The organism is Streptomyces sp. NPDC027672, assembly GCF_055566335.1.
In genome coordinates, this window is record NZ_JBVHSO010000001.1 from 56524 (window position 1) to 112037 (window position 55514).

Sequence of the window (55514 nt, forward strand, 5' to 3'; positions counted from 1 at the left end):
AGCCGGTGCCGCCCGACCAGCGGGCGCGGCCCAGCATGACGAGGTGGCCGACGATGACGCCGGTGAGCAGGGCGAGCGCCCAGCCGACCGTGCCGCTCGGGAACAGGGCGTGGTGGCCGGTGTAGGCGCGGTAGAAACCGGCGGCCAGGACGAGGCCCGCGGCGGCGACGACGGCCGCGGGCAGCGCCGGCCAGGACGGGTGCGCTTCGGTGCCGGTCAGGGCGGGGCCGGCGGACGGCGGCGGGGCGGGGGGCGGCTCGGTGGCGGCGCCCGGTCCGGAGAGGCGGATCCGCACGCCCGTACGGCCGTCGGCCCGTACGGTCCACCGGTTCGCGCGCCGGGCGCCCGCGCGGCGGCGCAGGCGCAGCCATGTGTCCGGGGCGGCGCTCTCGGTCGGTTTCATTCCCGTCCCTCTCACAGCCGGCGGTGCCCACGCCACGCGGCCCGATGCCCGACAACCATCAGCAGCTCCGCGTCGAAGAAACCCTCCCCGGGCCTCGTGAGGGCACGGAGATGCCCCAGCCGTAGCTGGGCACGGCAGGCGCACACCTCAACAGTAGGCCGCGGAAGGCTTCCACGGGCAGCGGTCTCCGACGGTTGCCCGAATGCGCCCGGGCCACCCGTATGCAACTGATATGCGCCGATCGGGTGGCCTTCAACCGCTACTCCCCGGTCGGAAGCGCGACTTCGGCCGCCGCTTCCGGTCCCTGCTCCAACAGGACCCCGAAACCTTCCTCGTTCAGAACGGGAACCTTCAACTGCATGGCCTTGTCGTATTTCGATCCGGGGTTGTCACCCACCACGACGAACGAGGTCTTCTTGGACACGGAACCGGTCACTTTCGCGCCGCGGGTCTGCAGGGCCTCCTTGGCGCCGTCCCGGGTGAAGTGCTCCAGCGTGCCGGTGACGACGACGGTGAGCCCTTCCAGCGGACGCGGCCCCTCGTCCTCGCCGGGCGCCTCGTCCTCCAGCGGGACCCCGGCGGCCTTCCACTTGCGGACGATCTCGCGGTGCCAGTCCTCGGCGAACCACTCCTTGAGCGCGGCCGCGATGATCGGGCCGACGCCGTCGGTGGCCGCCAGCTCCTCCTCGGTCGCCTGTTCGATCCGGTCGACGGAGCGGAACTCGCGGGCGAGGGCCTGCGCGGCCACCGGTCCCACATGGCGGATGGACAGCCCGTTCAGGAAGCGGGCCAGCGGCCGGTCCTTGGCCGCCTCGATGTTCGCCAGCAGGGCGAGGGTGTTCTTCTTCGGCTCGCCCTTCTGGTTGGCGAAGACCGTGACGACCTTCTCCTCACCGGTCTTCGGGTCCCGCTTGGGCAGACCGCTGTCCGGGTCGAGGACGTACGCCTTGATGGGCAGCAGCTTCTCCACCGTCAGGTCGAACAGGTCGCCCTCGTCCACCAGCGGCGGGTCGGCCGGCTCCAGCGGCCGGGTCAGCGCGGCGGCGGCCACCGCGCCGAAGTGCTCGATGTCCAGGCACTCGCGGCCCGCCAGATAGGCGACCCGCTCGCGCAACTGGGCCGGGCAGGTGCGGGCGTTGGGGCAGCGGAGGTCGATGTCGCCCTCCTTCATGGGCCGCAGCGGCGTCCCGCACTCGGGACACTCGCCGGGCATCACGAACTCCCGCTCGCCGCCGTCCCGCAGGTCCACCACCGGACCGAGGATCTCCGGGATGACGTCACCGGCCTTGCGCAGCACGACGGTGTCGCCGATGAGGACGCCCTTGGCCCGGACGACCTCCTGGTTGTGCAGGGTGGCGAACTCCACCTCGCTGCCCGCGACGGTGACCGGCTCGACCTGGGCGTACGGCGTGACCCGGCCGGTGCGGCCGACGCCCACCTTGATGTCGAGCAGCTTGGTGTTGACCTCCTCCGGCGCGTACTTGTAGGCGATCGCCCAGCGGGGCGCCCGCGCGGTGGAGCCGAGCCGGCCCTGGAGGCGGATCTCGTCCAGCTTGACCACGACGCCGTCGATCTCGTGCGCCACGGAGTGACGGTTCTCGCCGTAGTACGCGATGAACCGCCGTACGCCGTCCAGGTCGTCGACCACGCGGTTGTGCGGGGAGGTGGGCAGGCCCCAGGTCTTCAGCAGGTCGTACGCCTGGGAGAGCCGGGTCATGCCCGTGTAGCCCTCCAGGGCGCCGATGCCGTGGACGACCATGTGCAGCGGGCGGGTGGCGGTGACCCGCGGGTCCTTCTGGCGCAGCGAACCGGCGGCGGCGTTGCGCGGGTTGGCGAACGGCTTGTCGCCGGCCGCGACCAGGCGTTCGTTCAGTTCGAGGAACTTCTCCATCGGGAAGTACACCTCGCCGCGGATCTCCACCAGGTCCGGCACCTTGTCGCCGTCGAGGCGGTCCGGGATCTCCGCGATGGTGCGCACGTTCGGGGTGATGTCCTCACCGGTGCGGCCGTCGCCGCGGGTGGCCGCGCGGGTGAGCCGGCCCTTCTCGTACGTGAGGTTGACCGCGAGGCCGTCCACCTTCAGCTCGCACAGGAAGTGGTACGCCTGCTCGCCCAGCTCCCTGGCGACGCGGTCCGCCCAGGCGGCCAGCTCGTCGTCGTTGAAGGTGTTGTCGAGCGAGAGCATCCGCTGGCGGTGCTCGACCGCCGTGAACTCCGTCTCGTACGCCCCCGCGACCTTCTGGGTGGGCGAGTTCGGCGTGCGTAGCTGCGGATACCGCTCCTCCAGGGCCTCCAGGGACTTCAGGAGCCGGTCGAACTCCGCGTCGCTGACGACGGGAGCGTCCTTCACGTAGTACCGGAAGCGGTGCTCCTCGATCTGCTCCGCCAGCTGCGCGTGCTGCTCACGGGCCTCGGCGGGCACCGCCGTCGTCTCCGCCTGCTTGTCGCCGGCCACCGTGTCGTCCTCCCGTTACTCTGGGTTGTCCGCGAGGGATCTCGCCGCCCGGACGCAGTGGTCCAGCGCCTGGCGCGCGTAGGCGGGAGAGGCCCCCGCCAGACCGCACGCCGGGGTCACCGTGACCGCCTCCGCGAGCAACCCCGGAGACAGCCCCAGCCTGCGCCACAGCGTCCTGACACCCATGACGCTACCGGCAGGGTCTGACAACGGGCCGTCCGTGCCCGGCACGACACCGGCGAACAGCCGCGTACCGCCCTCGACGGCCTCGCCGATCACGTCGTCGTCACGCTCGGTGAGCAGCGCGAAGTCGAAGGAGACGGCCGCCGCGCCGGACCGCCGCAGCAGCGCGAACGGCACGTCCGGCGCGCAGGAGTGGACGACCACGGGCCCGCCGGCGTGCGCGCCGAAGACCTCGCGCAGGGCCGCCTCCACGACCTGCCGGTCCGGCGCCCGGTGGGTCCGGTAGCCGCTCGCCGTGCGGACCTGTCCGCGCAGCACGGCGGTGAGGGAGGGCTCGTCGAGCTGGAGGACGAGCCGGGCGCCCGGGACGCGCCGCCCCACCTCGGCCAGGTGCGCCCGCAGCCCCTCGGCGAGCGAGGCGGCGAGGTCCCGGCAGGCGCCGGGGTCCGACAGGACGGCCTCGCCGTTGCGCAGCTCCAGGGCGGCGGCCAGCGTCCAGGGGCCGACGGCCTGCACCTTCAGGTCGCCCTCGTAGCCCTGGGTGAACTCCTCCAGGGCGTCCAGGTCCTGCACCAGCCAGGACCTGGCCCGCCGGGTGTCCCGGCCCGGCCGGTCGCCGAGCCGCCAGCCGCTGGGCTCCACGCGCGCGTACAGCTCGACCAGCATCCCGGCGGTGCGGCCGGTCATGTCGGCGCCGGGCCCGCGCGCGGGGAGTTCGGGCAGGAAGGGGAAGTCCCCGAAGCTGCCCGTGGCGGTCTTGGCGGCCTCCCGCGCGTCCGTGCCGGGCAGGGAGCCGACACCGGTGGCTCCCGGAAACCTGAACTGGCTGTTTTCGCTCACCAGGGCAGCCTACGGAACCCGGCGGCCGGGGTCAGCGCCCCGGGCGCACCGTCAGGTCGTTGACCTCCGCGTCCCTGGGCAGGTCCAGGGCCATCAGGATCGTCGTGGCGACGGACTCGGGGTCGATCCACTTCGCCGGGTCGTACTCCTTGCCCTCCTGCTGGTGCACCTTGGCCTGCATGGGGCTGGCGGTGCGGCCGGGGTAGACGGAGGTGACGCGGACGCCGTGGGCGTGCTCCTCCTGGCGCAGGGAGTCGGCGAGGGCCTTCAGCCCGTGCTTGGAGGCGGCGTACGCCGACCAGCCGGCGGACGCGCTGAGCCCGGCGCCGGAGTTGACGAAGACCACCTGGCCGTGGGCGGCCCGCAGCTGCGGCAGCAGCAGCCGGGTCAGCTCGGCGGGCGCGACCAGGTTGACGTTGAGCTGGTGGCGCCAGGACTTCGGGGTGAGGTCGCCGACCCCGCCGAGGTCGGCGACCCCGGCGATGTGCAGCAGGGAGTCCACCCGGTCCGGGAGCGTCTGGTGGGACAGCGCCCAGGACAGCTTGTCCGGGTCGGCGAGGTCGCCGGCCAGGGTGCGGGCGCCGGGGAACTCGGCCGCCAGTTCCTTGGCGCGGCCCGCGTCGCGCACGTGCAGTACGAGGTCGTCCCCGCGCGCGTGCAGCCGGCGGGCCACGGCCGCGCCGATGCCGGATCCGGCCCCGGTGATCACATGAGTAGCCATGCCGCCCATGCTCGCATCACCGGCCGGCGGACTGCTCCTCCAGGTAGGCCAGGGCGCGGACCGGCTCGTCCGCGAAGAACACCAGCTCGGCCAGCGGGCGGGGCAGGAAGCCCTCGGCCTCCATGCGGCGGAACTGCTCGCGCAGCCCGTCGTAGAAGCCCGCCGTGTTCAGCAGCACGACCGGCTTCTCGGTGCGGCCGTGCTTCTTCAGCTCCAGGATCTCGGTGGCCTCGTCCAGCGTGCCGGTGCCGCCCACCATGATCACCACGGCGTCGGCCTTCTCCAGCAGCAGCCTCTTGCGTTCGGCGAGGTCGGCCGCGACGATCATTTCGTCGGCGCCGGGCCGCGCCTTGTTCGCCAGGAACTCCACGGAGACGCCCAGCAGCCGGCCGCCCGCCTCCTGCACGCCGTCGGCGACCACCTTCATCAGGCCGACGTCGGAGCCGCCCCAGACCAGGGTGTGGCCGGCCTTGCCGATCAGTTCCGCGAACTCGCGCGCGGGACGCGTGTAGCGCTCGTCGAGGTCGGCGGCGGACAGGAAGACGCAGATGTTCATGGCCCCTACCGTACGGTGTCCGCGCGGGCGGGAAGAAGCGCGGCCCGTGCGGTGCTGAACCGGTATGAGCCAAGGACACACGATCACCGTCCAGCGAAGCGAGCGGCACGTGCGCGTGGTGCGCGACGGCCAGGTGCTCGCGGAATCCGACCGCCCCCTGGAACTGCGCGAGACGGGCTGTCCGGTGCGGTACTACATCCCCGCCGAGGACGTACGCCTGGATCTGCTGACCCCGTCCGGAACGCACACCGTGTGCCCCTTCAAGGGCACGGCGTCCTACTGGTCGCTGCCGGAGGCGGCCGACCTCGTCTGGGCGTACCCCGACCCCAAGCCGGAGGTCGCGGAGATCAAGGACCACTACTGCTTCTACGACACCGACGTGTCATGACCGGATGAGCCCCGTGCCGTACGGCAGTCTGCACGGGCATGGACAAGAAGACGACTTCGCGCGACGGCACCTCCCTCGCGTACCACGTGACCGGCCAGGGGCCCACGGTGATCCTGGTCAGCGGTGCGATGTCCACCGGCGGCACCCTGCTGCCCCTGGCCCAGCGGCTCGCGGACCACTGCACGGCCGTCGTCTACGACCGCCGGGGCCGCGGCGAGAGCGGCGCCGGCGGGCCGTACGCGGTGGACCGCGAGATCGAGGACCTGGCCGCGCTGACCGGCGCGGTGGGCGGCGAGGCGGCGCTGTTCGGGGTCTCCTCGGGCGGCGCGCTCGTGCTGCGCGCGGCGGCGGGCGGGCTGCCGGTGTCCCGGGCGGCGGTGTACGAGGTGCCGTACGCCGACCATCTGGCGGACGGCGCCGCCCGGGAGGCCGCCTACAAGGAGCGGCTGGGCGCGGCGCTCGCCGAGGGCCGGCGCGGGGACGCGGTGGAGCTGTTCCTGCGCCTGACGGGCCTCGGCGAGGAAGTGATCCAGGGCGCCCGCCAGTCCCCCATGTGGCCCGGCATGGAGGCCCTCGCGCCGAGCCTCGCGCACGACGACGCGGTCATGGGCGACGGGCTGCTGCCCGCGGACCGGGTCGCCGCGATCCCGGTGCCCGTGCTCGCGGTCGCGGGCGGCGCGAGCCCGGAGTGGATGCACCGGGCGGGCCAGGCGATCGCCCGGGCCGCGCCGCGGGGCACCTACCGGGTCCTGCCGGGCCAGACCCACATGGTGGAGCCGGACGTGCTGGGGCCGGTGCTGGCGGAGTTCTTCACGGGGTAGCGGACCGGGCGGCTCAGACCGCCGCGGCCGTCGCGCGCGTGGTGGACGCGATCGTCGCCGAGCCCACCACGCGTGTGCCGTCGTAGAGCACGATCGCCTGACCGGGGGCGACGCCGCGGACCGGTGCGGCGAAGGTCACGCGCAGCTCGCCGCCGGTGAGTTCGGCGGTGACCGGGGTCTCGTCGCCGTGGGCGCGTAGCTGGGCGGTGTAGGCGCCGGGACCGGCGGGGGCGGCGCCGCACCAGCGGGGCCTGACCGCGGTGAGGGCGGTGACGTCCAGGGCGTCGGCCGGGCCGACGGTGACCGTGTTGGTGACCGGGGAGATGTCCAGGACGTAGCGCGGCTTGCCGTCCGGGGCCGGGGTGCCGATCCTGAGGCCCTTGCGCTGGCCGATGGTGAAGCCGTACGCGCCCTCGTGCGTGCCCAGCCTGGCGCCGGACTCGTCCACGATGTCGCCCTCGGCCTTGCCCAGCCGCTTGGCCAGGAAGCCCTGGGTGTCGCCGTCGGCGATGAAGCAGATGTCGTGCGAGTCGGGCTTCCTGGCCACGGCCAGGCCCCGGCGTGCGGCCTCCGCGCGGATCTCCTCCTTGGTGGTGACCGTGTCGCCGAGCGGGAACATCGCGTGCGCGAGCTGCCGGTCGTCCAGCACGCCGAGGACGTACGACTGGTCCTTGGCCAGGTCGGAGGCGCGGTGCAGCTCGCGGGAGCCGTCCTCGCGCACGATCACCTTGGCGTAGTGGCCGGTGCAGACGGCGTCGAAGCCGAGGGCCAGCGCCTTGTCCAGCAGCGCGGCGAACTTGATCTTCTCGTTGCAGCGCAGGCACGGGTTCGGGGTGCGGCCGGCCTCGTACTCGGCGACGAAGTCCTCGACGACGTCCTCGCGGAAGCGGTCGGCGAGGTCCCAGACGTAGAACGGGATGCCGATGACGTCGGCCGCGCGGCGGGCGTCGCGCGAGTCCTCGATGGTGCAACAGCCCCGCGCGCCGGTGCGGAAGGACTGCGGGTTCGCGGAGAGCGCGAGGTGGACGCCGGTCACGTCGTGGCCTGCTTCCGCGGCGCGCGCGGCGGCGACGGCGGAGTCGACCCCGCCGGACATGGCGGCGAGGACGCGGAGGGGGCGGGTGCGCTGCGGGGTGTCAGTCATAACCCTTCCAGGGTACGGGGGCGCGGGAACCTGGTCCGCCGGTTATCCGTTGATCCGGCATGGGGGCGACATCGGGGACGGGCAGGGGGACGGCGGCGGGCGACGGGGACCGGCGGCCGGGCCGGCGCGCGCTGCTGGTGGGCGGGGCCGCGGTGGCCGTGGGCACGGCGCTGCTGGCCCGGGAGGAGCTGGGCCGGCTGTGGTGGCGGCTGCCCGGCGTGGACAGGCAGCGGACGGCGGGCGCGGTGGACTTCCGGGGCGCGCGCTGGGTGGCGGCCTCGGCGGCGAACTACCGCCTGGCGGACCGGCCGGCCGACTACCCGGTGGACCGGGTGGTCGTCCATGTCACCCAGGGCGGTTACGCGTCGGCGGTGAAGGTCTTCCAGGACCCGGCGCACGGCGCGGCGGCGCACTACGTCGTGCGCCGGGACGGGCGGATCACCCAACTGGTCCGCGAGCTGGACGTGGCCTTCCACGCGGGCAGCCGGGAGTACAACGAACGCAGTGTCGGCATCGAGCACGAGGGCTTCGTGACGGACCCCGCGTCCTTCACCGACGCCCTGTACGCGGCCTCGGCCCGGCTGACGGCCGCGATATGCGGGCGCTACGGCATCCCGGTGGACCGCGAGCACATCATCGGCCACGCGGAGGTGCCGGGCACGGATCACACGGACCCGGGCCCCTTGTGGGACTGGAACCGATACCTGCGCTTGGTCCACGCCGCACCCGCCGGGGCGCCTACGGCGGGGTGAGGCCGGGGGCGGGGCTGGGAGGCTGGGGCTGGGGGCCGGGGCTGGGGGCCGGGCTCTCCCGGTGGCTAGGTCAGGCCCGCTGCGCGGGCGCGTTGGACTGCTGGGGCTATGGCCTTGGCTACCGCCTCGACGTCGGCCTCGGTGGAGGTGTGGCCGAGGGAGAAGCGCAGGGTGCCGCGGGCCAGGTCCGGGTCGGTGCCGGTGGCGAGGAGGACGTGGCTGGGCTGGGCGACGCCCGCGGTGCAGGCGGAGCCGGTGGAGCACTCGATGCCCTGGGCGTCCAGCAGGAGCAGCAGGGAGTCGCCCTCGCAGCCGGGGAAGGTGAAGTGGGCGTTGGCCGGGAGCCGGCCGCCGGGCGCCGGGTCGCCGCCGAGGATCGCGTCCGGCACGGCCGTGCGGACGGCGTCGACGAGCTGGTCGCGCAGGGCGCCGATCTCGCGGGCGAACCACTCCTGCCGCTCGGCGGCGAGCCGGCCGGCGACGGCGAAGGCGGCGACGGCCGGGACGTCCAGCGTGCCGGAGCGGACGTGCCGCTCCTGGCCGCCGCCGTGCAGGACGGGCACGGGCGTGTGCTCGCGGCCGAGGAGCAGGGCGCCGATGCCGTACGGACCGCCGATCTTGTGCCCGGAGACGGTCATGGCGGCCAGGCCCGAGGCCGCGAAGCCGACCGGGAGCTGACCGAACGCCTGGACCGCGTCGGCGTGCAGCGGAACTCCGAACTCGGCGGCCACGTCGGCCAGTTCCCGGACCGGCATGACGGTGCCGATCTCGTTGTTGGCCCACATCACGGTGGCCAGGGCGACGTCGTCGGGGTTGCGGGCGATGGCCTCGCGCAGCGCCTCGGGGTGGACGCGGCCGTGGGAGTCGACGGGGAGGTACTCGACGGTGGCGCCCTCGTGCTCGCCGAGCCAGTGCACCGCGTCCAGGACGGCGTGGTGCTCCACGGGGCTGGCGAGGACCCGGGTGCGGGCCGGGTCGGCGTCGACACGGGACCAGTACAGGCCCTTGACGGCCAGGTTGTCGGCCTCGGTGCCGCCCGAGGTGAAGACGACCTCGCTGGGGCGGGCGCCGAGGGCTTCCGCGAGGGTTTCCCGGGACTCCTCGACCGTGCGGCGGGCTTGCCGGCCGGACGCGTGCAGGGAGGAGGCGTTGCCCGTGATGCCCAGCCGGGCGGCGAACGCCTCTGCCGCCTCCGGGAGCATCGGGGTGGTCGCGGCGTGGTCGAGGTAAGCCATGGTGAGCCCGATTCTACGGCTCTCCCGCGGCGGGCCCCGTCCGCCGGCGGGCGTCACAGGCTCCAGGACACCGTGCCCGAGATCTCCATCGCCGTCACCAGGACGATCAGGTCGGCGACGCCCAGACCAAGGCCCAGGTAGGCGCGGCCCCGGCGGGCCGTACCGCGCCAGAGGGCGGCCAGCGCCAGGACGATGGCGACCGGGCCGAGGAAGAGGTTGAGGACGAGCAGACCGAGCAGGCCGAGGACGAAGGACGCGACGGCCATGCCGTCGGCGTCACGGCCCCGGGTGCGGGCGCGGGGACGGGTGTCGGTGCGGCCGGTGGCCGGTGCGGTCAGATGCATGGTGCTCAGCTCCCGAGATCCTGGTGCGGCGGTCAGTGGGCCGAGGTGCCGCGGCGGCGTCCGTGACGCTCGCGGAGCGCGAACACGCCGAGCCAGACGGCGATCACGGCGGCCAGGACGGCGGTGACGGTCAGCGGCGCGTGGGCCACGGTGCCCAGCACGACTCCGAGCAGCATGAACGCGGCGACGAGGAACAGCATGGGATCGGATCCCCCCTCCGGGGTGCCTCGTGGTCAGCCGGTGCGAAGCGCCAGCCGGTGTGAAGTTTGGGTGAACAGTTGTAGTAACACTTGTTCACTGACTTTGAGTCTAACCCCTTCCGTGGCTTTTCAATTCCGGAGAACAGTTGTTAACTGGATGACATGAGTCACACCCTCGGCATCCGGCAGGCCCAGAAGCAGAAGACCCGGCAGGCGTTCCTCGATGCGGCGCTCGTCCTGCTGGAGGAGCAGAGCCTCAGCAGCCTGGGCCTGCGCGAGGTCACCCGGGCCGTCGGGGTCGCCCCGACCGCCTTCTACCGGCACTTCCGCTCCACCGCCGACCTCGGTGTGGCCCTGGTCGACGAGGCGCTGGGCAGCCTGCACCCGATGGTGCGGACGACGGTGTCCACCACGGCCGGCGACAGCGAGGAACGCATCACGCGTGCCGTCGAGTTGATCGCTGGTCATGTAGACGCGTACCCCGCGCATGTCCGGTTTATCGCCCGGGAACGACATGGCGGGGTGCAGCCGGTGCGCGAGGCCATCCGGGACCAACTGCACCGGTTCGCCGAGGAGGTGAAGGACGAGCTGGCCAAGGACCCGGAGGCGGACGGCTGGAGCGACGACGACCTGCTGATGCTCGCGCACCTCTACGTCGACCAGATGCTCGTCACCGCCTCGCTGTTCCTGGAGGCACAGGAGGCGCCCGAGGAGCGGGACCGGGTGACCCGGCTCGCCGCCCGCCGGCTGCGCCTCATCACCCTGGGCCGCACCCACTGGCTGGACTGAGACCGGGCCTGCGCGAGGGTCTGCGCGTCAGACCCCGCGACGGACGGCCCCGGCATCGCGTAAGGGCCGGCCCTCGAGGGGGCCGGCCCTTACGCGTGGTCGGGGTGTCAGCTCAGCTTGGCCCGGGCCAGTTGGCGGGACTGTGCGACCAGCCGGTCGTCGCTGTCCCAGACCTCCGCGTCCTCCTCCAGGAAGCCGCCGGCCAGGTTGCGGGTGGTGATCGAGATCCGCAGCGGGCCGGGGGCCGGGCGGTGGCGGACGTGGACGGTGAGTTCCACGGTCGGCACCCAGCCCTTGAGGCCCATCTCGAAGGCGGTGGGCGGCAGGGCGTCCACGGCGAGGAGCAGCGAGAGCGGGTCGGCGTCGCGGCCGTCGGCGAGGCCGAACCAGCCGCGCATCTCGCCCTTGCCGGAGGGGCTGCCGAGCGCCCAGCCGAGGGTGGCGGGGTCCAGCTTGAGCATCAGCCGGTCGGCGATGGCGGAGCTGCCCTCGACCGGGGCCGGTCCGTCCTCGGAGCCGAGGCACCGCTCCAGCGGCGGGATCACGGGCGGGGTGGCGGTGGTGCGCACGTCGTCGGGGAGGGCGTCGAGGTCGCCGTAGGAGGCGAGGACGCGGATGCGCTCGACCTCGTTGCCGTCGTCGTCGTACTGGAAGAGCGAGGCCTGGCCGGTGGAGAGGGTCCGGCCGGCGCGGACGGTCTCGGTGCGGACGACCGCCGGGCCGGGCCGGGAGGCGGTCAGGTAGTGCGCGGAGATGGTGAACGGGTCCGGATGCGGGAGGGTGTCCGCGAGGGCCCGGCCGAGCACGGCCAGCAGATAGCCGCCGTTGACGGCGCTGATGATGGTCCAGCCGGCCGAGAGGTCGATGTCGTAGACACCGGGCTCGCGCCGGGTGACCATGGTGTCGCGGTCGAACTCGCTGTCGCCGATCACGGCCCGCGAATGGGGAACGGTAGCTGCTTCGGGCATGCGGGAACGGTACAACAGCGAACTACTAAGCGGTAGCTTTCCCTGTTTCAGCGAGATGTCGGCTACTCCTCGGTCACCGTCGACCGGCGGTTCCACGCCCGGGGCGCCCGCCAGTGGAACCGCATGGCGAGCAGTCGCAGCACGAAGGCCGTGACGGCGGCGATCCCGCTGGTGAGCGGGGTGAGCGCGTCGTAGCGCAGGCACAGCACGACCATCGTGGCGCCCACCATCGCCGGGACCGCGTACAGGTCGCGGTCCCAGCGCAGCAGCGAGGGCACCTCGTTGGCCAGCACGTCCCGCAGCACACCGCCGCCGACCGCGGTGGCGAGGCCCAGCGCCGCCGATGCGGTGAGCCCGAGGCCGTAGCCGTACGCCTTCGTCGTGCCGCTGACGCAGAACAGCCCGAGGCCGGCCGCGTCGAAGACGAGCACCGCCGCCTGGATGCGCTCCACGTGCGGGTGCAGGAAGAAGACGACGAGGGTGGCGAGCAGCGGGGTCACGAAGTACCCGAGGTCCGTGAAGGCGGCGGGCGGCACGGCTCCGATGACCAGGTCACGGAAGAGTCCGCCGCCCAGCGCGGTCACCTCGGCGAGCACGGCGATGCCGAAGACGTCGAAGTTCTTGCGGACGGCCAGCAGGGCGCCGGAGATCGCGAACACGAAGATGCCGATCACATCGAGCGTGTGCTGGACGGACGGACTGAAGAGTTGCTGGAGCTGCACCCTGACATTCTCACCCGCCAGGGTGCCCGTGCCTTACGAAGTGGGGCTCACAGGGCGGGTTTCCCTGGCGTGAAAAGCCAGGTGTCGAACAGGTCGTCCAACTGCCGGCCGCTGATCCGCTCCGCGAGCCGGACGAAACCGGCGGTGTCGGCGTTGCCGTACCGGTGCAGCCTGGTCCAGGCGGGCAGCAGCCGGAAGAAGGCGGGGTCGCCGATCCGCTCGCGCAGCGCCTGGAGCGTCATCGCGCCGCGCTGGTAGACGGCGGAGGAGAACATGGTGTCCCGCTGCGGGTCGGCCGGCTTGATCTGCCAGAAGGCGGCGTCGGCGGGCCGGGCGTCGTAGGCGGCGCGGAAGGAGTCGTGCGCGGAGCGGGTGCCCTGGTGCTCGGCCCACAGCCACTGGGCGTAGGTGGCGAAGCCCTCGTTCAGCCAGATGTCCTTCCACTGGGCCACGCTCACCGAGTCGCCGAACCACTGGTGGGCCAGCTCGTGCACGATGGTCGACTCGCTGCGCACGGCCGAGTAGGCGGGCTTGCTCTGCACCTCCAGCGAGAACGCGGCCTGCGGCATGTCGTCGACGATGGCGCCGGTCTCCTCGAACGGGTACGGCCCGAAGACCTGCGACCAGTAGTCGGTGGCCGCGGCGGTGACGGCGTACACGTCGACGCTGTTGGCGTCCTTCAGCACGGGGTCGATGGCGACGTAGACCGGGATGCCGCCGGGCGTGCGGCCGGTGCGCACGTCGAACTTCCCGATGGTCGCGGTGGCGAGGTAGGACGCCATCGGCTTGGACTCGCGCCAGTGCGTGTGGGTGGAGCCGTCCTTGTCGTACGTCGACACCAGCCGGCCGTTGGAGACGGCGGTCAGACCCCGGGGCGCCTTGATCCGGATGTCGTAGGTGGCCTTGTCGGCGGGGTGGTCGCTGGACGGGAACCAGGTGGAGGCGGCGTTGGGCTCGCAGGCGACGAAGACGCCGTCGGCGGTCTTCATCCAGCCGTACGACGAGCCGAAGACGATGGGTCCGCCGAGCGGCTCCGGTACGCCTCCGTAGGTGACGGACACGGTGAAGTCGCGGCCCTCGGCCAGCGGGTGGCGCGGGGTGACGGTGACCTCGTCGCCGTCCCGGCTGAACTCCGCGCGTCTGCCGTCGACTTCGACCCGGGTGATCTCCAGCTTCTGGAGGTCGAGGTCGAAGGAGGACAGGGTCTGGGTGGCGCGTGCGGTGAGGGTGGTACGGCCGTCCAGGCGGCCGGTGTCCGGGGCGTAGGAGACGTCCAGGTCGTAATGGCGGGCGTCGAAGCCGCCGTTGCCTAGCCGGGGGAAGTAGGGATCGCCGATGCCGGGGGCGCCCTGGGTGGGGGCGGCGGAGGCGGCGATGGTGAGGAAGGAGGCCGCCGCGGTGACGAGGGCTGCGATACGTGCCGAACGGGAGAGTGCCATGGGTCGTCCCTTCCGAGCGTGCCGATCAGTGGCCGGACACGGACGACTCTGCACTCTCCCGTTCAGACATGTACATGACTTTGCTCAGTCGTCATGTGCTACTTGCCGGTTGACTCCTGGGAGTCGGTCCCGGCGGAGGGCTTCCCGGTCGTGGACTTCGCGCCCGGACCGGTCTTCTCCTCGGACGCGTCCGCCGCCGCGAGGGCCGCGGCGGCTTCGGGATCCGCGGCGGTCTCGGCGGCTTCGGAGGCGGTGGAAGCCTTGGAGGGGGCCTCGGGGGTCTTCGAAGTGGCCTCCGGGGCCTCCGAGGTGGCCTCCGCGGTCGCCTCGGGGGTCTTCGGAGTGGCTGCCGGGGCCTCCGGGGTGGCCTCCGGGGACTCTGAAGGGGCCGCCGGGGTCTTCGAAGTGGCCTTCGAGGTTTCCGCGGCGCCCTCCGGGGTCTTCGAAGTGACGCCCGCGGTCTCCGAAGTGGCCTCGGGGCTCGCGGCCGGCTTCGCCGTGCCGGCGGTCTCCGCGTCGGCGGCCGTGGTCCCGGTGGCCGTCTCCGCTTCGACAGCCGTCGTCTTCGCAGTCGCCGTCTTGGCAGTCGCCGTCTTGGCCCCGGTCTCCTCGGCAGCCGCCGTCTTGGCAGCTTCCGCCTCGACAGCGGCCTCCTTGGCGGCCTCCGCCTTGGCCGCCGTCTCGTCGGCGGCGGGCTTCTCGGAAGCCGCCCCCTCCGTGGCCGTTTCCTCGGCCGCCATTTCCACGGCCGCCGTCTGCTGGGCCGTCGTGTCCTCGGCCGCCGCGTTCTCCGCCGCCGGTTCCTTCCCGGAGGCGCCGGCCGCGATGACCGCGTCCGGGACCAGTTCCGACGCCTTCTTCGCAGCCGACAGCAGGACCGTGTCCTGCGGAGCCTGGTCGGCGAAGTTCTCGGGGTGGTGGCAGGCCACCCGCTGGCCCGGCCGCAACTCGACGAGCTGCGGCTCGGTCGTCTGGCAGATCTGCGTGGCCTTCCAGCAGCGGGTGTGGAAGCGGCAGCCGGACGGCGGTGCGATCGGCGACGGCACGTCACCACGGAGCAGGATGCGCTCGCTCTTGCGGCCCCGGCGCCTGGTGTCCGGCACCGGCACCGCCGACATCAGCGCCTTGGTGTACGGGTGCATCGGCGCCTCGTACAGCGAGGTGCGGTCTGCCAGCTCCACGACCTTGCCGAGGTACATCACCGCGATCCGGTCCGAGACGTGCCGGACGACGGAGAGGTCGTGGGCGATGATCACATAGGTCAGGCCCAGCTCCTGCTGGAGGTCGTCCATGAGGTTCACGACCTGCGCCTGGATCGACACGTCCAGCGCGGAGACCGGCTCGTCCGCCACGACCAGCTTCGGCTTCAGGGCGAGCGCGCGGGCGATGCCGATGCGCTGGCGCTGGCCGCCGGAGAACTCGTGCGGGTAGCGGTTGTAGTGCTCCGGGCTGAGGCCGACCAGTTCCAGCAGCCCCTGGACCTCCTTCTTCACGCCGCCCTCGGGCTCCACGCCCTGGAGCCGGAAGGGCGCCGAGACGATCGAGCCGATGGTGTGGCGCGGGTTCAGGGAGCCGTACGGGTCCTGGAAGATCATCTGGATGTCGCGGCGCAGCGGGCGCATCTGCGCGGCGCTCAGCCGCGTGATGTCCCGCCCCTCGAAGGTGATCCGCCCGTCGGTCGGGTCCTGGAGCCGGGTGATGACCCGGCCCATGGTCGACTTGCCGCAGCCCGACTCGCCGACCACGCCCAGGGTCTCGCCCCGGCGCACCTCGAAGTCGATGCCGTCGACGGCCTTCACCGCGCCGACCTGGCGCTGCAGGATGCCCTTCTTGATCGGGAAGTGCTTGGTCAGGCCCTCGACCTTGAGCAGCACCTCCCGCTCCTCGCGCCGTGCCGGGGCGTCCTCGGGAGCCGTCGCCTGCTGCGGGACCGCGGCGTCGGCGGCAGTGTCCGTCTTCTTGGTCTCACTCACAGCTTCGGCGCAATCTCTTCGGTCCAGATCCGCTGGCGGTCCTCGGCCGGGAGGTGGCAGGCGGACCAGTGCCCGGTGCCCACCAGCTCCAGCTCGGGGCGCACCGTGCGGGTGACGTTCCCCTTGGGGATGTCCGCGTACGGGCAGCGCGGGTGGAAGGCACAGCCCGAGGGGACGTTGATGAGGCTCGGCGGCGAGCCCTTGACCGGGATGAGCCGTTCGGAGGTCTCGCGGTCGATGCGGGGCATCGAGCCGAGCAGGCCCCAGGTGTAGGGGTGCTGCGGCTGCTCGAAGACCTCGTCGGCCGGGCCGCGCTCCACGCACCGGCCGCCGTACATCACGAGGACGTCGTCGGCGATCTCGGCGACCACGCCGAGGTCGTGGGTGATCATGATGACCGCGGAGCCGAACTCCTTCTGCAGGTCCCGGATCAGGTCGAGGATCTGCGCCTGGACGGTCACGTCGAGGGCGGTGGTCGGCTCGTCCGCGATCAGCAGCTCGGGGTTGTTGACCAGCGCCATCGCGATCATGGCGCGCTGGCGCATACCGCCGGAGAACTCGTGCGGGTAGCCGTCGACGCGCTTGGCGGGCTCGGGGATGCCGACCCGGTCCAGCATCTCGATGGCCCGGGTGCGGGCCGCCTTCCTGCTGACGTCGTGGTGGACCCGGTACGCCTCGACGATCTGGTCGCCGACCTTGTAGTACGGGTGCATCGCGGACAGCGGGTCCTGGAAGATCATCGCCATCTCCCGGCCGCGCAGCTTGCGCACCTCGTCCGGGTCGGCGGAGACCAGTTCCTTGCCGTCCAGCCAGATCTCGCCGGACATCCGCACGTTCTTGCCGCGCGGGCCGAGCCGGTGCAGGCCCATGACGGCCAGCGAGGTCACCGACTTGCCGGAGCCGGACTCGCCCACGATGGCGAGGGTGCTGCCCTTCTCCAGCGAGAAGCTGAGCCCGTCCACGGACTTGACCACGCCGTCGTCGGTCGGGAAGTGCACCTTGAGGTCGCGGACCTCCAGGAAGGCGTCGGGCGCCTTGCCGGGCTCGGTGCGCTCGCCCACCGCGGCGCCGGTCTTGGAGAGTTCGGTCACGAGAGCCTCACCCGCGGGTCGGCGGCGGCGTAGAGCACGTCCACCACAAGATTTGCGATCACGACGAAGAAGGCGGCGAGCAGGGTCACGCCGAGGATCTTGGGCAGGTCGTTGTCGGTGATGCCCTGCACCGCGTACCGGCCGATGCCGTCCAGCGAGAAGACGCTCTCGGTGATCACCGCGCCGCCGAGCAGCAGCCCGAGGTCCATGCCGAACACGGTGATGATCGGGGTGAGGGCGGCGCGCAGACCGTGCCGGATGACGACCTTGCGCTCGTGCAGGCCCTTGGCGCGGGCCGTGCGGATGAAGTCCTCGTTCATCGTCTCCAGCATGCCCGAGCGGGTGAGCCGCGCGTAGATGGCGGAGTACAGCAGGGCCAGCGAACACCAGGCCGGGAAGAGGGTGTTGGCCCACTGCTCGGGGTTCTCGGTGAACGGGACGTAGTCGCGTCCGAAGATCGGCCACTTGAAGACGAAGAGCAGGATCGCCAGGTTCCCCGTGAAGAACATGGGCAGCGAGACACCGGCGAGCGCGACGCCCATGAAGGTGCGGTCGAAGAAGGAGCGCGGCTTCAGCGCGGAGACGACACCGATGGCCACACCCGAGACGAGCCACAGCACGGCGGCGCCGGCGGCCAGCGAGAGGGTGATCGGAATGCGCGAGGTGAGCTGCGGCCAGACCGCGACGTGGTCCTTGAAGGAGTAACCGAAGCACGGCACGTCGCAGTGCACCGTCGTGGGCCCGAGGTTGTAGTCGGCGCCGGCCACGATCCCCTTGATGAAGTGCCAGTACTGGACGTAGACGGGCTGGTCCAGACCGAGGTTGTGCTTGACCGCGGCGATGTCCGCCTTCGACGGGCTCTTGCCGATGTACTGCTGCGCCAGCTGGTCCGCTGTCTGGCCGGCGAGCCGTGGCAGCAGGAAGAAGATGGCAAAGGTGACCGCGGAGACGACCAGCAGCAGGATCACTGCCGCGAACGTCCGGCGGAGGATGTACGAGATCACGGGGATCGGCGCTGGTGCCCGCGGGCCGCGAAGCCCGCGGGCACCAATGCCTTCACCTGCCTTCCGGGGCTGCTACTTCGACGCGACGCCGATGTTGAGGTAGTCGTACTGACCGCTGAAGGCCGCCGTGGAGACCAGGTTGGTGTAGTTCTGCGGTCGGGCCAGCAGGACCTTGAAGTAGGTCAGCGGGACGAGGACGGAGTCGTCCATGGTCTTCTTGTCGATCTGCGTGTACAGGCTGTTGCGCTCGGTGTCGTCCTCGGTGCCGATCGCCTTGCCCAGCAGCTCGTTGACGTCCTTGTTGTCGTACTGCGACAGGTTGGTGCTGCCCGACTGGCTGATCGCCTTGCCGTTCAGGATCTGCTGGAGGAAGCCGTAGCCGGAGGGCCAGTCGGCACCCCACTGCATCATGTGCAGGCCGATGTTCTGCTTGCGCGTGAACTTCGGGACACCCGCGTAGTCGGTGAAGTACTTGCCCGACGGGAACTGCTTCAGGCTGGCGTTGATGCCGACCTTCTTCAGCGAGGCGATGATCGCCGTGGCGGCGTCGATCTCCTGCGGACGGTCCGAACGGGCCGAGATGTTCGTGTTGATCGAGGTCTTGCCGCAGTCCTTCAGCAGCTGCTTGGCCTTGGCGGCGTCGCCCTTGCTGTCCTTGCTGGCGTAGACGTCGGACTCGGCGTAGCCCGGGATGTCCGGCGGCAGCACGGTGGAGGCGATCTCACCGCGGATCGGGCCGCCCTCGGCGGTCTGCACCGAGACCTTGTCGATGGCGTACTGCACGGCCTTGCGGCACGCCAGCTTGTCGAACGGCGCGACCGTGGTGTTGATCGCCATGTAGACCAGGCGGCCACCGTAGGTGTTGTCGGTGTTGGCCTTCTTCGCGGCGTCGGTGATGACCTGGGCCTGGGTCGAGGCCTGGACACCCGTGCCGCCGAGGTCGATGGCGTTGCCCGCGAGGACGTCCTTGTCGATCGTCTCCGGGTTGACCTTCAGCCGGACGACGATCTTGTCCGGGAGCTGCTTGCGCAGCGGGTCCGTCTTCGCGTCCCAGTTCTCGTTGCGGACCAGGACGGCCTGCTGGCCCTCCTGGTAGCTCTGGAACTTGTACGAGCCCGAGGAGACGATGTGCTTGACGTAGTCGACGCCGGTGTCCTTGGCCTGCGGCACCGGGGCCGTCTGCGGGGCCGCGACCAGGTAGTCGAACTCCTGGAAGGCCTGCTTCAGGTGGAAGACGACGGTGGTGGCGTCCGGCGTCTCGATGGAGGACAGGCCCTTGGCGCTCTTGTCCTTGTACGGGCCCTTGTACTTGTCGCCGCCGGCCAGGAACTGCTGGAAGTAGTTCGGGCCGAGGGAGAGCACGTCACGCGCGAAGTTGGAGCGCTCGACGGCGTACTTGACGTCCTTCGAGGTGATCGGCGAGCCGTCCTCGTACTTCAGGCCCGCACGCAGCTTGTACGTCCAGGTCTTGCCGCCGTCGCTCGGCTGGCCCTTGCTCGCGGCGAGGTCCGGGACGAGGGTGTTGCCCTCCTCGCCGGCGCCGGGCTTGAAGGTCATCAGCGGGCGGGCCCACAGCCGGCTGAGGTTGTACATGTACGCGTAGTACGTGTTGCCCGGGTCGAACGAGTCCGGGACGTCGGACAGCTCGTAGGTGAGCGTCCCGCCCTTCTTGTCGGACGCGTTGACGACGCCCTTGGTCGCGGCGTTGGCCCCGGCCGACTTGTTCTCGTTCTTGTTGTCATCGGCCTTGCTGCAGCCGGCAATAAGCAGGCTTGCGGAGCCGATGGCCGCGATCGCGGCCAGCGCTGACCTTCGCATGATGGGCGCTTTCCCCTCCATTGTTGGAAACTTACGGGCTCTTCGGCGGCCGTCGTCAGCGGCTGCGCGGGTCGAGTGCATCGCGGAGTCCGTCGCCGAGCAGGTTGAAGGCGAGGACGGTCACGAAGATGGCGAGACCAGGGACGATCATGAACATGGGGTCGACCTGGTAGAAGGTGACCGCCTCGCGGAGCATGCCGCCCCAGGACGCCTGCGGGGGCTGGATGCCCACGCCGAGGAAGCTCAGGGACGCCTCGAAGAGGATGTTGGTCGGGATGAGCAGCGTCGAGTAGACGATGATCGGGCCGACCAGGTTGGGCATCAGCTCCCGGAACAGGATGTACGGGGCCTTGGCGCCCATGCCGCGGGAGGCGTCGACGAACTCGCGCTCGCGCAGGGCGAGGGTCTGGCCGCGCACGATCCGGCCCAGGTAGGGCCAGTTGAAGAAGCCGATGACGAAGATCAGCACGCTCAGGTGGAGCGGCAGCCCGCTCAGGCCGAACGCGCCGCCCTGGAGCGTGGCGGAGATGGAGATGGCGAACAGCAGGAGGGGGAAGGCGAGGAACGTGTCCATCATCCGGCTGATGACCGCGTCCACCCGTCCGCCGTAGTAGCCCGCGACGACGCCCATCACGGCGCCGATCACGTTGGACAGGACCGTGGCGCCGAAGGCGACCACCAGCGACACCCAGGAGCCCTCCAGGATCCGGGTGGCGATGTCGCGGCCGAACTTGGGGTCCACGCCGAGCGGGTGGTCCGCGCTGATGCCGCCCAGACTGCCCGTGGGCAGCGAGGTGTTGGCGTCGATCAGGTCCTGGTGGAAGTCGTTGGGGTCGAGCCCGAAGAGGGCCTGGAGGGGGCGCGCGAGGAGTGCGAGGAGGATCAGCAGGATCACGATGACGCCGCCCGCGACGGCCACCTTGTCCTTCTTGAACCGGGTCCAGGCGATCTGGCCCAGGGAACGACCCTCGATCTGCCCCTTTCCGGCACCCGCCAGCACAGCCTCCGGCTGCACCTCGGCTGCCGCTCCGGTGGTCTCGATCGGTGCGGTCACGGTGAGCGACCCCTCTCGCCGGTGGTGACCGGCCTGCGCCTGCCGCGGATTGCGGCTTTGTCGACTTGCCATCGATCACGGGGCCTTCGGCCTCATGTCTGAACCGGGAGTCTTCAGCGTCGTTGCGATCACCCGCCAGAGCTGACGGCGAAAGTATGCGCAACCGTGATGCAGTGCGGGGGATTCCGTTATCCGAACAGTGGGTAACGGCCCTCGGACGCGGGTCAGTTGGGACAGAACGCCGATTCGGCGCGGTTCGGGACGTATGGCGGATGTCTACGCGCGCAGAGAGCCGCCCGTCCGGTCCATCATGCACTGCGTGCCAAGAGGCCCGGCACGCGGGCCGGTTGCTCAGTAGCCGCCGTGGACCGGCGGGTAGCCGTAGCCGGCGGACGGCGGGGCCTGGAGCTGCGGGTGGGGCGCGGGGGCGTGGGCCTCGCGGTCGTAGAAGGGGCGCGCGTTGGCCCGCATCCACATCACCACCGGGTCGTAGTCGTCGCTCATTGCGACCGTCGACACCGGCAGCCCCTCCGGGACCGCGCCGACGGACTGCTGCATCATCGCCCGCACCGAGTCCACCGCGGCGGGCGAGGCGTCGTACACCTCCAGGCCGATGGCGAGGTACGGCGCGCCGAGCGCGGGCTGCACCCAGGCGCGGCGCAGCGAGCGCAGCGCGGGGGTGCGGTGCGCGTTCTGCGCGAGCAGGGCGTAGAACTGCGGGATCTCGATGCCGGGTTCCGACAGCCGCAGCGGTCCGGCGGGCTGGCGGTCCAGACCGGTGGCGATGCGGCGCAGATCCAGCCAGGGGATGCCGACGCCGCCGCCCGGGGCGTGCGGGTTGAGCCAGAGGCCGTAGTGGTCGGGGTAGAGGGTGCGGGCCACGTCCAGGCCGTCGGCCACCTCGTAGGAACGGTTCCAGCCGCTGGCCGACAGTTCCTGGGCGGAGGTCACACAGGGGGCGTAGGGGAAGCCGTCCACCTCCATCGTCCCGTACTGGGCGTCCGGGGAGCCGGCCTGGCCGTGCCACAGCAGCATCCAGATCTGGCCGGCGGAGGGGATGGCGAGGGCGCGCAGCAGGGCCTCGTAGGCGTCGTAGCGTCCGGGCGTGACCTGGCGCAGCATGTGCTCGACGCCGCCGCTGTGGCTCGCGCTCACCTGGTGTGCCCCTTCTTCTTCATGACCCGGCGTGTGAGCACAGCTTATGCGCCCGGCAGCGCCGGGCCCGTGGCGTCGCGCGCCGGTGCGGGTGGGTGGCGGGGTGCTCGGGCGTCCCCCGCGCCCCCGTGGAGGGCCCGGTTCAGTGGCCGTTCCGGTAGAAGGGGTGCACGTTGGCCTTCAGCCAGGTGGCCACCGGGTCGTCGGTGACGTCCAGGAGGACGAGGTTGACCGGCCACGTGACCGGGACCCGGCCGAGGGCCCGGCCGAGGGCCTCCAGGGGGCGGGCGCGCAGGTCGCCCTCCCACTGGGAGAGTTCCACGCCCACGAACATCACCGGCTCGCCCGTCTCGACGACGGCGAGGCAGCGGCGGGCGGTGAGCACCACGCCGATCATGTCGAACTCGGCGGAGGCGGCGGCGAGGAAGTCGACCGGGTCGTCCTGCCAGTCGGGCTCGAAGAGGCGGACCCGGCCGCCGGTGCCGGGGCCGTCGAGCGGGGTGCGGCCCGCCTGGCACAGCTCGGCCACGGCCGCGGGCGGCAGCGGTATGCCCACCACGCCCTCGGGGTTGACGGCGATGCCGACCTGCGCGGGCAGGCCGCGGGCGAACTCCACCGCCGGGGCGATGGTGTACGCCATGTGGGGACCGGCCACCTGGCGCAGCTGTTCCTCGGAGCTGAACACCGGGACGTACGCCTGGCCGCCGAGGTCCAGCGTCGGCAGGTCCAGCGGGACGCTGTCCGGGCCGCCGCCGCCCGGCAGCGGGACCCACAGCAGGCTGCGGCCGAGGACCTCGATGATCCGGCCGCCCGCCGTGGGGACGCCGAGGGACGCCGACAGCACCTCCTCCAGCTCGTTGCCGGGCCAGCCGCCGTGCGGCTGGGGGTGTGCCTGTGCCGGAAAGTCCGCGGGAAGGTCCGCCGGGAAGTCCATGTGCCTACCGCCTGCTGGGAACCGCTGTCGTGTGCGAGAAGGCTAGCGGGTGGCGGTGACAGTCCCTCACCGGGCGAAGCCCACCCGGCCCAGGACGTCCGCCGCGTCCCGGTCCAGCAGCACGGCCGTGCCGCAGCCGGCGGGCAGTTCGCCCCGCTCCGCCGCGCGCAGCAGCCGGGCGGTGGCCCGGCGGTGACGGCGGAAGGCGTAGCGGGAGACGCCCCGGCCGCGCTCGCGCTGGCCCTGCCGGGCGGTGCCGGGGCTGACGTCGAGCAGGAGCAGGTGCAGGGTGCCGCCCCGGCGCCGGGCCGCGCGGGCCAGCCAGGCGCGCACCCAGGGCTGGGTGCCGCAGTCGTGCACGACGACTCCCCCGCCCTCGCGCAGGGCCCGGCGCAGCGCGGCGTAGTGGGCGAGGCGGACCAGCGGGCGGTACAGGGCGTAGGGCAGCGGGCCGGGGACGCGGGCGGCCCAGCGGTCGCGGGTGTCCTGGGAGTCGACGCGGGGGCCGGCGACCGCGCGGTGCATCAGGGTGGACTTGCCACTGCCGGGCAGGCCGGTGACCACGACCAGGTCGCGGGGGCCGAAGAGCAGGGCGTGCGGGCTGCGGCCCGCGCGGTCGCGCAGATCGCGGACGGCCGGCGCGGGACGGCCGGCGCCGCGTCCCCGGGCCGCGGCGGAGGGCTGCGCCGGCATCGTCAGGCCGGCGTGGGCGGTGTAGGCCGAGGTCCTGTGCACCCTGATCGTCCTCCCCAGTGGGCTCGGTGGTCTCCATGCCCGTTGTATGTAAAGAGAAGGTAATGGGCAACGGTCCGCGATGTGTGCGCGTACGGCCACGGACCGGTCACGATCAGTGGGCTCTGGCTGGCCGGGGTGCGGCGTGCAATGATGAGCCCGCCAACTGCATACCGGCCGTTTGAATCCGCGCGGGAGAGTTCCCAGGCCCCCCGGGCCCCTGGGACGCCGAAGGAGCAAGTCCCTCCCTTGAATCTCTCAGGCCCCGTTACCGCGCGGGCGAGGCACATCTGAAAAGCGGGCCGCCGTATCCGGCGGTCCCACCCAAGGTGCAAGCCGTGGCCGTCCCCGTGGCGGTCCAGGCGAACCTCTCAGGTTCCGATGACAGATGGGGAGGAACGTTCCTCGCCCGTCCCTTCTGCCTGGGAGACGACCGACCGATGAGCAGTACCGAACTCCGTCACACCGCGCTCGACGCCGTGCACCGCTCGCTGGGCGCGACGATGACCGACTTCGCCGGCTGGGACATGCCCCTGCGCTACGGCTCCGAGCGCGACGAGCACCTGGCCGTGCGGACCCGGGCCGGTCTGTTCGACCTCTCCCACATGGGCGAGATCACCGTCACCGGAGCCGAGGCCGGCGCGTTCCTGAACCACGCGCTGGTCGGCAACATCGCCACCGTGGGGGCCGGCCGCGCCCGCTACACCATGATCTGCCAGGACGACGGCGGCATCCTGGACGACCTGATCGTCTACCGGCTGGCCGAGACCGAGTACCTGGTCGTGGCCAACGCCTCCAACGCCCAGGTGGTGCTGGACGCGCTCACCGAGCGCGCGGCCGGCTTCGCCGCCGAGGTCCGCGACGACCGGGACGCCTACGCGCTGCTCGCCGTCCAGGGCCCGGAGTCCCCCGGCATCCTGAAGTCCCTGACCGACGCCGACCTGGACGGCCTGAAGTACTACGCCGGCCTGCCCGGCACGGTCGCGGGCGTCCCGGCGCTGATCGCCCGCACCGGCTACACCGGCGAGGACGGCTTCGAGCTGTTCGTGCGGCCGGAGCACGCCGTGGAGCTGTGGCAGGCGCTGACCAAGGCCGGCGAGGGCGCCGGGCTGGTCCCGTGCGGGCTGTCCTGCCGGGACACGCTGCGCCTGGAGGCCGGCATGCCGCTGTACGGGCACGAGCTGACCACCTCCCTGACCCCCTTCGACGCCGGCCTCGGCCGGGTGGTGAAGTTCGAGAAGGAGGGCGACTTCGTGGGCCGCGCGGCGCTGGAGCGGGCCGCCGTCCGGGCCCAGGAGAACCCGCCGCGGGTGCTGGTCGGCCTGGCCGCCGAGGGCCGCCGGGTGCCGCGCGCCGGGTACGCCGTCGTGGCCGGCGGCGAGGTGATCGGCGAGGTCACCTCCGGCGCCCCCTCCCCCACCCTGGGCAAGCCGATCGCCATGGCCTACGTCGACGCGGCCCACGCCGCCCCGGGCACCGAGGGCGTCGGCGTGGACATCCGGGGCACCCACGAGCCGTACCAGGTCGTGGCGCTGCCGTTCTACAAGCGCCGGAAGTAACCGGCCGGCCACGGCCGCGGCCGTGGGACCCCGGTCCCGCGCCGTCGCGTGAGCCTGCGCACATTCACCCGCCCACCAGCGGTTTCCGTAGTCCCCCCGTCACCATCACTCCCGCGCGTACAGGAGAATTCAGGCCATGAGCAACCCCCAGCAGCTGCGCTACAGCAAGGAGCACGAGTGGCTGTCGGCCACCGCGGACGGCGTCGCGACGGTCGGCATCACGGAGCACGCGGCCAACGCGCTCGGCGATGTCGTCTTCGTCCAGCTCCCCGAGGCCGGCTCCACCGTGTCCGCGGGCGAGACCTGCGGCGAGCTGGAGTCGACGAAGTCGGTCTCCGATCTGTACTCGCCGGTCACCGGTGAGGTCACCGAGGTCAACGAGGACGTCGTCAACGACCCGTCGCTGGTGAACTCCGCGCCCTTCGAGGGCGGCTGGCTGTTCAAGGTACGCATCACGGACGAGCCGGCCGAGCTGCTCTCCGCGGACGAGTACACCGCCTTCACCGCCGGCTGAGGAGTCGTAGCCCCATGACTGTCCTGAACACACCCCTGCACGAGCTGGACCCGGAGATCGCCGCCGCGGTCGGCGCCGAGCTGGAGCGCCAGCAGTCGACGCTGGAGATGATCGCCTCCGAGAACTTCGCGCCGCTCGCGGTCATGGAGGCCCAGGGCTCGGTCCTCACCAACAAGTACGCCGAGGGCTACCCGGGCCGCCGCTACTACGGCGGCTGCGAGCACGTCGACGTCGCCGAGCAGATCGCCATCGACCGGGTCAAGGAGCTGTTCGGCGCCGAGTACGCCAACGTGCAGCCCCACTCCGGCGCCTCCGCGAACCAGGCGGCCCTGTTCGCGCTGGCCCAGCCCGGGGACACCATCCTCGGCCTGGACCTCGCGCACGGCGGCCACCTGACCCACGGGATGCGGCTGAACTTCTCCGGCAAGCAGTTCGACGTGGTCGCCTACCACGTGGACGCCGCGACCGGCCTGGTCGACATGGCCGAGGTCGAGCGGCTCGCCAAGGAGCACCGCCCCAAGGTGATCATCGCCGGCTGGTCGGCGTACCCGCGCCGGCTCGACTTCGCCGAGTTCCGCCGGATCGCCGACGAGACCGGCGCGTACCTGTGGGTCGACATGGCGCACTTCGCCGGCCTGGTCGCCGCCGGTCTGCACCCCAACCCGGTGCCGCACGCGGACGTGGTCACCTCCACCACGCACAAGACCCTGGGCGGCCCGCGCGGCGGCATCATCCTCGCGCGCAAGGAGTTCGCGAAGAAGCTGAACTCCTCCGTCTTCCCGGGCTTCCAGGGCGGTCCGCTGGAGCACGTGATCGCGGCCAAGGCGGTCTCCTTCAAGGTCGCCGCGAGCGAGGAGTTCAAGGAGCGCCAGCGCCGCACGGTGGAGGGCGCCCGCATCCTCGCCGAGCGGCTGACGGCCGCCGACGCCCGCGAGGCCGGGGTCAACGTGCTCTCCGGCGGTACGGACGTGCACCTGATCCTGGTCGACCTGCGCGCCTCCGAGCTGGACGGGCAGCAGGCCGAGGACCGGCTGCACGAGGTCGGCATCACGGTCAACCGCAACGCCGTCCCGGACGACCCGCGCCCGCCGATGGTCACCTCCGGCCTGCGCATCGGTACGCCGGCCCTGGCCACCCGCGGCTTCACGGCCGAGGACTTCGCCGAGGTCGCGGACGTGATCGCCGAGACGCTGAAGCCGGAGTTCGACGCCGAGGCGCTCAAGGCGCGCGTCAAGGCGCTCGCCGACAAGCACCCGCTGTACCCCGGTCTGAACAAGTAGGCCGCCTTTCGCGGGGCGCCGCGCACACTGGAAGAACCCGGCGTGCGCGGTGCCCGCGCCCCGTACCACCCCGGTGCACCACCCCATCGCACCATCCCGTCTTGAGGAGTCACCCGTGGCCATCTCGGTCTTCGACCTGTTCTCGATCGGCATCGGCCCGTCCAGCTCCCACACGGTCGGCCCGATGCGCGCGGCGCGGATGTTCGCCCGCCGGCTGCGCAACGAGGATCTGCTCGGCTCCGTCGCGGCCGTGCGCTGCGAGCTGTACGGCTCGCTCGGCGCCACCGGCCACGGCCACGGCACCCCGAAGGCGGTGCTGCTCGGCCTGGAGGGCGCCTCGCCGCGCACGGTGGACGTGGAGGGCGCCGACGCGCGGGTGGAGACGATCAAGCGGGCGGGCCGGCTGTCGCTGCTCGGCACGCACGAGATCCCGTTCTCCTTCGACGACGACCTGGTCCTGCACCGCCGCCAGGCGCTGCCGTACCACGCCAACGGCATGACGGTCCGGGCGTACGACGCCTCGGGGGCCGAGCTGCTGGCCAAGACGTACTACTCGGTCGGCGGCGGCTTCGTCGTGGACGAGGACGCGGTCGGCGCGGACCGGATCAAGCTGGACGACACCGTCCTGAAGTACCCGTTCCGCACGGGCGACGAGCTGCTGCGCCTGACCAAGGAGACGGGCCTGTCCATCTCCTCGCTGATGCTGGAGAACGAGCGGGCCTGGCGCACCGAGGAGGAGATCCGGGCCGGCCTGCTGGAGATCTGGCGGGTGATGCGCGCCTGCGTCCAGCGCGGCATGTCCCGGGAGGGCATCCTGCCCGGCGGTCTGAAGGTCCGCCGCCGCGCCGCCGTGTCGGCCCGCCAGCTGCGCGCCGAGGGCGACCCGCTGGCCCACGCGATGGAGTGGATCACGCTCTACGCCATGGCCGTGAACGAGGAGAACGCAGCCGGCGGCCGGGTCGTGACGGCCCCGACCAACGGCGCGGCCGGCATCATCCCGGCGGTCCTGCACTACTACATCAACTTCGTGCCGGGCGCGGACGAGGACGGCGTGGTCCGCTTCCTCCTCGCCGCCGGCGCGATCGGCATGCTCTTCAAGGAGAACGCCTCCATCTCCGGCGCCGAGGTCGGCTGCCAGGGCGAGGTCGGCTCGGCCTGCTCCATGGCGGCGGGCGCGCTCGCCGAGGTGCTGGGCGGCTCCCCGGAGCAGGTGGAGAACGCGGCCGAGATCGGCATGGAGCACAACCTGGGCCTGACCTGCGACCCGGTCGGCGGCCTGGTGCAGATCCCGTGCATCGAGCGCAACGGCATGGCCGCGGTGAAGGCGGTCACGGCCGCGAAGATGGCGATGCGCGGCGACGGCTCCCACAAGGTGTCCCTGGACAAGGTCATCAAGACCATGAAGGAGACCGGCGCGGACATGAGCGTGAAGTACAAGGAGACGGCGCGCGGCGGGCTCGCGGTGAACATCATCGAGTGCTGACGGGGGTCCCCCGACAGGGTGTGTGACAGAAGGCTGTCATGTCCTGACAGAGGGCTACCATCAGAGCGTGATCGACCTGTACCCCGCGCTGTGGGGACTGCTCGGCAGCAGTGTGGCCGAAGCGCTCAACCTCTCGGCGCTGATGCGTCCGACCGGTCCGCGCAGCCGCTGGCGCTGGCCGTGGCGCACCCGTGCCGACCGGCCGGTGATGCTGGTGGCGATCGCACTGCGGCTGTTCGCGGGGTTCGGGCTGACCGCGGCGCTGGGGAACTCCGGGCAGTTGCCGAACGCGACCGCCGCGTTCGCCGTCGGGGTGACGACTCCGCTGGTCGTCGCGAAGTTCTTCCAGGTGATCCCGGTCTCCGGCGCGGGCGCGGGCCAGCAGCACGAGCCCCCACTGCCCACCGCCCGGCAGGCCGCCGTGGACGAAGAGGCGCTGTCGCAGCCGAGGGGGTCCAGTGCTGCGAGCTGACAGCGCGCTCGGCCGTCTGGTGCTGGCGCTGGCCCTACACCCTGCCGACCTGCCGCCTGCGCCGTACGGGGGGCCCGGTGCCCGGTTGATCGCGGCGCTGGGGGCGCGCCCGGTGCCGGAGGCGGTCACGGAGGCGGTGCCGGAGGGCCCGGCGCGGGCGCCGCTGCGGTACCGGCCGGCGGCCTGGGGGCGGTGGCTTCCGGGGCTGCTCACCACCTGGCTGGTCACCCTGACGTGCCTGACGGCCGCCGCGGTGCAGAAGGTGCTGCCCGGTCCCTGGCAGGCGATGGTGCCGGGGCAGGCCGAGGGACCCGGCCCGGAACGCTGGAGCCTGACCGCGGCCGGCCGGCTCGGTCCGCGCGGACGGGCCGAGGCGCTGGCGTTCACGCCGGACGGCCGGCTGCTGGTGACGGTCTCCCGGTCCTCGGCCGGCACCTGGGACATGGCCGATCCCGGGCATCCCCGGCAGGTCGCCGTCCCGCCGGGCGTGGGCCGGGTGACGGCCGTCGGGGCCAGTCCGGACGGGCGCACGCTGGTGACGGCCGGCGGGCCGGACGTACGGGCGCTCGCCGTGGGCTCCGGGGCGACCCGGTGGTCCGTCGACGGCGCCCCGCGCGAGGTGAAGGCGGTGGCGGCGGGCCGGGACCGGGTCGTCTTCGCCGACGCGGGCACGGCCGGTTCCACCCGGCTGACGGAGCTGCGCCTCGACGCGGGACGGCCGCTGCGGCTCACCACCCTGAGCCGGCTCCAGCAGCGGGTCGACGCCGCCCAGTTCTCCGCCGACGGGCACACCCTGGCCGTGGCCGGTGCCGAGGGGACGGTGCGGCTGTGGGACGTGTCGGACCCGCGCCGCCCGGAGGCCGCGGGGCCCGCCTTCGGCACTCCGGGGCTGCGGACGACCGCGCTCGCCTTCAGCCCCGACGCGCGGCTGCTGGCCACCGTGGACGCCGCGCGGACCGTACGGCTGTGGGACGTCGCCGACCGCGCGCGCCCGCGCCCGCTGGGCCGTCCGTTCGGCGACGGCGCCGAGCGGGTCACCGCGGTCGCCTTCAGCCCGGACGCCCGGCTGGTGGCCACCGTGGGCACCGACGGGACGACGAGCCTGTGGTGGCGGCTGCCCGGCACGGAGGCCGATGTTCCGCCAGGGGCTACCGCGCGGTAACCGACCGACCCTACGCTGCCGTCAACTCGGCGACAGCGAAGGGAAGTTCGGGCATGCGGGTGAGAAGACGGCTGGCGGCGCTGACAGGCGCCGCCGCTCTGCTGGCGGTGGCCCCGGTGAGCGCCCACGCGGCGGCGCCCAAGTTCTCCGCCACGACGGCGATCGGCACGCACAACGCCTACGAGCAGGACAAGTACCCGTACTTCGCGCAGGCGTTGGACTCCGGTGCCGCGCTGCTGGAGCTGGACGTCTACGTCGACAGCATCAGCCACCGCTGGCGGGTCAGCCACAGCAACCCGTTGGGCAACGACAACAACTGCGAGGCGGCCAAGACGCCGGGCGAGCTGTACAGCAAGAGCCGTAACCAGGACCTCGGCGGCTGTCTGGACAACATGGCCGCCTGGAACCAGCTCCACCCCGACCATCCGCCGGTCGTCGTCAAGGTCGAGATGAAGGTGGGGTTCAACGACAAGGCGGGCCTCGGACCGGACGAGTTCGACGCGCTCGTCGCACAGAAGCTGGGCTCCGGCGTCTACAAGCCGGCCGATCTGCTCGGCGGCACCCACCCCACGCTGGACGCGGCGGCCAAGGCCGACGCCTGGCCGTCCCGGGACGCCCTGCGGGGCAAGTTCCTCTTCGACCTGATCCCGGGCACGGTGGAGCAGTCCAACCCGTTCGACAGCTACTGGACGGACGAGGAGTACGGCGACCATCTGCGCGACCTGTCCGCCGCCGGGAACATCTCCGCTGCTCAGGCCTTCCCGGCCGTGCTGGGCGCGGCGAACGGCGATCCGCGTGCCGGCCGCTACGACGCCTCGATACGCCCCTGGTTCGTCTTCTTCGACGGCGACGCGGCGACCTATGTGAACAAGGGCTACGACACGTCGTTCTACTCCGCGAACCACTACATCCTGATCGCGACGGACGCCCACAACGTGTCCCCGGCGATCTCCTCCACCAACCCGACGGACGCCGAAGTCGCGGCCCGGCTCGCCCTGCTGGCCAAGGCCCACGCGAGCCTCGTCACCTCCGACTGGTCGGCGAAGTCCGCGTCCGTACTCGGTTCGGTGACGAACCGGGGCTGAAGGTTCCGGCCACGGACGCGGAGGGCACACATCCCCCATGCTCCATGGCATCGACGTCAGCGCCTTCCAGTCCTCCTCCTACGACACGGACGGCCTCTCCTTCGTCTTCATCAAGGCGACGGAGGGGCGGTCCTACGTCAACCCCCGGCTCGCCGCCCAGACGAAGACCGCCCGCGACGCCGGACTGGTCGTCGGTTTCTACCACTTCCTGTGGCCCGGCCATCTCGGCGACCAGGCGGATCACTTCCTGCGCCACGCCCCGGACCGCCCGGGTGACCTCCTCGCCGTCGACTGGGAGAACACCGGCGACGGAACCCACGCCAGCAACGCGGAGAAGGACCGCTTCCTGCGCAAGCTGAAGGAGTCCCGGCCGGACAACCGGGTCGTGCTCTACTGCAACCGGCACTTCTGGCTGGACATCGACACCACGTCCTACGCCGGGGACGGGCTGTGGATCGCCGACTACGTCAGCGCCGGCAAGCCCCGCATCACGGCCAAGTGGCGGTTCCACCAGTACACCAGCGAGCCCCACGACAAGAACGTGGCCCGGTTCGCGGACGCGGACGACCTGCGCGACTGGGCCACGTCCTAGGGCCTCTCGTTTGGATCAGGCCAGGCTCAGGCGCGGAAGTCCGCCGGGCGTTCCCGGGGTGCCGCCGCCAGGGCCTCGCGCACCGCGTCCACGCCCGCGCGCAGGCCGTAGACCGGAGTGCCCGGCTGCTGGCGCCAGGAGTCGGCGATGCCGCCGGCGTCGACGGTGTCGAAGCCGAGTCCGTCGATCAGGGCGCGCACCTTCGCCTTGGCGTCCTCGTCGTCCCCGGCGACGGGGAGCGCCATGCGCTCGGCGTGGCCGGCGGGCAGCGGGCGGTCCAGCAGGTCCTGGGCGTAGGTGCCGTTGAACGCCTTCACCACCGGGTGGCCCAGGTGCTGTTCGACCCAGCGGCTCTCGGGCAGGCCCTCGTCCTCGATGGCGTCGATCCGGCCGTCGCGCTGCGGGTAGTAGTTGTTCGTGTCGATCAGCGCGAAGCCGTCCGCCGCGCCGTCCAGCAGGCCCGCGGGCAGGTCCGGGACCGCCTTCAGCGGGACGGTGACGACGACGACCTCGGCGCCCTCGGCCGCGTCCGCGGCAAGCACCGGGGTGGCGCCGGTCTCCTCCGCCAGGTCCTTCAGGGTCTCGGGGCCCCGGGAGTTGGCCACGGCCACCTCGTGGCCGAGGGCGGTGAGCCGCCGGGTGAGGTTGCCGCCGATGTATCCGGCTCCGATGATGCCGATCTTCATGACACGCCTCCGCGTTCCTTGATACATGCATGAGCATGCATCGCTCCGGTGGGCGTCAACCCGGACCCCGCCGCTCTTATTCCACGGCCGCGCCGGACGGGTGACGCCGGGAGCCGGACGGGTGACGCCGGGAGCCGGACGGGTGACGGCTCAGACCCGTACGACGATCTTGCCCGTGTGCCGGTTGGACTCCATCAGCCGGTGCGCGTCCGCCACCCGGTCCAGACCGTCGAAGACCTCGCCGACCAGCGGGCGGAGCGAACCGTCGGCCAGGCCGGAGGCGAGGTAGCGGGCGGCGCGGTCGCGGCCCTCGGCGCTCTCGGTGAGGGCGAGGTTGTTGTAGCCGTGCACGGTCAGCGGCCACTGCATGGGCAGCTCCGTGGGGCGCTCGGACAGCCAGCCGTAGCTGATCAGCAGGGCGTCGCGGGCCGCCGCCGCGCCCAGTTCCCGCAGGTACGGTCCGCCGATCGCGTCCAGGACGAGGTCGGCGCCCCGGCCGCCGGTCACCCGCCGGGTCTCCTCGGTCACGTCCTGGTCCGCGGTGACGATGACGTGCTCGGCGCCGAGGTCGAGCAGCGCCCGCCGCTTGGCCTCGGTGCGGGTGGTGGCGATCGGCACCGCGCCGGCCCGCCGGACCACCTGGATCGCGGCCGTGCCGGTTCCGCTGGACGCGCCGGTGATCAGCACCCGGTGGCCGGCCCGGAGCCGGCCCCGCTCGACCAGGGCGCCGTAGGCCGTGGTGTAGGTGAGCCAGACGGCCGCGCCGGTGACCGCGTCGACCCCGGCCGGGCGCGGCACCAGCGCGGTCTGCGGCAGCAGCACGAAGTCGCCGTAGACGCCGTGGGTGCTGAGGTGGAAGTTGGCCGCCGACAGCACGGGGTCGCCCGGCGCGAAGGCGGTCACCTCCGCGCCGGCCGCCGTCACCACGCCGGCCGCCTCGTAGCCGTCGCGGGAGCCGGGCAGGTGCGGCTGGTAGAAGTAGGTGCCGGTGCGCAGCATCGCCTCGGCGCGGTTGAGGCCCAGCGCCTCGACGCGGACCAGGACCTCGTCCGGTCCGGGCGCGGGCAGTTCGGCCTCCTCCACGGTGAACACCTCGGGGCCGCCGGTCTCGTGGAACAGCACAGTGCGTGCGGTCGTCGTCATGGCGTCGACGCTACGGCGGGACAGGGAGACGTTCCATGTCCCGTGCTCTCGGTTTCCTGTCCGATCGTCTTCCCCGGGCGGACCCGGAGGGCTAGGGTCGCCGCATGGACGTGCTCAGCGACGTGGTCGCCGCGATCCGCGCCGGCCGGCCGCACTCCGCGCGCCGCTACAAGTACGCTCCCTGGGGCCTGAAGTGGCCCGACGGCGAGGACGCCACCTTCCATGTGATCCTGCGCGGCTCGGCCTGGCTGGTCCTCCCGGACGCGAAGCCGGTGGCGCTGGCGCCGGGGGACGTCGTCTTCCTCGCGCACGGCCAGGGGCACGGGCTGGCCAGCGGGCCCGACGTGCCGCTGGGAGAGGTGCGGCTGCTGCCGGACGGCACCTGGAGCGGGCCGTCCGAGGAGCGGGGCGCGGGCCGCCCGGACACGGTGACCCTGTGCGGGACGTACCGGCTGGATCGGGACCGGGGGCGCCGGCTGCTCGCGGAGCTGCCCGACGTGCTGCACCTGCCCGCCCAGGTCGGCGGGCACCGTGCGCTGCGGGCGGCGGTGGAACTGCTCGGGATGGAGCTGGAGGAGCAGCGGCCGGGCACCGACGCGATCGTCACCTCGCTGCTGGACACCCTGCTGCTGTACATCCTGCGGGCCTGGTGCGAGCGCGAGCACACGACGGGCCGCGGCCGGGGCTGGGCGGCGGCACTGGCCGACCCGGCGGTCGCGGCGGCGCTGTGCGCGCTCCACGGCGCACCCGGCCGGGCCTGGACGGTGGCGGAGCTGGGTCTGGTGGCCGGGCTGTCCAGGGCGGCGTTCGCCCGCCGGTTCACGGCGCTGATGGGCGAGCCGCCGCTGACGTACCTGACGTGGTGGCGGATGACCACGGCGGGCCGGCTGCTGCGCCACGACGACCTGTCCCTGAGCCAGGTGGCCGGACGCACCGGCTACACCTCGGAGTTCGCCTTCGCCAAGGCGTTCAAACGGGAGTTCGGCGTGGCGCCGGGCCGCTACCGCAGAGCGGCCCGGGCGAGCTGAGCCGGCGGCGGGCGGTCTCCTCCGCGCGCGGGCGAGCTGAGCCGGCGGCGGGCCGGTCTCCTCCGCGCGCGGGCGCCCCTACGCCGTCGAGCCGGTCCGCAGCAGGGCCAGGGTGGACTCCAGCTCGGCGAGCAGGGTCGTCGCCGCCGCCTCCGGGTCGCCGGCGGTGACCGCGTCCACGAGCGCCGCGTGCGTGGCGTCCCCGGTGCAGGGGTCCCGCTCGCGCAGGCGGGTGAGGTCCAGCAGAGCCGTCAGACCCTCCCGCAGGACGGGGACGAACTCGGCGAACAGGCCGGTCAGCACCGGGTTGTGGGCGGCGGCGACCACGGCCGCGTGCAGGGCGATGTCGGCCTCCACGAACGCGGCGTCGCCGTCGGCGGCGGCAGCGCGGCGGTCCGCCAGCGCGGCCGCCAGCGCGGCGACGTCCCGCGGGGTACGGCGCCGCGCGGCGAGCCGGGCGGCCTGTACCTCGACGCCCATGCGGACCTCGTAGACGTCGGTGACGGCGGCCCGGCGCAGCCGCGCGGGCCAGTCCTCGACGGGCTCGCTGGCGAGGACGAAGACCCCGGCGCCCTGCCGGGGCCGGACCAGTCCCGCGCCGGCCAGGGCGCGCAGGGCCTCGCGGACCGTGGAGCGGCCGACTCCCAGCTCCCTGGCCAGGGTGGTCTCGCCGGGCAGCTTGGCGCCGACCGGCCAGTGCCCGGCCGCGATCTGTTCGCGCAGGCGCTGCGCGGCCTGTTCGACCAGCGGGCTGGGGCGGAGGGCACCGAGCGGCATCGACATCACCAACTTGTCCGTGGCGTGGGCCGGTTCACGGAACGGAACCCACTTGTCTGAGGAGCTGAGGAGTCGCTAGCGTAGCGCGCATGACGTTGTGCGGTCTGCTCCTCCTCGGCTGCCGCGGCGGGGTTTGACGCGACCGGCGCCCCGCCGTGGGGCTCCGTGCCGCCGGTCACCGCCCGACCGAGCCGAAGGCCACAGCCGACGATGACCACGACTCCCGTCTGGAATCCCCAGCGGCCCAGTCCCATGCCCCACCACCGCTACCGCCCCTACCAGGACCGCGTCCACGTCCCCACCGGTGACCGGAGCTGGCCCTCCGCCCGCCTCGAACGCGCCCCCCTGTGGGTCCCCGTGGACCTGCGCGACGGCAACCAGGCGCTCGCCGAGCCGATGGACACGCCCCGCAAGCGCCGCTTCTTCGATCTGCTGGTGGCGACGGGCTTCAAGGAGATCGAGGTGGGCTACCCGTCCGCCAGCCGGACGGACTTCGACTTCGTCCGGCACCTCGCGGTCGGCGGCGCCGTGCCGGACAACGTGACGCCCGTGGTGTTCACGCCCGCCCGGGCCGAGCTGATCGACCGGACCTTCGACGCGATCGCCGGGCTGCCGCGCGCCGTCGTCCACCTGTACATCGCCACCTCGCCGGTGTGGCGGGAGGTGGTGCTCGGGCGGGACCGGGCCGAGGTGCGGCGCACCGTGCGGGCGGCGGCGGAGCTCATGGCCCGGCGGGCCGGGGACGCGCCCGGCGTCCGCTTCCAGTTCTCACCCGAGACCTTCAACCTCACCGAGCCCGACTTCGTCCTCGAACTGTGCGACGGCCTCACCGAGTTCTGGGACGCGAGCCCCGACCGGCCGGTGACCCACAACCTGCCGGCCACGGTGGAGATCGCCACCCCGAACGTCTACGCCGACCAGATCGAGTACGTCCACCGCCATCTGTCCCGGCGCGACAGCGTCATCCTCTCCGTGCACCCGCACAACGACCGCGGCACGGGCGTGGCCTGCGCCGAACTGGCCGTGCTGGCCGGGGCCCAGCGGGTGGAGGGCTGCCTGTTCGGCAACGGCGAGCGCACCGGCAACGTCGACCTGGTGACCCTGGCCCTCAACCTCTACGCCCAGGGCGTCGACCCGATGCTCGACCTCGGCGACATCGACGCCGTACGGGAGACGGTGGAGCACTGCAACCGGCTGCCCGTGCACCCCCGGCACCCGTACGCCGGCGAGCTGGTGCACACCGCCTTCTCCGGCACCCACCAGGACGCGATCAGCAAGGGGCTGGCCCACCACGCCCGCCGGGCCGCCGAGGCGGGGCTGAGCGAGCGGGAGGCGCCGTGGGAGGTGCCGTACCTGCCCGTGGACCCGGCGGACCTCGGGCGGTCGTACGAGGCGGTGATCCGCGTCAACTCCCAGTCGGGCAAGGGCGGGGTGGCGTACCTGCTGAAGAGCGGCTCCGGGATCGACCTGCCGCCGGACCTGCGGCCGGAGTTCGCGCGGATCGTGCAGGAGGCGACGGACGACAGCGGACGCGAGGCCACCCCGAAGGAGCTGTACGAGCTGTTCCGCGCGGCCTATCTGACGGAGGGCGCGCTGCGGCTGCACGCCTGGTCCGCGCACGAGGAGGCACCCGGTGTGCACCGGTTCACCGGCACGCTGGAGGCCGGCGGCCGGACCGGCGACCACGAGGGCACGGGCCCCGGGGTGCCGGCCGCGTTCGCCGCGGCGCTGGCCGGCGCCGGGTTCACGGTGGAGGTCCTGCGCGTCACGCGGGACGCGGCGGCGGCCTTCGCCGAGTGCCGGGTGGACGGCGTCCCGGTCTGGGGCGCCGGCACGGGCCCGTCGGCCGAGGTGCGGGCGGTGCTGTCCGCGGTGAACCGGGCGGCGCGGTGAGCGAGGTGCTGCGCGCCGAGGGCGTGGACGTCGTCCGGGACGGCACGGCCCTGCTGCGGGACGTGTCGCTGACGGTCCGGGCCGGTGAGCACTGGGCGCTGCTCGGCGCCAACGGCGCGGGCAAGTCCACGCTGCTCGGGCTGCTCGGCGCGCTGGTGCATCCGACCCGGGGCAGCGTGGAGGTGCTCGGGCACCGGCTGGGCCGGGTGGACCTGCGCGAGCTGCGGACGCGCGTCGGGCACGTCGACCCGCGCCATCCGCTGGCCTCGCCGCTGCGGGTACGGGACGTGGTGCTCACCGGCGTGACGAACTCCGTCGAGCCGGTGCCGCGGTGGCGGCCCACCCCGGAGCAGGCGGAGCGGGCCGAGGCGCTGCTGGCCACGCTGGGGCTGGGCGCGCTGCGGGACGCCCGGTGGCCGACGCTGTCGCAGGGGCAGCGCGGCCGGACGCTGATCGCGCGGGCGCTGATGCCCGAGCCGCGGCTGCTGCTCCTGGACGAACCGGCGACGGGTCTGGACCTGCCGGGCCGGGAGCGGCTGATCGAGGCGCTGGAGACGCTGCGGGCGGAGCGTCCCGCGCTGGCGACGGTGCTGGTCACCCATCACCTGGAGGAGCTGCCGGCGGGCACCACGCACGCCGTCCTGCTGCGCGCGGGCCGGGTGCTGGCCCGCGGGCCGGTCGAGTCCGTCCTCACCGGCGACCGGGTCGGCGCCTGCTTCGGGCTGCCGCTGACGCTGGAGCGGCACGGGGGCCGCTGGAACGTGCGCGTCCGGCGGTCCGGCTGACGGACGACGGCAGGGAGCCGCCCAACCCGTGCGGGGCGGGCGGCTCCCTGCCGTCCTTCGGGTCACTTGTTCAGGTAGGTCCAGAACTCGTCGAAGGACAGCACCTTGTCGCCGTCCAGGTCGCGGGTCCTGATGATGGCCTCCGCGACGGTCTCGGTGACGTTCCAGTCACCCTGCTGCGCCAGGGCGGACTTGAACTCCGCCGCGGTGATGAACCCGTCACCGTCCGCGTCGATCCGCTGGAACTGCTTGCGTGCTTCCTCGATGTCCGCCACCGATCCGCCCCTTTTGTTCGTGTTTCACATGCCGTGCTGGCGTACTGACGCTGGTCAGATTAACGGCCCGCAGTCGCCCGCCAGTACGGTGACCACCCACGACCCGGGGAGGGGAGCCATGCAGAGCTTGCGGGACCTGCTCGACGCGGCGGCGGCCGGCGTCTTCCCGCCGGCGGACGGCGGTACGACGGTGCTGCCGCAGCCCTCGCCGCGGGACGCGGGCGTGCTGTCCTTCACCGCGCACTCGGTGGTCTTCACCGACGAGGACCCGCAGTGGGTGCGGGCGGCGCTGCGCGGCACGGACTGCGATCCGCTGGCGGCGCCGCTGCACCCGCGCTTCCTGACCGCCCTGCTGGACCGGACCGGGCGCCGGGCCGAGACGGTGGACGCGGTGCTGGTGGCCGGTCCGCTGCCCGGGGAACCGGTGCCGGCGCTGCGCGAGATCGAGGACGCCGGCCATCCGCGCATCCGGTACGCGCGCGAACGCCGGGACGCGGTGCGCGCCTGGACCGCCGACGGCGGGGTGCTGGTGCTCGGACGCGGGGTCGCCGGGCGGCTTGAGGTGTCGGTCGAGGTGGACGCCGACGCCCGGCACCGGGGGCTCGGGCGGCTGCTGGCGGCCGCCGCCCGGCAGCTCGTCAGCGAGCCGCTGTGGGCGCAGGTCGCGCCGGGGAACGCCCGCAGTCTGCGGGCGTTCCAGGCGGCCGGCTACCGGGTGGTGGGCGCGGAGCTGCTGCTTCAGCGGAAGATGCCGGTGTGCCCCAGCGAGTAGCGGCCCGGCTGGGGGTAGACGGCGAGGCCGTGCGGACCGCTGCCGACCTTGATCCGGGCCAACTGGGCGCCGGTGCGGGTGTCGATGGCGTACACCTCGGAGTGGTAGCGGCCCGACAGCCACAGCACCTTGCCGTCCGCGGAGACCCCGCCCATGTCGGGGCTGCCGCCGCCGGGCAGCCGCCACTTCCGGGTGAGCCGGTTCCGGGCGAAGTCGAAGACGGAGACGGTGCCCTCGCCGCGGTTGGAGATGTACATCTCGCGGGAGTCCCGGCTGACGTATAGGCCGTGGGCGCCCTTGCCGGTGGCGAGGAACCGTGGCCGGGTGAAGCGGTCGCCGTCGAGGATCCACACGCCGTCGGCCATCATGTCGGCGATGTAGAACAGCTTGCCGTCCGGGGAGACCTTGACGTCCTGCGGCATCGCGCCGCTCAGCGGGAGTTTCTCCCGCCCCAGCACCTTCATCCGCGCGGTGTCGACCTTCAGGATGTCGCCGCTGAACTCGCAGGAGACGATGAAGTAGCGGCCGTCGCGGGAGAAGTCGGCGTGGTTGACGCCGTGGCAGCCGGCCGGGACGGACTTGACGACCTTCATGGTGTGGGCGTCGCGGAAGACCAGTTGGCGGTCCATGGAGGCCATGACGACGGCGTACTTGCCGTCGGGCGTGAAGTACAGGTTGTACGGGTCGTGCACGTCCACCGGCCGGCCGGCCCGGCCGGTGCGCGGGTCGATCGGGGTGAGGGTGTTGCCCAGGTCGTTGTTGACCCAGAGCGTCTTCAGGTCCCAGGACGGCACGACGTGCTGGGGCTGGCGGCCGACCGGGATGGTCTCCACGACCCGGTAGGTCGCGGGGTCGATGACGGTGACCGTGTCGGAGTTGGTGTTGGGGACGTAGACCCGGGAGGGGAAGCCGCGGACCGCGGGTGACAGCCGGTTCGGCCGGTCGGCCGCGTACAGGTCGGCCGGGTCGTCGACCGGCGGCATCCCGGGCAGCACGTTCACCCGCGGCCGGTCCACCCGCGGCTGGACCGGCGCGGTGCTGCCGGGAGCCTGCCGCGGGCGGTCCCCGGATCCGCCGTCGCACGCGGAGAGCAGCGCCAGGGCGGTGACGGCGGCACCGGCGGCCAGCAGACGGACGGCTTTCGTGGTTCGCATCAGCTCAGCAGCTCCGTGGTGGTGACCGCGCGCAGCCCGCGGCGGCCGAGTTCGGTGAGGACGTCGGGGAGGGCGGCGACGGTGTCCGGATAGCCGAAGTGCAGGCTCACCACCGAGCCGGCGCGCGCGCCGGCCAGGACCGCGCGGGTGACGGCGGCGGCGCCGGGGCGGGTGTAGTCGAGCGAGTCGACGTCGTACGACAGCACGTGCGGGTAGCCGGCGGCGCGGGCCAGCCGGGTGACGAGCGGCGAAGCGGCCGGGGCGCGGGAGGGGCGGAACCAGGTGCCGATGGAGCCGGTGAGCCGCCGGAGCCGCTCGGCGCACTCGGTGATCTCCCGGCGGGCGTCCGCCTCGGCGAGGGTGTTGACGCCGATGTGCCGCTGGGTGTGGTTGCCGAGGTCGTGGCCGCCGTCGAGGATGCGGCGGGCCAGGGCCGGGTGGGCGTCCAGCCAGGTGCCGACGGCGAGCACGGTGAGCCGGGCGCCGTGCCGTTCGGCGGTGGTGAGCAGGGCGCGCGCGAGCGCCGGGTCGCCCTGGCCGTGGAAGGTGAGGGCCACCCGGGGGCGGGTGCGCGGGCCGTGGGAGATCTGGGCGGGCAGGCCGGGGTAGGCACGGGGTCCGGGGGCGGCGGGGAGCGGGGCGGCCGGGGCCGATGCGGAGGAGGCGGCGGCGGGAGAGGCGGGGACCGGTGGGCCGGCGGCCGGGCCGGTGCCGCATCCGGCGGTGAGCGCGCCGCCGGCGACGAGCCCGGCACCGGCCCGCAGCGCACCGCGTCGGTTGGTGGGGGTCACCCGCACCATTTAAGGGTTGTTCGGTAAGAAATCGGGTGATTCACCCGATGACGCACCGGCCCCGGCGGAACGTTCAGCGGTCGGTGACCCGCATCTCGAACCAGGTGGTCTTGCCGCGCGGCAGCAGGTCCACGCCCCAGCGGTCGGAGAGCTTGTCCACCAGGAACAGTCCGCGGCCGCTGATGTCCGTCTCCTGCACCGGCATCAGACAGGGCAGGCCGCGCGAGGGGTCGCGGACCTCGATACGGATCCAGCCGGGCCGGCGCCGCATCCGCAGTCCGAACACGCGGGCGCCGGTGTGGCGCACGGCGTTGCCGACGAGTTCCGACACGAGCAGGACGGCGTCCTCGGCCAGCCGGGGCGTCAGCCGCCAGGTGCGCAGGACGACGACCTGGGTGAGCCGGCGGGCGGTGGCGGCGGACTCCGGACGGGAGGGCAGCGGGACCTCGCCCTGTGCCGGATCGCCGAACAGTTCGAGCGCCTTGAGCGCCTGCTCGTCCTCGACCGCGGGCGACCAGCGTGCCACGGCCGCACGGCTGTCTCCCCGCGGCTGTCCGTTGCCCTCCAGCCCCGCCATGCCCCCATGATGGCCGCCCGGAGCCGCGTTGGGGGCCGTTCCGGAGGAATACGCCCCCCGCACGCCTCCGTCCGGCACCGGTCCGGCGGCATATGCCGCAGTCATGTCGATGGTCCGGGTGTCCCGGCTGACCTGCGGCGACGGTGTACTTCCGGGCAAGCGCCGGGCTCCCTCGACGGCACGGGTCCATGGCCGCTCCAAGGCTGCCACAAACCGCTCCTTCGAGGGACCCCGAACGAGACAACGCGTCAGTACCCGTCCTCCTAACGGGTTGGACGGGTCTGCTCCGCACCCCCCGGGATCACAGGAACCTGGCCTTGCCCGGACCCTCCTCCACGAAGCTGCGCATGCCCCGCTCGCGGTCCTCGGTGGCGAACAGGCCCGCGAACCAGCCGCGTTCGACGGCGAGGCCGGTGTCGATGTCGGTCTCCAGACCGGTGTCGACGGCCTCCTTCGCCGCGCGCAGCGCGATCGCCGGGCCCCGGGCGAGCCGCGCGGCCCAGGCGTGCGCCTGCTCGTACACCTCGGCGGCCGGGACGACCCGGTCCACCAGGCCGATGGCCAGGGCCTCGTCGGCCTTGACCTGACGGCCCGTGAAGATCAGGTCCTTGGCCCTGGAGGGGCCGACCAGCCGGGGCAGCCGCTGGGTGCCGCCGGCGCCCGGGATCAGCCCGAGCAGGATCTCCGGCTGGCCCAGCTTGGCGTTGTCCCCGGCGATGCGGTAGTCCGCGCACAGGGCCAGCTCGCAGCCCCCGCCGAGCGCGTACCCGGTGACGGCGGCGACGACGGGCTTGGGGATGCGGGCCACGGCGGTGAAGGCGTCCTGGAGGCCACGGGCGCGCCGGACCATGGCCGCGTGGTCCATGGTCTGCATCTCCTTGATGTCCGCGCCCGCCGCGAACACCCGCTCGCCGCCGTAGAGGACCACGGCGCGCACGTCCGCACGGTGGGTGGCCTCCTCGGCCAGCTCCTTGAGCCGGTCCTGGGTGGCGATGTCCAGCGCGTTCATCGGCGGCCGGTCCAGACGCAGGGTACCGACGCCGTCGGCGACTTCGAGAGAGACGGTCATGGGGGCCAGGTTAACGGCGACTAACGCGATCGGGCCCGGTGCGGTAGGTCACAGCACCGGGCCCGCCGGGTCAGCGGGGGCTCACTTCTTCCACTGGGCCCACGGCATGTTCCAGCCGTTGAGCCCGTTGTCCGGGTCCACCGTGCGGTCGTGGGAGTTCTTGACGACCACCACGTCGCCGATCATCGAGTGGTCGAAGAACCAGGCCGCCGGGACGGAGCCGTCGTAGCCGCCGCGCACGTCGCGCAGGCCCACGCAGCCGTGGCTGGCGTTGTAGTTGCCGAAGGCGCCGCCGCCCCAGTAGTTGCCGTGGATGAAGGTGCCGGAGGTGGTGAGGCGGATGGCGTGCGGGACGTCCTTGATGTCGTACTCGCCGCCGTAGCCGACGGTCTCGCCGTTCATCCGGGTGACGGCCAGCTTCTCGCTCATGACCATCTGGCCGTTCCAGGTCTCGTAGCCGGGCTTGCCGGTGGTGACCGGGATGGTCTTGACGACCTTGCCCTCCCGGGTGACCTTCATGGTGTGCTTCTCGGCGTCCACGACGGACACCTGGTTGCGGCCGATGGTGAACGTCACGGTCTTGTGCTGCTTGCCGTAGACGCCCTCGCGGCCCTCGACGCCGTCCAGGTCGAGGTCGACGGTGACCTTGGTGCCGGCCTTCCAGTACTTCTCGGGGCGGAAGTCCAGGCGGTCGTTGCCGAACCAGTGGCCCTCGACGTCCACGGCCGGCTCGGTGGTGACGCGGACGGCCTTCTCGACGTCCGCCGGGTGCGTGATGCCCCGGGAGAAGCGCAGCGAGAACGGCATGCCGACGCCGACCGTCGAGCCGTCCTCCGGGGTGAAGGAGCCGACGAAGGTGTTCTTCGGCGTCAGGGTGGTGAAGCGGGAGTCCTCGGCGGCCTTGCGGCCCGCGGAGTCCTCGGCGACCGCGTGCACGGTGTACGCGGTGCCCGCGGCCAGATGGGTCGACGGCGTCCAGGAGGCGCCGCCGCCGGATATGGACCCCTCGACCTTCGCGCCCTTGGCGTCCTTGACGGTCACCTCGGTCAGCCTGCCCCGGGTGACACCGACCTTCAGGGCGCCGCTGGTGTCGACGCCGGTGGCACCGGGGCGGGGCGCGATGCTGACCGCGGCCGCGGACTGCCCGTCGCGCGCGCCGCCCTTGTCCCCGCCCGGCCCGGCGCCGGCCCCGGAGCCCCCGCCCCCGCCGCACGCGGCGAGCGACAGCACCAGGGCCCCGGCTGTCAGGGCCAGTCCCCCGCGGCCTCGTCGCCCCACCGCCGACGCCCCCGCTTCCGGCCGCATGTTCAAGTTGTTCTCCCCTCGCCGGACCAGGTCGGACCCGGCCCGCTCCCCACCACTTCGGTGCGCGCATATTAACTGCCTGGTGGAGGGCGCGGCGCCCCGATCAATGTCACCGTTCCGTCGCAACTCCCGCCCGCCGGCGCGACTCCGGCCCCCCCGCGCCCGGTCACCGCACCGCGCTGCCCGCCGTCCACTGCCGCCAGGCCATGTTCCAGCCGCCGAGCCCGTTGTCCGGCGCCACCGTCTTGTCCTTGCTGTGCACCACCTCGATGACGTCACCGACCAGGCTGCGGTCGAAGAACCAGCCGGCCGGCGTGTCCGACGCGCCGCCCTTGACGTCCCTGAGGCCCACGCAGCCGTGGCTGACGTTGGTCTGCCCGGGCGCGTCCGGGGCCCAGTAGTTGCCGTGCAGGAAGGTGCCGGAGTCGGTGAGCTTCATGGCGTGCGGGACGTCGGGGATGTCGTACTCGCCGCCGAAGCCGACCGTGCGGCTGTTCATGCGGGTGACCTCCAGCATGTCCATCACCACCATCTTGCCGTTGTAGCTGGGGTGTTTGGGCGCGCCCGCGGTGATGGGAACGGTGGCGACGAGCTGTCCGTCGCGCCGGACCTCCATCATGTGCCGGGCCGCGTCGACCAGGGAGACCTGATCGCGGCCGACGGTGAAGGAGAACGTCTTGTCCTGGAGGCCGTAGACACCGCGCGCGCCTTCGACGTCCCGCAGGCCGAGGCCCACGGTGACCTCGGTGCCGGGCTTCCAGTACCGCTCGGGACGGAAGTCCAGGCGGTCCTTGCCGAACCAGTGCGGGCGGATCTCCACGGGCGGCCGGGCCGTGACGCGGACGGCGCGTTCGACGGCGGCGCGGTCGGTGATCTCCCGGCTGAAGGAGAGCGAGACGATCATCCCGGTGCCGACGGTGGCCCGGTTCTCGGGCGTGACGTAGGCGATGAACCGTTCGTCGGGGACGTAGGTGGTGAAGGTGGTGTGCCGGGCCGAGCGGTGGCCCTGGGCGTCCAGTGCGACCGCGTCGACGGTGTACCGGGCGGCGAGCGCCAGCCGGTCCGCGTCGGGCCGCCAGGTCAGCCCGTCGTCGCTGATGCGGCCGGGCACCGGGGACGCCTGCGCGTCCTGTTCCCGGACGACGGTCACCTTCTCCAGGCGCCCCCCGGGCACCCGGATCCGCAGCCGCTCGCCCGGCCGTACGGCCTTGCTCCCGTCGTCGGGATTCACCCGGATGACGTCCTCGGGGACCGCCGGTTTGCCCAGCGTCCCGCCCATGCCCAGGGGTCCCGGGCCGGTCGCGGAGCAGCCCGCGAGCAGCCCCGCCCATGTCAGTACGGCGGCCAGCGCGGCCCCCGCGCGCCGTGCGCGTCCAGTTGCGTGCCTCACACCAGACTCAACGACGGGGCCCGCCGCGGGGAAACGTGAGTGCGAGCCACGCGGTGGGCAGAACATGGGGGAGAACGACACGTCGGGGTGCCGCCGCGGGCAGGGGGCACCCCGGCGTTCGCGTCGGAGCCGTGGGGGGCGCGGCCGTGCCGGGCGGCCGGGGGGCGGGGCGCTCCCCGGGCCGGCCGGCGCGGCCGGGCGCCCCGGGCGAGCCACCGAGAAGAGGGGCCGACAGTGACGAGCGCAGCCGAGCAGCGGGCACCGGCCGGGGAGCCGGCCGCCGTAAGCGGGCAGCCGGCGGTGGTGAACGGCGCCCGGCGGGCCGTACCGCCCTCCCCGGCGGTGTGGCCGGGGACGCCGACCCCGCTGGGTGCCCGGTTCCGGACCGGCCCGGACGGGGTGGCCGGCACCAACTTCGCGCTGTGGGCCGGCGGGGCGGAGGCGGTCCGGCTGTGCCTGTTCGACGAGGGCGGCCGGGAGACCCGCGTGCCGCTGACCGAGCTGACGCACGAGATATGGCACGGTTTCGTGCCCGGCGTGCTGCCCGGGCAGCGCTACGGCTACCGGGTCGACGGCCGCTGGGACCCGTGGACCGGCGCCCGCTGGAACCCGGCCAAGCTGCTGCTCGACCCGTACGCCCGCGCGGTGGACGGCGAGTTCGCGCTGCCGCCGCAGGTGTACGGGCACGTGCGGGACTGGCCGGACCAGCCGGTCGCCGACACCGTGCGCGACGAACGGGACTCGGCGCCGTACGTCCCGAAGGGCGTCGTCGTCCACGACGACGACGACTGGTCCGACGACCGCCGGCCCAAGACGCCCTGGGCGGACTCGGTCATCTACGAGCTGCACGTGCGGGGCTTCACCAAGCTGCACCCGGGCGTCCCCGAGGAGCTGCGCGGCACCTACGCGGGGCTCGCGCACCCGGCCGCGGTCGAGCACCTGACCGCGCTGGGCGTCACGGCCGTCGAGCTGCTGCCCGTGCACCAGTTCGCGCACGAGGACCATCTGCTGCGCCGGGGCCTGCGGAACTACTGGGGCTACAACTCCATCGGCTACTTCGCCCCGCACGCCGCCTACGCCGCCTCCGGCACCGCCGGCCAGCAGGTCGGCGAATTCAAGCGGATGGTCCGCGCGCTGCACGCGGCCGGCATCGAGGTCATCCTCGACGTGGTCTACAACCACACGGCGGAGGCGGGCGAGCTGGGGCCGACGCTGTCGCTGAGGGGCATCGACAACCGGGCCTACTACCGGCTCCAGGACGACGCCCGCCGGTACGCCGACTACACCGGCTGCGGCAACACCCTGCACGTGGTCCGGCCGCAGGTGCTGCGGCTGATCACCGACTCGCTGCGCTACTGGGTGACCGAGATGGGCGTGGACGGCTTCCGCTTCGACCTGGCGGCGGCGCTGGCCCGGTCGATGCACGACGTCGACATGCTCTCGCCGTTCCTCGCGGTCATCGCCCAGGACCCGGTGCTGCGCCGGGTGAAGCTGATAGCCGAGCCGTGGGACATCGGGTCCGGCGGCTATCAGGTGGGCGCCTTCCCGCCGCTGTGGACCGAGTGGAACGACCGCTACCGCGACACCGTCCGGGACTTCTGGCGGGGCGCCCTGCCGGACGTGCGGGAGATGGGCTACCGGCTGTCCGGCTCCAGCGACCTGTACGCCTGGGGCGGCCGGCGGCCCTACGCCTCCGTCAACTTCGTCACCGCGCACGACGGCTTCACCCTGCGCGACCTGGTGTCGTACCAGGCCAAGCACAACGAGGACAACGGCGAGGACAACCGGGACGGCACGGACGACAACCGCTCCTTCAACTGCGGGGCGGAGGGCGAGAGCGACGACGAGCGGGTCCGGGCGCTGCGCCGCCGGCAACTGCGCAACCTGCTGACCACGCTGCTGCTGTCCACCGGGGTGCCGATGCTGGTGGCGGGCGACGAGTTCGGCCGCACCCAGCGCGGCAACAACAACGCCTACTGCCAGGACAACGAGACCGGCTGGGTGGACTGGTCGCTGCTCCGGGAGCCCGGCTGGCGGGCGCTGTCCGAGCTGGCCGCGCGGCTGATCGCGCTGCGCCACCGGCACCCGGTGCTGCGCCGGGGGGCCTTCTTCTCCGGGCGGGCGCAGACCGCGGACGGGCTGCGGGACCTGGCCTGGTTCACCGCGCGGGGCGCGGAGATGACCGAGGGCGACTGGTACGCGCCCGCGGCCACGCTCGGGATGTACCTGTCCGGGCGGGACATCCCGGGCCGGGACGAGCGGGGCGCACCGGTGGTGGACGACAGCTTCCTCGCGGTGCTGCACGCGGGCGAGCGGCCGGCCGCGTTCGTGCTGCCGGGTCCGCCGTGGGCCGAGCGGTACGAGGTCGTCGTGGACACCTCCGCGGAGCGGCAGGACCGGGCGCCGGGCACGGTGCACCGGGCGGGTGCGCGGATCACGGTGCCGGCCCGGGCGGTGCTGCTGCTGCGGGTCCTCTGAACACCCGCACACCCGCGCGGGACCCCGGTGAGCGCCGGGCGTGACGCGGATCACGTCCGCCGGGTGCAGCGCCGACCGGGGTTCAGGGCCTTTCTCCTGGTGTAGACAGCCGGCGAGGACGGGACCGTGAGGATGGAGCAGGCCAGGGCCGGTGAGTACGACGCGTTCGTGGCGGCCCGCTGGTCGGTGTTGTTCCATCTGGCCCGTCTGCTCACCGGGGGCGACCGGCACCGTGCCGAGGACTTGTTGCAGGAGTCCCTGGTCAAGCTGTGGTTCGTCTGGCCGAAGGTCGCCGACGAGGCGCCGGAGGCCTATGTGCGCAAGGTGCTGGCGCGGGCCGCGGCCCGCTCGGCCCGCCGCCGCTGGTGGGGTGAGCGGCCCGTGGAGGAGCTGCCCGAGACGGCGGCGGCCGGGGATCTGTCGGCCGCCGTCGCCGAGCGCTCCCGGCTGGAGGCGGCGCTCGCCCGGCTGACCCCGCGGCAGCGGGCCGCCGTCGTGCTGCGCTACTACCAGGACCTGCCCGACCGGCAGGTCGCCGAGACCCTGGGCTGCCCGGTGGGCACGGCCCGGTCCCATGCCGCGCGCGGGGTGGCCCGGCTGCGCCGGCTGCTGGCCGACGTCACCGAGCCGGTGGGGTGAGGGAGAGCCCGTGGACCGCATGGACCAGACCGATCACGACGATCACATGGATCACACCGATCACCTCGGTCACCCGGGTGATCACCGAGATCACTTCGAGCCCGCGCATCCGTTCGGATCCGCACATTCCTTGGAGCCCGCGGATCACTTCGGGCCCGCAGATCACTTCGGGCCCGCGGACTCCTTCGAACCCGCGGATCACTTCGGGCCCGCGGATCACTTCGAGCGGCGGCTGACGCGGCTCATGCGGCAGGACCGGCAGCCGGCGCCCTTCGAGCCCCGGCACCGGGAGGCGCTGCGGGCCGGGGTGCGGGCCCGGCGCCGGGTGCGCGCGGCGCGCCGGGCCGCCGGTTCCGTGCTGGCGGTGGCCGGGCTCGGCATGGCCCTGCTGCTGTGGCCGCACGGCCCCGCCGGCGACCGGCCCGCCGCGCCCGCGCCGCCCCTGACCAGTCCGGGGCCGACGCCGCCCGCCACCCCGTCCGCCACTCCGTCCGCGCCGCCGTCCCGGACGCCGTCCTCCCCGGAGTCCGTGACACCGACGTACCCGCCCGCGCCGGGCCGCACCCGGGGCACCTCCGAGCCGCCGGACGGCACGGCCACCGCCACGGACCGGCCGCCGTCCGCCACGGCCACCGCCCGCGCCGGCGGCACCACCACGGCGCCGGCCACCCCACCCGCCGGCACGCCCACCGGGCCGTCGGGGGAGCCGCCGGACGGGCCGTCGTCGACGGCTCCCCCGGCCGGCTAGCCCGCGTCCCTCCGCCCGACCCGTGTGCCCGCGGCCCGCCCGGCACACCAGAACCAACGGGGAATCACGTGACCCACATCCGACCCAGCCGGCCGCCGGCGCCCCGGCGCACACCCCGGGCCGCCCCTGTGCGGGCGGCCCACGCGGACCCCGTCCTGGACGTGGCCGTACCGGTGTTCAACGAGGAGAAGGACCTGGAGCCCAACGTCCGCCGGCTGCACACGCACCTGCGGGAGACCTTCCCCTACCCGTTCCGCATCACCATCGCCGACAACGCGAGCACCGACCGCACCCCGGCCATCGCCGCCCGGCTGGCCGGCGAACTCACCGAGGTGACCTCGCTGCGGCTGCCCGAGAAGGGCCGCGGCCGGGCGCTGCGGGCCGCCTGGTCGGCCTCCCGGGCGCCCGTGCTGGCGTATCTGGACGTGGACCTGTCCACCGGGCTCGCCGCGCTGCTGCCGCTGGTCGCCCCGCTGATCTCGGGCCACTCCGACCTGGCCATCGGCACCCGGCTGGCGCCCGGGTCGCGGGTGGTGCGCGGGACCAAGCGCGAGGTGATATCCCGCTGTTACAACGTCCTGCTGCGCTGCACCCTCGCGGTCGGCTTCTCCGACGCGCAGTGCGGTTTCAAGGCGGTACGGCGTGAGACCGCCGAGCGGCTGCTGCCGCTGGTGCGGGACGGGGAGTGGTTCTTCGACACCGAGCTGCTGGTGCTCGCCGAGCGGGCGGGCCTGCGCATCCACGAGGTGCCGGTGGACTGGGTCGACGACCCGGACAGCAGCGTCGACCTGCTGGCCACGGCGCTCGCGGACCTGCGCGGGATCGTCCGGATGCGGCGCACCCTGGCCCGCCGCCGCCCGGGCCCGGTGGTCCGGTGACCGCGACACTGCCCGGCATACGGCCCCCGGCCGCCCCGCCCGCGCCCGGCTCCCGGGCACGGGCCGCCGCCCGCCGGCACGGACCGGTCCTCGCCGTGTTCGGCACGCTGAAACTGGCCGGCTTCTGCTCCTTCATGTACCTGCTGTCCGCCACCGGGGACTACCGCGCCAAGCACCCGCGGTTCGGCGGCGGCGCGCACGCCTGGGACGTGCTGGCCACCTGGGACGGCTGGTGGTACCAGCAGATCGCGCTGCACGGCTACGACCCGAAGCTGGTCCCGGTCCCGGGCGCCACCGGCCTGATCACGCTGGAGGGCAACTCGGCGGCGTTCTTCCCGCTCTACCCGGCCCTGATCCGGCTAGCCTCGGCGGTCACCGGCCTCGGCTCGTACGGCGCCGGGCTGCTGGTCTCGGTCGTCGCCTCCTTCGCCGCCGCCCTGGGCGTCTACGCCGTCGCCGAGCGGTTCGGCGGCCGGCGGGCCGGGTTCGCGGCGGCCGGGCTGTGGGCGGTGTGGCCGGGCTCGGGCGTGGAGTGGGCGGTCTACTCCGACTCGCTCTACGTGGCCCTGGCCGCCTGGGCCTGCCACGCCGTCCTGACCCGCCGCTGGCTCACCGCCGGGGTGCTCGCCTTCGCGGCCGGCCTCAACCGGCCCACGGCCGGCGCGCTGATCGCCGCGCTCGCCGTGGCCGCGCTGCTCGCCCTGCGCCGCCGCGAGGACGGGGTGCTGCGCCCGGTGCTGGCCATGGCGATCGCACCGCTCGGACTGCTCGGCTACCTGCTCTGGGTCGGCGACCGCATGGGCGACCCGGGCGGCTACTTCAAGCTCCAGTCGGGGGCCTGGGCGCACAGCTTCGACTACGGCGCACAGACCCTGGACGTGCTGACGTCCGTGCCCGTGGGCAAGTTCGACTACCTCTTCGCCTACCCCTTCGCGGACGTCATCTCGGTCGGGGTCATCCTGCTCGCCTGCGCGCTGCTGCCGCTGCTGCTGCGGCTGCGCCCGCCGGCCGTGCTGGTGCTGTACACCGTCCTCACGCTCGCCCTGGTCCTCGGCAGCCAGCAGATCGTCGCCAACATCTCCCGCTATCTGCTGCCGTGCTTCCCGCTGTTCCTGCCGCTCGCGGTCGCCATGCGCCGGCTGAGCCTGCCGGTGCAGTGCACCCTGCTGGGCATCGCGGCCCTGGCCTCCGGCTCGTACGCCGGCTACGCCCTGTTCGAACTGGGCGTGCCGTGATCCCGCCTGGCGGACAGCGTCTTGACGGCGCGCACGGCCGGCTGGCACCGTCCTGTGATCATGAGGCCTGCCACGGAACACGCACGCGCGCACCTCGCGCTCGTGGCGCGGCGGCACGTGGATCTGTGCCGGCAGTCCAGCGCCCTGTGTCGCTGAGCCGCGCCCCCGCTCCCTCTGCTCTGCTGCCTCTGCTGCCTCTTCTCCCCTCCTTCACCTCGCCGTGCCCCGCCCCGGGACACGGCCGTTTCGAGGATCTCGCATGTCCGACATATCCCGCCGCACGTTCGGCGGTCTGCTCGGCGGCGGCGCGGTCTCCACCGTCGCCGGCCCCGCGACCGCCGCCCAGGCCGCCCCCGCCGAACAGCCCTTCCGGGCCCGCACCGGCGCCTCCCCGGGCCGCCGCCCCAACTTCCTGGTCATCCTCGGTGACGACCTCGGCTGGGCCGACCTCTCCTCCTACGGCGCACCGCACATCAAGACGCCGAACCTGGACCGGCTGGCCCGGCAGGGCGTGCGGTTCACCGACGCCTACTCCGGCTCGGCGACCTGCTCGCCGACCCGGTTCAGCCTCTACACCGGCCGCTACCCGGGCCGTACCAAGGGCGGCCTCGCCGAGCCCGTGGCGAACACCTCCCAGGGCCTGGACCCGAGCCACCCGACCCTCGCCTCGCTGCTGAAGAAGTCCGGCTACGACACGGCCCTCATCGGCAAGTGGCACTGCGGCTGGCTGCCCGACTACAGCCCCACCAAGTCCGGCTGGGACGAGTTCTTCGGCAACTTCGGCGGTGTGCTGGAGTACTTCTCCAAGCTGGGCCAGCTCGGCACCTACGACCTGTACGAGGGCGACGCCGAGTACCGCGACCTGCGCTACTACACGACCGTGCTGACCGAGCGGGCCGTGGAGTACGTCGGTCGCAAGCACACCCGGCCCTGGCTGCTCAACCTCAACTTCACCACCCCGCACTGGCCCTGGCTCGCCGAGGGCGACGAGGAGACCGGCGCCGAGATCGCCGACAGGATCCGCGCCGCGCGCACACCCGCGCAGGTCACCGCGGCCCTCAACCACTACGACGGCGGCTCGGTCGCCAAGTACACCGAGATGGTGCAGAGCCTGGACGCGGCCGTCGGGGAGGTGCTGGACGCGCTGCGCCGCTCCGGGCAGGAGGAGAACACCCTGGTGCTGTTCGCCAGCGACAACGGCGGCGAGCGCTGGTCCTACCAGTGGCCGCTGAGCGGCGAGAAGTTCGTCCTCCAGGAGGGCGGCATCCGGGTGCCCACCCTGGTGCGCTGGCCGGCCCGGATCGACGGCCGCCAGGTCAGCCACGAACCGAACTTCTCCCCCGACTGGACCGCGACCCTGCTGGAACTCGGCGGCGCCCGCCCCGACCCCGCCTACCCGCTGGACGGCACCAGCCTCGCCGGCTACCTGCTGCGCGGCGAACGGCTCCCCGAACGCGACCTGTTCTGGCGGGTGCGGGCCAACCGGGCGCTGCGCCGCGGCGGCTGGAAGTACTACCAGGACGCCGCCGGCACCGACCACCTCTACCACCTCGCCGCCGACCTGCGCGAACAGGCCGACCTCGCCCAGGACCGGCCCGAACTGCTGGCCGAGCTGAAGGCGGCCTGGGAGAAGATCGCGAGCGGCCTGCTGCCGTACCCGGGATAGGGCCGGAGGATAAGGCGGCCGGGCGGTCAGGCCAGGCTGTCCCGCCACGCCTGGTGGAGGTCCGCGAACCGGCCGGTCGCGGCGATGAGGTCGGCCGGGCGGCCGTCCTCGACGACGCGGCCGTGCTCCATCACCAGCACCCGGTCCGCGATCTCCACCGTGGACAGCCGGTGGGCGATCACCACGGCGGTGCGGCCCCGCAGCACCGTCGACATCGCCCGCTGCACCGCCCGCTCGCCCGGCACGTCCAGCGAGCTGGTCGCCTCGTCCAGGATCAGCACCGCCGGGTCGGCGAGCAGGGCCCGGGCGAACGCGACAAGCTGGCGCTGCCCGGCGGAGACGCGGCCGCCGCGCTTGCGTACGTCGGTGTCGTAGCCGTCGGGCAGCGCGCTGATGAACTCGTGCGCGCCGATCGCCTTCGCGGCCCGCTCGATCTCCTCCCGGGTGGCGTCGGGCCGGCCGATGGCGATGTTGTCGGCGACCGTGCCGGAGAACAGGAACGCCTCCTGCGTCACCATGACGACCCCGCGCCGCAGTTCGGGCGTCGACAGCTCGCGCAGGTCCACGCCGTCGAGCAGCACGCGCCCGGCGGAGGGGTCGTAGAACCGGGCGAGCAGCTTGGCCAGGGTGGACTTGCCCGCGCCGGTGGAGCCGACGACCGCGACCGTCTGTCCGGCGGGCAGCGTGAGGTCGAAGCGGGGCAGCACCTCGCCGCCGGTGCGGTAGCCGAACCGGACGCCGTCGAAGACGACCTCGCGGCCGGGGAAGCCGGGCCGGGCGGGCGGGAGTCCGCGCGGGACGGCCGGTTCCGGCACGGACGGCTCCTGGGCCAGCAGCCCGGCGATCTTCTCCAGGGAGGCGGCGGCCGACTGGTAGGAGTTCAGGAACATGCCGAGCCGGTCGATCGGGTCGTACAGCCGGCGCAGATACAGCACCGCCGCCGCCAGCACGCCCAGCTCCAGCGAGCCGTCCGCCACCCGGTGGGCGCCCCAGAGCACGATCGCCGCGACCGCCGTGTTGGCCACCAGCCGGGAGCCGGTCACATAGCGGGCCATCTCCAGCAGCGCGTCGCCGTTGCTGCGTTCGTGGCGGGTGTTGAGCACCGCGAAACCGGCGTCGTTGGCGGCCTCCCGGCGGAAGGCGCGCACCGGCCGGATGCCGTTCACCGTCTCCACGAACTTCACGATCACCGCGGCGATCGCCGTGGACCGCACCCCGTACACCCGTCCCGCGCGCCGCTGGTAGAGCCGGACGAGCAGGTACAGCGGGACGAGGGAGGCGACCGCGAGCCCGCCGAGGCCGGGGTCCAGCCAGAGCAGCATGGCCGAGATGTAGACGAAGGACAGGATGACGGACACCAGTTCGTGGAGCCCGTCGTCGAGGAGTTCGCGCAGCGACTCGACGTCCGTGGTGGACCGGGAGATCAGCCGCCCGGAGGTGTACCGCTCGTGGAAGTCGATGCTCAGCGCCTGCGCGTGGCGGAAGATCCGGCCCCGCAGGTCCAGCAGCACGTCCTGGCTGACCCGCGCGGAGGTCTCGACGAAGGCGGACTGGAGCCCGCCGGAGGCGAGGGCGCACAGCAGGTAGCCGACGGCGACCGCGATCAGCGGGCCGTGCCGGTCGTCCCGGACCGCGGGTACGGCGGTGTCGATGGCGTAGGCCACCAGCAGCGGGCCGGCCTGCGCCGCCGCCTGCTGGACCAGCAGCAGGACGGAGGTGAGCGCGACCCGGGCCTTCATGGGCGCGAGCAGCGAGCGCAGCAGGGCGGCGGTGGCGCCGGGCGGCGCGGGCAGGACGTCCTGCTCGAAGGAGTCGTCCGCGCCGCCGGTGCCGTCCGGGCCACCCGTGCCGTCCGGACCGCCGGTGCCGACCGGGCCGTCCGGCTGCCGGGAGCGGCCGGGTCCGTCGTCGTCGGACACCGCGGGAGTGGAGGCGGTCGTACTGGTCAACGGGAGTCCTCCTCTTCCCCGGACATCAGATGGGCGTACTCGGCGTTCTCGCGCAGCAGCCGCTGGTGGGTGCCGACGGCCGCGATCCGGCCGCCCGACAGCAGGGCGACCCGGTCGGCGAGCAGCACCGTGGACGGGCGGTGCGCCACGATCAGCGCGGTGGTGTCGGCGAGGACCTGCCGCAGCGCCGCCTCCACGGCGGCCTCCGTGTGCACGTCCAGGGCGGACAGCGGGTCGTCCAGCACCAGGAAGGCGGGCCGGCCGACCACCGCGCGGGCCAGCGCGAGACGCTGGCGCTGGCCGCCGGAGAGGCTGAGGCCCTGCTCGCCCACGCGGGTGTCGGTGCCGTGCGGGAGGGCGTGCGCGAAGCCGGCCTGGGCGATGGCGAGGGCCCGGTCCAGCTCCTCC

At 73.1% G+C, this 55514-nt stretch carries 55 protein-coding genes, 1 pseudogene and 2 riboswitches (2 of these 58 only partly in view); of the genes and pseudogenes, 23 read left to right on the top strand and 33 right to left on the bottom strand.

Annotated features, from left to right (window positions below; translation table 11 throughout):
* The 5 genes from ACZ4SV_RS00240 to ACZ4SV_RS00260 form a co-directional block, all read right to left on the bottom strand.
* Positions 1–403, bottom strand: partial view of a putative bifunctional diguanylate cyclase/phosphodiesterase gene (locus ACZ4SV_RS00240; RefSeq protein WP_468000284.1) — the start only. It extends 1829 nt beyond the left edge of the window; the window shows 403 of its 2232 coding nt (coding positions 1–403); it begins with the start codon at positions 401–403; its stop codon lies off the left edge, out of view.
* Positions 404–662: 259 nt separating this feature from the next.
* Positions 663–2858: an NAD-dependent DNA ligase LigA gene (gene ligA, locus ACZ4SV_RS00245; RefSeq protein ID WP_468000286.1), complete on the bottom strand. Its 2196-nt coding sequence runs from the start codon at positions 2856–2858 to the stop codon at positions 663–665.
* 15 nt (positions 2859–2873) lie between these two features.
* Complete coding sequence (locus ACZ4SV_RS00250; RefSeq protein WP_468000288.1) at positions 2874–3881, bottom strand: methionine synthase; 1008 nt, start codon at positions 3879–3881, stop codon at positions 2874–2876.
* Positions 3882–3912: 31 nt separating this feature from the next.
* Positions 3913–4602 carry an SDR family oxidoreductase gene (locus ACZ4SV_RS00255; RefSeq protein WP_397942992.1) on the bottom strand — a complete coding sequence of 230 codons (690 nt, stop codon included), beginning with the start codon at positions 4600–4602 and terminating at the stop codon, positions 3913–3915.
* Positions 4603–4618: 16 nt separating this feature from the next.
* Positions 4619–5158 carry an LOG family protein gene (locus tag ACZ4SV_RS00260; RefSeq protein ID WP_365881742.1) on the bottom strand — a complete coding sequence of 180 codons (540 nt, stop codon included), beginning with the start codon at positions 5156–5158 and terminating at the stop codon, positions 4619–4621.
* A 64-nt stretch (positions 5159–5222) separates the two neighbouring features.
* On the opposite strand from ACZ4SV_RS00260, the gene ACZ4SV_RS00265 reads away from it, so the two are divergent.
* Together ACZ4SV_RS00265 and ACZ4SV_RS00270 are read left to right on the top strand one after the other, a co-directional pair.
* The gene (locus ACZ4SV_RS00265) at positions 5223–5546 is read left to right on the top strand and encodes a DUF427 domain-containing protein (protein ID WP_365881744.1); all 324 of its coding nucleotides are present in this window, start codon (positions 5223–5225) and stop codon (positions 5544–5546) included.
* Between the two features lie 38 nt (positions 5547–5584).
* Positions 5585–6367: an alpha/beta fold hydrolase gene (locus tag ACZ4SV_RS00270; protein ID WP_397942990.1), complete on the top strand. Its 783-nt coding sequence runs from the start codon at positions 5585–5587 to the stop codon at positions 6365–6367.
* A 13-nt stretch (positions 6368–6380) separates the two neighbouring features.
* On the opposite strand, the gene mnmA is transcribed toward ACZ4SV_RS00270, so the two are convergent.
* A complete protein-coding gene (mnmA, locus tag ACZ4SV_RS00275) occupies positions 6381–7511 on the bottom strand; it encodes a tRNA 2-thiouridine(34) synthase MnmA (RefSeq protein WP_365941843.1) in 1131 nt (376 codons plus the stop codon).
* A gap of 59 nt (positions 7512–7570) precedes the next feature.
* Between mnmA and ACZ4SV_RS00280 the strand changes: the two genes are divergently transcribed.
* Positions 7571–8263, top strand: coding sequence for an N-acetylmuramoyl-L-alanine amidase (locus ACZ4SV_RS00280; RefSeq protein ID WP_468000292.1), 693 nt, complete (start codon positions 7571–7573; stop codon positions 8261–8263).
* 65 nt (positions 8264–8328) lie between these two features.
* Here ACZ4SV_RS00280 and ACZ4SV_RS00285 read toward each other — a convergent pair whose 3' ends face one another.
* From ACZ4SV_RS00285 to ACZ4SV_RS00295, 3 genes are read right to left on the bottom strand one after another with little or no spacing between them, the layout of a single operon-like run.
* Positions 8329–9498 carry a cysteine desulfurase family protein gene (locus ACZ4SV_RS00285; protein WP_365879369.1) on the bottom strand — a complete coding sequence of 390 codons (1170 nt, stop codon included), beginning with the start codon at positions 9496–9498 and terminating at the stop codon, positions 8329–8331.
* 53 nt (positions 9499–9551) lie between these two features.
* A complete protein-coding gene (locus ACZ4SV_RS00290) occupies positions 9552–9842 on the bottom strand; it encodes a DUF4190 domain-containing protein (protein ID WP_365879371.1) in 291 nt (96 codons plus the stop codon).
* A gap of 32 nt (positions 9843–9874) precedes the next feature.
* Entirely contained in the window at positions 9875–10042 is a 168-nt protein-coding gene (locus ACZ4SV_RS00295; RefSeq protein WP_365879373.1) for a hypothetical protein, read from the bottom strand.
* A 162-nt stretch (positions 10043–10204) separates the two neighbouring features.
* On the opposite strand from ACZ4SV_RS00295, the gene ACZ4SV_RS00300 reads away from it, so the two are divergent.
* On the top strand, positions 10205–10831 hold the full coding sequence (locus ACZ4SV_RS00300) for a TetR family transcriptional regulator (protein ID WP_397942984.1): 627 nt from the start codon (positions 10205–10207) through the stop codon (positions 10829–10831).
* Between the two features lie 107 nt (positions 10832–10938).
* Here ACZ4SV_RS00300 and ACZ4SV_RS00305 read toward each other — a convergent pair whose 3' ends face one another.
* From ACZ4SV_RS00305 to ACZ4SV_RS00355, 11 genes are all read right to left on the bottom strand, one after another.
* Entirely contained in the window at positions 10939–11799 is an 861-nt protein-coding gene (locus ACZ4SV_RS00305; RefSeq protein ID WP_365874787.1) for a thioesterase family protein, read from the bottom strand.
* A 62-nt stretch (positions 11800–11861) separates the two neighbouring features.
* Entirely contained in the window at positions 11862–12521 is a 660-nt protein-coding gene (locus tag ACZ4SV_RS00310) for a trimeric intracellular cation channel family protein (RefSeq protein ID WP_365874789.1), read from the bottom strand.
* 47 nt (positions 12522–12568) lie between these two features.
* Positions 12569–13960 carry a M1 family metallopeptidase gene (locus tag ACZ4SV_RS00315; RefSeq protein WP_468000296.1) on the bottom strand — a complete coding sequence of 464 codons (1392 nt, stop codon included), beginning with the start codon at positions 13958–13960 and terminating at the stop codon, positions 12569–12571.
* Positions 13961–14058: 98 nt separating this feature from the next.
* Positions 14059–15933 (bottom strand): ABC transporter ATP-binding protein, encoded by a 1875-nt coding sequence (locus ACZ4SV_RS00320; RefSeq protein WP_468000298.1) that lies wholly within the window; start codon positions 15931–15933, stop codon positions 14059–14061.
* On the bottom strand, positions 15930–17024 hold the full coding sequence (locus ACZ4SV_RS00325; RefSeq protein WP_365874793.1) for an ABC transporter ATP-binding protein: 1095 nt from the start codon (positions 17022–17024) through the stop codon (positions 15930–15932). Before ACZ4SV_RS00325 ends, ACZ4SV_RS00320 begins: the two co-directional genes overlap by 4 nt.
* Positions 17021–18028: an ABC transporter permease gene (locus ACZ4SV_RS00330; protein ID WP_468000300.1), complete on the bottom strand. Its 1008-nt coding sequence runs from the start codon at positions 18026–18028 to the stop codon at positions 17021–17023. Before ACZ4SV_RS00330 ends, ACZ4SV_RS00325 begins: the two co-directional genes overlap by 4 nt.
* 72 nt (positions 18029–18100) lie before the next feature.
* Entirely contained in the window at positions 18101–19846 is a 1746-nt protein-coding gene (locus tag ACZ4SV_RS00335) for an ABC transporter substrate-binding protein (protein WP_468000303.1), read from the bottom strand.
* A gap of 55 nt (positions 19847–19901) precedes the next feature.
* On the bottom strand, positions 19902–20900 hold the full coding sequence (locus ACZ4SV_RS00340; protein WP_365874799.1) for an ABC transporter permease: 999 nt from the start codon (positions 20898–20900) through the stop codon (positions 19902–19904).
* A gap of 351 nt (positions 20901–21251) precedes the next feature.
* A complete protein-coding gene (locus tag ACZ4SV_RS00345; RefSeq protein ID WP_468001266.1) occupies positions 21252–22022 on the bottom strand; it encodes an enhanced serine sensitivity protein SseB C-terminal domain-containing protein in 771 nt (256 codons plus the stop codon).
* A gap of 175 nt (positions 22023–22197) precedes the next feature.
* Positions 22198–22989, bottom strand: coding sequence for an enhanced serine sensitivity protein SseB (locus ACZ4SV_RS00350; RefSeq protein WP_468000305.1), 792 nt, complete (start codon positions 22987–22989; stop codon positions 22198–22200).
* A gap of 66 nt (positions 22990–23055) precedes the next feature.
* Positions 23056–23724, bottom strand: a complete 669-nt coding sequence (locus tag ACZ4SV_RS00355; RefSeq protein ID WP_468000307.1) for an AAA family ATPase — start codon at positions 23722–23724, stop codon at positions 23056–23058.
* A 179-nt stretch (positions 23725–23903) separates the two neighbouring features.
* A riboswitch (glycine riboswitch) is annotated at positions 23904–24005 on the top strand.
* Positions 24006–24119, top strand: a riboswitch (glycine riboswitch).
* 42 nt (positions 24120–24161) lie between these two features.
* On the opposite strand from ACZ4SV_RS00355, the gene gcvT reads away from it, so the two are divergent.
* From gcvT to ACZ4SV_RS00395, 8 genes are all read left to right on the top strand, one after another.
* Complete coding sequence (gene gcvT / locus ACZ4SV_RS00360; RefSeq protein WP_468000309.1) at positions 24162–25280, top strand: glycine cleavage system aminomethyltransferase GcvT; 1119 nt, start codon at positions 24162–24164, stop codon at positions 25278–25280.
* A 136-nt stretch (positions 25281–25416) separates the two neighbouring features.
* The gene (gene gcvH / locus ACZ4SV_RS00365; RefSeq protein WP_365874809.1) at positions 25417–25794 is read left to right on the top strand and encodes a glycine cleavage system protein GcvH; all 378 of its coding nucleotides are present in this window, start codon (positions 25417–25419) and stop codon (positions 25792–25794) included.
* A 14-nt stretch (positions 25795–25808) separates the two neighbouring features.
* Positions 25809–27074, top strand: coding sequence for a serine hydroxymethyltransferase (glyA, locus tag ACZ4SV_RS00370; protein ID WP_468000311.1), 1266 nt, complete (start codon positions 25809–25811; stop codon positions 27072–27074).
* A 115-nt stretch (positions 27075–27189) separates the two neighbouring features.
* On the top strand, positions 27190–28557 hold the full coding sequence (locus ACZ4SV_RS00375) for an L-serine ammonia-lyase (RefSeq protein ID WP_468000313.1): 1368 nt from the start codon (positions 27190–27192) through the stop codon (positions 28555–28557).
* 67 nt (positions 28558–28624) lie between these two features.
* A complete protein-coding gene (locus ACZ4SV_RS00380) occupies positions 28625–29029 on the top strand; it encodes a hypothetical protein (protein ID WP_365874815.1) in 405 nt (134 codons plus the stop codon).
* Complete coding sequence (locus tag ACZ4SV_RS00385) at positions 29016–30191, top strand: WD40 repeat domain-containing protein (protein WP_468000316.1); 1176 nt, start codon at positions 29016–29018, stop codon at positions 30189–30191. Before ACZ4SV_RS00380 ends, ACZ4SV_RS00385 begins: the two co-directional genes overlap by 14 nt.
* Positions 30192–30244: 53 nt before the next feature.
* Positions 30245–31276 (top strand): phosphatidylinositol-specific phospholipase C domain-containing protein, encoded by a 1032-nt coding sequence (locus tag ACZ4SV_RS00390; protein WP_468000318.1) that lies wholly within the window; start codon positions 30245–30247, stop codon positions 31274–31276.
* Positions 31277–31313: 37 nt separating this feature from the next.
* Positions 31314–31868 (top strand): glycoside hydrolase family 25 protein, encoded by a 555-nt coding sequence (locus ACZ4SV_RS00395; protein ID WP_468000320.1) that lies wholly within the window; start codon positions 31314–31316, stop codon positions 31866–31868.
* Between the two features lie 26 nt (positions 31869–31894).
* Here the strand turns inward: ACZ4SV_RS00395 and ACZ4SV_RS00400 are convergent, their stop codons facing one another.
* Positions 31895–32581 (bottom strand): NADPH-dependent F420 reductase, encoded by a 687-nt coding sequence (locus ACZ4SV_RS00400; protein WP_468000322.1) that lies wholly within the window; start codon positions 32579–32581, stop codon positions 31895–31897.
* Positions 32582–32704: 123 nt separating this feature from the next.
* Positions 32705–33697, bottom strand: a complete 993-nt coding sequence (locus tag ACZ4SV_RS00405) for a zinc-dependent alcohol dehydrogenase family protein (RefSeq protein WP_468000324.1) — start codon at positions 33695–33697, stop codon at positions 32705–32707.
* 104 nt (positions 33698–33801) lie between these two features.
* On the opposite strand from ACZ4SV_RS00405, the gene ACZ4SV_RS00410 reads away from it, so the two are divergent.
* Positions 33802–34725: an AraC family transcriptional regulator gene (locus tag ACZ4SV_RS00410; protein WP_468000326.1), complete on the top strand. Its 924-nt coding sequence runs from the start codon at positions 33802–33804 to the stop codon at positions 34723–34725.
* Positions 34726–34803: 78 nt separating this feature from the next.
* On the opposite strand, the gene ACZ4SV_RS00415 is transcribed toward ACZ4SV_RS00410, so the two are convergent.
* Complete coding sequence (locus tag ACZ4SV_RS00415; protein WP_468001268.1) at positions 34804–35502, bottom strand: FadR/GntR family transcriptional regulator; 699 nt, start codon at positions 35500–35502, stop codon at positions 34804–34806.
* A 210-nt stretch (positions 35503–35712) separates the two neighbouring features.
* Here ACZ4SV_RS00415 and ACZ4SV_RS00420 point away from each other — a divergent pair, with 210 nt between their 5' ends.
* Positions 35713–37395, top strand: a complete 1683-nt coding sequence (locus tag ACZ4SV_RS00420) for a 2-isopropylmalate synthase (RefSeq protein ID WP_468000328.1) — start codon at positions 35713–35715, stop codon at positions 37393–37395.
* The gene (locus ACZ4SV_RS00425) at positions 37392–38180 is read left to right on the top strand and encodes an ABC transporter ATP-binding protein (RefSeq protein ID WP_468000330.1); all 789 of its coding nucleotides are present in this window, start codon (positions 37392–37394) and stop codon (positions 38178–38180) included. The genes ACZ4SV_RS00420 and ACZ4SV_RS00425 overlap by 4 nt, the downstream gene beginning before the upstream one ends.
* A gap of 62 nt (positions 38181–38242) precedes the next feature.
* On the opposite strand, the gene ACZ4SV_RS00430 is transcribed toward ACZ4SV_RS00425, so the two are convergent.
* Positions 38243–38455: an EF-hand domain-containing protein gene (locus tag ACZ4SV_RS00430; protein ID WP_365874833.1), complete on the bottom strand. Its 213-nt coding sequence runs from the start codon at positions 38453–38455 to the stop codon at positions 38243–38245.
* 118 nt (positions 38456–38573) lie between these two features.
* Between ACZ4SV_RS00430 and ACZ4SV_RS00435 the strand changes: the two genes are divergently transcribed.
* On the top strand, positions 38574–39227 hold the full coding sequence (locus tag ACZ4SV_RS00435; protein WP_468000333.1) for a GNAT family N-acetyltransferase: 654 nt from the start codon (positions 38574–38576) through the stop codon (positions 39225–39227).
* Here ACZ4SV_RS00435 and ACZ4SV_RS00440 read toward each other — a convergent pair.
* From ACZ4SV_RS00440 to ACZ4SV_RS00465, 6 genes are all read right to left on the bottom strand, one after another.
* Entirely contained in the window at positions 39194–40381 is a 1188-nt protein-coding gene (locus tag ACZ4SV_RS00440; protein ID WP_468000335.1) for a YVTN family beta-propeller repeat protein, read from the bottom strand. The two genes, ACZ4SV_RS00435 and ACZ4SV_RS00440, sit on opposite strands and share 34 nt — an antisense overlap.
* Positions 40381–41181 (bottom strand): polysaccharide deacetylase family protein, encoded by an 801-nt coding sequence (locus ACZ4SV_RS00445; RefSeq protein ID WP_397942952.1) that lies wholly within the window; start codon positions 41179–41181, stop codon positions 40381–40383. Before ACZ4SV_RS00445 ends, ACZ4SV_RS00440 begins: the two co-directional genes overlap by 1 nt.
* A gap of 64 nt (positions 41182–41245) precedes the next feature.
* Complete coding sequence (locus tag ACZ4SV_RS00450; protein ID WP_468001270.1) at positions 41246–41854, bottom strand: ATP-binding protein; 609 nt, start codon at positions 41852–41854, stop codon at positions 41246–41248.
* A gap of 196 nt (positions 41855–42050) precedes the next feature.
* Entirely contained in the window at positions 42051–42818 is a 768-nt protein-coding gene (locus ACZ4SV_RS00455; RefSeq protein WP_468000336.1) for an enoyl-CoA hydratase/isomerase family protein, read from the bottom strand.
* Positions 42819–42899: 81 nt separating this feature from the next.
* Positions 42900–44129 carry a L,D-transpeptidase gene (locus ACZ4SV_RS00460; protein WP_468000337.1) on the bottom strand — a complete coding sequence of 410 codons (1230 nt, stop codon included), beginning with the start codon at positions 44127–44129 and terminating at the stop codon, positions 42900–42902.
* 160 nt (positions 44130–44289) lie between these two features.
* Positions 44290–45513 (bottom strand): L,D-transpeptidase, encoded by a 1224-nt coding sequence (locus tag ACZ4SV_RS00465; protein WP_468000338.1) that lies wholly within the window; start codon positions 45511–45513, stop codon positions 44290–44292.
* Between the two features lie 234 nt (positions 45514–45747).
* On the opposite strand from ACZ4SV_RS00465, the gene glgX reads away from it, so the two are divergent.
* Positions 45748–47991: a glycogen debranching protein GlgX gene (glgX, locus tag ACZ4SV_RS00470; protein ID WP_468000340.1), complete on the top strand. Its 2244-nt coding sequence runs from the start codon at positions 45748–45750 to the stop codon at positions 47989–47991.
* 132 nt (positions 47992–48123) lie between these two features.
* Positions 48124–48630 carry a SigE family RNA polymerase sigma factor gene (locus ACZ4SV_RS00475; protein ID WP_397943062.1) on the top strand — a complete coding sequence of 169 codons (507 nt, stop codon included), beginning with the start codon at positions 48124–48126 and terminating at the stop codon, positions 48628–48630.
* Here the strand turns inward: ACZ4SV_RS00475 and ACZ4SV_RS00480 are convergent.
* Positions 48611–48739, bottom strand: a complete 129-nt coding sequence (locus tag ACZ4SV_RS00480) for a hypothetical protein (RefSeq protein ID WP_365874655.1) — start codon at positions 48737–48739, stop codon at positions 48611–48613. The two genes, ACZ4SV_RS00475 and ACZ4SV_RS00480, sit on opposite strands and share 20 nt — an antisense overlap.
* A gap of 135 nt (positions 48740–48874) precedes the next feature.
* Here ACZ4SV_RS00480 and ACZ4SV_RS00485 point away from each other — a divergent pair, with 135 nt between their 5' ends.
* The 5 genes and pseudogenes from ACZ4SV_RS00485 to ACZ4SV_RS00505 all read left to right on the top strand — a co-directional run bounded on the left by ACZ4SV_RS00485 (position 48875) and on the right by ACZ4SV_RS00505 (position 53157).
* A complete protein-coding gene (locus tag ACZ4SV_RS00485; protein ID WP_468000342.1) occupies positions 48875–49378 on the top strand; it encodes a hypothetical protein in 504 nt (167 codons plus the stop codon).
* 77 nt (positions 49379–49455) lie between these two features.
* Positions 49456–50229: pseudogene (locus tag ACZ4SV_RS00490) on the top strand (dolichyl-phosphate beta-glucosyltransferase); the annotation flags it as partial.
* 23 nt (positions 50230–50252) lie between these two features.
* Positions 50253–51491, top strand: a complete 1239-nt coding sequence (locus tag ACZ4SV_RS00495; protein ID WP_365874651.1) for a glycosyltransferase family 39 protein — start codon at positions 50253–50255, stop codon at positions 51489–51491.
* A 60-nt stretch (positions 51492–51551) separates the two neighbouring features.
* On the top strand, positions 51552–51647 hold the full coding sequence (locus ACZ4SV_RS00500) for a putative leader peptide (protein ID WP_365874649.1): 96 nt from the start codon (positions 51552–51554) through the stop codon (positions 51645–51647).
* 103 nt (positions 51648–51750) lie between these two features.
* On the top strand, positions 51751–53157 hold the full coding sequence (locus tag ACZ4SV_RS00505) for a sulfatase family protein (RefSeq protein WP_468000345.1): 1407 nt from the start codon (positions 51751–51753) through the stop codon (positions 53155–53157).
* A 26-nt stretch (positions 53158–53183) separates the two neighbouring features.
* Here the strand turns inward: ACZ4SV_RS00505 and ACZ4SV_RS00510 are convergent, their stop codons facing one another.
* Both ACZ4SV_RS00510 and ACZ4SV_RS00515 read right to left on the bottom strand, forming a co-directional pair.
* A complete protein-coding gene (locus tag ACZ4SV_RS00510) occupies positions 53184–55106 on the bottom strand; it encodes an ABC transporter ATP-binding protein (protein WP_468000347.1) in 1923 nt (640 codons plus the stop codon).
* Positions 55103–55514: the end of an ABC transporter ATP-binding protein gene (locus ACZ4SV_RS00515; RefSeq protein ID WP_468000349.1), read on the bottom strand. 1442 nt of this gene lie beyond the right edge of the window; 412 of the gene's 1854 nt are visible here — the last part of the coding sequence; the start codon falls outside the window, past its right edge; it ends in the stop codon at positions 55103–55105. The genes ACZ4SV_RS00510 and ACZ4SV_RS00515 overlap by 4 nt, the downstream gene beginning before the upstream one ends.

Bases quoted from the DNA above. Each gene is read 5' to 3' on its own strand.
- ACZ4SV_RS00255 (WP_397942992.1), bottom strand. From the start codon at position 4,602: ATGGCTACTCATGTGATCACCGGGGCCGGATCCGGCATCGGCGCGGCC.
- ACZ4SV_RS00260 (WP_365881742.1), bottom strand. From the start codon at position 5,158: ATGAACATCTGCGTCTTCCTGTCCGCCGCCGACCTCGACGAGCGCTAC.
- ACZ4SV_RS00265 (WP_365881744.1), top strand. From the start codon at position 5,223: ATGAGCCAAGGACACACGATCACCGTCCAGCGAAGCGAGCGGCACGTG.
- ACZ4SV_RS00270 (WP_397942990.1), top strand. From the start codon at position 5,585: ATGGACAAGAAGACGACTTCGCGCGACGGCACCTCCCTCGCGTACCAC.
- mnmA (WP_365941843.1), bottom strand. From the start codon at position 7,511: ATGACTGACACCCCGCAGCGCACCCGCCCCCTCCGCGTCCTCGCCGCC.
- ACZ4SV_RS00280 (WP_468000292.1), top strand. From the start codon at position 7,571: ATGGGGGCGACATCGGGGACGGGCAGGGGGACGGCGGCGGGCGACGGG.
- ACZ4SV_RS00285 (WP_365879369.1), bottom strand. From the start codon at position 9,498: ATGGCTTACCTCGACCACGCCGCGACCACCCCGATGCTCCCGGAGGCG.
- ACZ4SV_RS00290 (WP_365879371.1), bottom strand. From the start codon at position 9,842: ATGCATCTGACCGCACCGGCCACCGGCCGCACCGACACCCGTCCCCGC.
- ACZ4SV_RS00295 (WP_365879373.1), bottom strand. From the start codon at position 10,042: ATGCTGTTCCTCGTCGCCGCGTTCATGCTGCTCGGAGTCGTGCTGGGC.
- ACZ4SV_RS00300 (WP_397942984.1), top strand. From the start codon at position 10,205: ATGAGTCACACCCTCGGCATCCGGCAGGCCCAGAAGCAGAAGACCCGG.
- ACZ4SV_RS00305 (WP_365874787.1), bottom strand. From the start codon at position 11,799: ATGCCCGAAGCAGCTACCGTTCCCCATTCGCGGGCCGTGATCGGCGAC.
- ACZ4SV_RS00315 (WP_468000296.1), bottom strand. From the start codon at position 13,960: ATGGCACTCTCCCGTTCGGCACGTATCGCAGCCCTCGTCACCGCGGCG.
- ACZ4SV_RS00335 (WP_468000303.1), bottom strand. From the start codon at position 19,846: ATGCGAAGGTCAGCGCTGGCCGCGATCGCGGCCATCGGCTCCGCAAGC.
- ACZ4SV_RS00345 (WP_468001266.1), bottom strand. From the start codon at position 22,022: ATGCTGCGCCAGGTCACGCCCGGACGCTACGACGCCTACGAGGCCCTG.
- ACZ4SV_RS00350 (WP_468000305.1), bottom strand. From the start codon at position 22,989: ATGGACTTCCCGGCGGACCTTCCCGCGGACTTTCCGGCACAGGCACAC.
- gcvT (WP_468000309.1), top strand. From the start codon at position 24,162: ATGAGCAGTACCGAACTCCGTCACACCGCGCTCGACGCCGTGCACCGC.
- gcvH (WP_365874809.1), top strand. From the start codon at position 25,417: ATGAGCAACCCCCAGCAGCTGCGCTACAGCAAGGAGCACGAGTGGCTG.
- glyA (WP_468000311.1), top strand. From the start codon at position 25,809: ATGACTGTCCTGAACACACCCCTGCACGAGCTGGACCCGGAGATCGCC.
- ACZ4SV_RS00390 (WP_468000318.1), top strand. From the start codon at position 30,245: ATGCGGGTGAGAAGACGGCTGGCGGCGCTGACAGGCGCCGCCGCTCTG.
- ACZ4SV_RS00395 (WP_468000320.1), top strand. From the start codon at position 31,314: ATGCTCCATGGCATCGACGTCAGCGCCTTCCAGTCCTCCTCCTACGAC.
- ACZ4SV_RS00400 (WP_468000322.1), bottom strand. From the start codon at position 32,581: ATGTATCAAGGAACGCGGAGGCGTGTCATGAAGATCGGCATCATCGGA.
- ACZ4SV_RS00405 (WP_468000324.1), bottom strand. From the start codon at position 33,697: ATGACGACGACCGCACGCACTGTGCTGTTCCACGAGACCGGCGGCCCC.
- ACZ4SV_RS00410 (WP_468000326.1), top strand. From the start codon at position 33,802: ATGGACGTGCTCAGCGACGTGGTCGCCGCGATCCGCGCCGGCCGGCCG.
- ACZ4SV_RS00415 (WP_468001268.1), bottom strand. From the start codon at position 35,502: ATGCCGCTCGGTGCCCTCCGCCCCAGCCCGCTGGTCGAACAGGCCGCG.
- ACZ4SV_RS00420 (WP_468000328.1), top strand. From the start codon at position 35,713: ATGACCACGACTCCCGTCTGGAATCCCCAGCGGCCCAGTCCCATGCCC.
- ACZ4SV_RS00435 (WP_468000333.1), top strand. From the start codon at position 38,574: ATGCAGAGCTTGCGGGACCTGCTCGACGCGGCGGCGGCCGGCGTCTTC.
- ACZ4SV_RS00440 (WP_468000335.1), bottom strand. From the start codon at position 40,381: ATGCGAACCACGAAAGCCGTCCGTCTGCTGGCCGCCGGTGCCGCCGTC.
- ACZ4SV_RS00445 (WP_397942952.1), bottom strand. From the start codon at position 41,181: ATGGTGCGGGTGACCCCCACCAACCGACGCGGTGCGCTGCGGGCCGGT.
- ACZ4SV_RS00450 (WP_468001270.1), bottom strand. From the start codon at position 41,854: ATGACTGCGGCATATGCCGCCGGACCGGTGCCGGACGGAGGCGTGCGG.
- ACZ4SV_RS00455 (WP_468000336.1), bottom strand. From the start codon at position 42,818: ATGACCGTCTCTCTCGAAGTCGCCGACGGCGTCGGTACCCTGCGTCTG.
- ACZ4SV_RS00475 (WP_397943062.1), top strand. From the start codon at position 48,124: ATGGAGCAGGCCAGGGCCGGTGAGTACGACGCGTTCGTGGCGGCCCGC.
- ACZ4SV_RS00480 (WP_365874655.1), bottom strand. From the start codon at position 48,739: ATGCGCGGGCTCGAAGTGATCTCGGTGATCACCCGGGTGACCGAGGTG.
- ACZ4SV_RS00485 (WP_468000342.1), top strand. From the start codon at position 48,875: ATGCGGCAGGACCGGCAGCCGGCGCCCTTCGAGCCCCGGCACCGGGAG.
- ACZ4SV_RS00500 (WP_365874649.1), top strand. From the start codon at position 51,552: ATGAGGCCTGCCACGGAACACGCACGCGCGCACCTCGCGCTCGTGGCG.
- ACZ4SV_RS00505 (WP_468000345.1), top strand. From the start codon at position 51,751: ATGTCCGACATATCCCGCCGCACGTTCGGCGGTCTGCTCGGCGGCGGC.